Genomic DNA, 56748 nt, shown 5'->3' with positions numbered 1-56748 from the left:
GCGGCTTCTCCTTTTCCCGACCCACAAACAAGAGCATTGTAATGCAATATGAAAATAGACGATCGGCGGGCATCCAGTCATCGCCGAGCATGGCTGTTTCGATGGCCGCCAAAAAGCTGCGTGCCGAGGGGCGAGACATTATCGATCTGTCGCTGGGCGAGCCGGATTTTGAACCGCCGCGCCATGTTCTCGATGCTGCCTGCACAGCGGTCAATGCCGGCGGTATTCGTTACGGAGCAGCAGCCGGAACCGAAGCGCTTCGCGCCGCGATTATCGCCAAGTTCAAGCGTGACAATCATCTTGATTTTTCACCACAAGAGCTGACCGTCGCCAATGGCGCAAAACAGATCTTGTTCGATGCGTTCCTCGCCACACTCGAACCGGGTGACGAAGTGATCATCCCCACACCTTGCTGGGTTTCTTATGGCGATATCGTTTCCTTGCATGGCGGCACGCCGGTCTATGTTGAATGCGGGCAGCAAGATGATTTCAAACTGACGGTCCAACATCTTGAGAAATCCATCACCCCACGCACGCGCTGGCTGATGCTGAACTCACCATCCAATCCCACCGGCGCGATCTACAGCGCTGCGGAATATCAGGCGCTCGCGACAGCGCTGGAAAAACACCCCGGTATTCTCATCCTTTCCGATGAGATTTACGAGCACATCTTGCTAAGCGACCATCCCTTCGTTTCCTTCGGCAGCATCTGCCCGCAATTGCGGGAACGAACTCTCATCGTCAACGGTGTCTCGAAAGCCTACGCGATGACGGGCTGGCGAGTTGGCTATGCAGCAGGTCCAAAGGCGCTCATTGCAGCGATCAACAAGATGCAGTCGCAAAGCGTCACGTCTGTTTGTAGCATTGCACAGGCGGCCGCAAAAGCCGCACTCGATGGCGACCAGAGTTTCTTGCAGGAAGCAGCCCAGACTTTTCGTCGTCGCGCCGAGCTTGTCACAACCCAGCTGTCGGAAATACCCAATATTGACTTCCACCAGCCGGACGGCGCATTTTATGCGTTCATCGGTGTCAGCAGACTGATTGGCAAAACGACCCCCGCAGGCGCGACGTTAGAAAGCGACACTGATGTTGCGGGATATCTGCTCAATGATTTTGGCGTATCCAGCGTGCCTGGTATCGCTTTTGGCGCGCCCGGCTTCATCCGCGTGTCCATTGCCGCTTCTGAAGCAGAACTGACCAAGGCCTGTGAACGCCTGAAAGAAATGGCCGCGTCACTGTAAACGCGGCCTTTATTGCGTCTTATAAAGGAACCGCGGGTGATGGACCCGCGGTTTTTCCTCTTGATCGCTCAAGCCGCCTGTTTGCGGCTATATTTACCGATGAGCGCTTCGAGAAGGCCTTCTTCCTCTCTGGTCAGATCGCAAAGCGGAGACCGAACCTTCCCGGCTTTGAAGCCCTGAAGACGCACGCCTGCCTTGATGGCAGCCACGGCATAACCCTTCTGCCGGTTGCGGATTGCCATGAACGGATAGAAGAACTCGTTGAGAATACGCTCGCATGTGGCGCGTTCACCCGCCCTCAGGGCACGATAGAATTCCACCGCCAGACCAGGAACGAAGTTGAAAACGGCTGAAGAATAGGTCGTGAACCCGGCGCCCAGATAGGCTTCGGCGAAGAGTTCCGCCGTCGGCATCCCGCCCAGATAGGTCAGGCGATCGCCCATCTTGGCCGTAATCTGGCGAACGAGCCCTATATCACCCACACCATCCTTGAAACCGACAAGATTGGGGCACTCATCACACAGGCGAGCCAGCGTGTCGGCCTGAAGAACAGCATTATCACGATTATAGACCATGACGCCGATGCCAATCGACTGGCAGATACGCTTGACATGTTCGTAGAGACCCTGCTGGGGCGCATCGATCAGATAATGTGGCAGAAGCAATATGCCGTCCGCTCCAGCCTTTTCAGCCGACTTGGCAATTTCAATCGCCATTTCCGTCCCATAGCCGCAGCCCGAAACAATCGCTGTGCCACTGTTGCCAACGGCCTCCTTTGCCACCGACACGATGGTCGGAATTTCACTCGGTCGCAGAGAAAAGAACTCGCCGGTGCCGCCGGCGGCGAACAACACCGGTGCATCGAAGCCCGAAAGCCATTCTACATGGGCTTTATAGCTTTCCGGCGCAAACTGCCCCTCGGCATCGAAATGCGTTACCGGGAAGGAGAGCAAGCCTGCTCCAAGCTTTTCCTTGATCTGCTGCGGTTCCATATGTTGACCCCTTTTTTTGATGTCTGCATATGACCTAGCGCAGTCAGATATTATGTGTCAAAAACTTATATTATAAGTTAGAGCGAACTTGTTTGAGAATGCTACGGTATCGCATCTGACTTCCCTTCAAATGCCGCCGCATTGCCGAACGCGCAGCCTCTTCATCTCCATTGGAAATGGCCTCGATGATCTGGGAATGTTCATCATGGATACGCGCGATGTACTCGGCAGAATTTGTATCTGACTGGGACTGTAAAGCCGCACGCGGAATGACGCCACTGCCGATCATCGTCAGGAACTCGCGAAAGCGAGGATTGTTGGCCGCATCAGCAATCGCCAGATGCAATGCGAAATCCGCCTCCGCTGTCGGAAGCCCTGCCTCCAGGCAAGCCAGCACTTGCTGATGACAATCGATTATCGCCTCTTCCTGCTGGGGAGAACGGCGCAGCGCTGCAAGTCCTGCAGCCTCTACTTCTACGCCTGTGCGCAGCTCGAGCAACTCGATGACCGATGAAACCCGGGCATAATCTAGGTTGTGAAATGGCAGAGTTTCCGCTGATTGCGCCTCAAGCACAAAAACCCCGGCTCCCTGCCGGGCCTCGACGAGCCCGTCGGCTCGCAGGGCAGCCACCGCCTCGCGAATAACCGTGCGGCTGACCCCATAGGCTTCAGTCAGCTTCGCTTCGCTGGGCAGTTTCATTCCCGGTTTGAACTCACCGGACTGGATCAGTTTTTTCAGCTCGCCACTGACTTTGACAACAAGATTGCCCGCAGGACGGGCGGAAATTTCATTGCTTCTTGTTGCCATCATCGCGGTCCTGCACATTGTTTTCCGTACTCCTGTGGTAGCAGGCCCGTGGAGTGCTCACAAGTCAGGTGATACGACTTATCAGTGTTATCGTCTATTTCGTCGAAACTTGTATGATGAATTTGGGGCGCCTCATGAAAACGCCGATCTGCGTGAAACAGACCGGCGTTTTGGTTTCAAAAGGCAGCGTTGGCTCAAGGCCAAGCTGCACCCGATCATTTCTTGGATTTGAATTCCTTTTGATAAACTTCGTCAGCCATCGTCCGCAATGCGCGCCCGATGGCTGCATATTCATACTCGTTGAGATTGGCGAGCGATGCGCGGCCAGCCGGTTGCTGCGTACCAAAGCCTGTGCCCGGCAAGAGAACGATACCGGTTTCGTCGGCAATCCGGAACAAGAGCTCAGTCGGCGATATGTTCTTCTTGACCCATGCAGCAAACTCGTCGCCATAGAGTCGGCCCGCGATGTCTTCCAGATCGAGAAGTGTGTAATAATCCACTTCATTGACGTCGCTCTGCGGTTCCAGTCCAAGCTCGCGATACAATGCAGCCTCGCGATTGCGGATCAGTTTCTTCAACTCTGCCTTATAGGCATCCTTTTCATCCATCAGACCGAATAGGGAAAACAGAACCATCTGGACCTGCTGCGGTGTGGAAAGACCCGCAGTGTGGTTGAGGGCGACTGTGCGGCTATCGGCGACAAGACGGTCGATGAATTTCAGTTTTGAAACATTGGGCACCAGCGATGAATAGCGCTGATCCAGTTCCTTCCTGGCCGATCCCGACAAATCCTTCAGCTTTGCGTCCAGCACGTTGTCCTTCTGCATCGCGATTGCGCCGAGGCGCCAGCCCGTTGCGCCGAAATATTTCGAGAACGAGTAAACCAGCATGGTGTTGTATGGGCATATTGCGAAGATCGATTTGAAATCATCGGCAAATGTGCCGTACACATCGTCGGTCAGGATAATGAGATCAGGACGCTTTTCCTTGACGATCTTGGCGATCTGCTCCAGCCCGCGCTGATCCACTTTAACCGAAGGTGGATTGCTGGGGTTAATCAGGAAGAAGACCTTGACCGATTTGTCGAGCAGCTTGTTCAGCTCGGCTTCGGGATATTGCCAACCCTGTTTCGGGTCCGCGTTGATGTGCACTTCTTTCAGCCGATAATTGTTGAGTTCTGGAATTTCGATATAAGGCGTGAAGGCGGGCATACCGATTGCAACCGTGTCGCCTTCGGCAACAATTTTGTTCTGCTTCAATGTGTCGAAAATGTAGGTCATGGCGGCCGTTCCGCCCTCGACCGCAAACAGATCGAGTTTATCGGAGCTCATATAGCCGCCGATCATTTCGCGGACGAGATAATGTTTCACTATCTCTTCGCTGATTTTCAGCATACGCGGCGGTACCGGATAGTTACAGCCGAGAATGCCTTCCACCATTTCATGAAGATATTCTGATGGAGAAAGGCCCAGCTGGTCACGGACGTAGGAAAGCGACCGTCCCAGAAACTGGACGCCCGGCTGATCGCTATGGTCGGAAATAAAGCGCTGAAACCGCCCTTCGATACCCTCAATCTTGGGAAGTCCGCCGACGCCCGTCGAGAGATAGGAATAAGATAGCTCGGCTTCTGCGACAGCGAACAGGCCCAGACGCAGGAAAGCCCGGCGCGGCAAGGTGGCCAGAAAATTCGGATTGCCGCGACCTGCATTCAGCATGGCATGGTTTGCTTTGCTGGATGCAAGTTCGATCAGCGCGTCCTTTAGCTCAAACGGGCTCAGCTTCGCATATTTGCTATATTCATTCTTCGCCATGATCTATTCCTCAGGAAAACGCGACTACCAGTGGCCCGAGCAAGGTCAGGAACACGTTGGCAAGTGCATAGGTGATTGCGAATGGAGTGGTTGGTATCGAGTTGCCGGCCTTATCCAGAATTTCGCCAAAGGCAGGATTTGCGCTGCGCGAACCAGACAGCGCACCGGCGAAAACGGCTACGTTGTCATATTTGAGAACATAGCGCCCAAATAGCATGGTGATGATGAGCGGGAGAATGGTCACCACCACACCAATCAGGAAGATCGACAGACCGCTGCTGACGATCGTTTGAACCGCCTGTAACCCCGACTGGAGACCGACAACGGCGACGAAACCGGCAAGGCCGAGATCGCGCAGAAGGGTCGAAGCCGCCGTTGGCATATTGCCGATTGCCATATTGCGGCTGCGATACCAGCCAAACAACAGGCCCGACAACAGTGCGCCGCCGCCACTTCCCAGTGTCAGCGGGATCGACCCAAACCGAATGACGGCAAGGCCAATCAAAAGGCCAACAGCAATTCCAAGGCCGTGGAAGACAAAATCCGTCTTGTCGCTGACGACGATAACCGGCCCGATTGAGCTTGAAACACGCTGCAAGTCCTGGTCCGTTCCGTAAAGAGAAACGACATCGCCAGCCGCGATAACGGTATCGGGCTTGAGCGGCAGTGGTTTATCGGCCCGCTTGACACCAATCACATAAATACCGTGACGGAGGTCGGCACTTATATGTTGTTTGATATCGGCAACCGACTTTCCGACGAATTCGGGCGCGGTGATGGTCACATCGCGAATAGCGACGATGACATCCATACCATCGGATGATTGTAGTTCGGAACCAAGCTCATTGCCCAATGCGACAACGCCGGTGCGGCGTCCGACAATCAATATGATATCATTGGTTTCGAGCTTGAGATCCGGTGCAACACCGATGATCTTGTTTGCGCGTTTGACGCGCTCAATCGTGATGGAATTGTCTATAGAGGTTTTGGCCTCGATTTCCGCGACGGTTTTTCCGGCAGCTTTGTCTACCTGATAGATACGCCCGACAAGGTCTGGCGCAGCTTCCTGCTCATTGGGGCCGAGCAGCCGAATACCGGCAAGAAGTTCCGCTTCCGCCTTGATGGCATCGTCGCGAATGCTACGTCCCATGAATTTCGGCAGCAGATTGACGCAAACCAGGATTGCACCGAACGAGCCGAAAATATAGGTGACTGCGTAGCCAACGGCGACATTGGCCTGTAATCGCTGAACTTCATCGGCGGCCAGACCCAATTTCGATATCGCCGAACTGGCGGTGCCAATGATGGCTGACTGTGTCAGGCCCCCTGCGGCAATGCCGGCTGCGAGGCCTTTGTCGAGGCCGAACATACGCGCCAGGACAACCACCGTCACCAATCCGCTGATGGCCAGCACCGCGGCCATCGCAATTTCTCGAAGAGATTGACGCCCAAGCGACCGGAAGAATTGCGGACCGCTTTCGAAACCGACGGCGTAAATGAAAAGGGCGAAGAGCACTGCCTTCACCCCATTGTCGATATGGACACCGACTTGACTGATCACGACCGCTACGAGCAGCGACCCAGCGACGCCACCCAGCTGAAACTTCCCAAAATGTATTTTTCCCAGCGCGTAACCGCCAGCCAGAGATAGAAATAGTGCTATCTCCGGTGCCTGCTCAAAAACGGACTGAAGCCACTGCATACTGCCCTCCAAGCCACAATCGGACAGAGAGGGAGGGTAGGGCGCAGTTGCGTTAAGGCAAGAAAAATTGCCAAGAAAAGTTAGGGTTTTATAAAATAAGTATTCGCTATCCTGCGGCCCGATACTTTTGTGAGGATACAAAGCCGAGTCCTTCGCAAGCTAAATATCAGAATAAAGCACTCGGCTGATGAAAAGTAGCGTTTGATGTGAACGAACGGCCCTCACCGGCATTCCATCAGCAACGCATACTCATATAGCGCTATTCATTAATCTCAGGCTGGACCAGCTTTGCGAGTTTATGAAGAGAATCCTGCCAGCCAAGATAACAGGCTTCTGTAGGAATAATGTCTGGCACCCCCTCCTGTGTGATGCTGATTTCGGTTCCAACAGACACGGCTTTCAGCGCGACCGTAACCTTCATCTCGCCCGGGAGGTTCGGATCGTCGAATTTGTCCGTGTAGACAAGGCGCTCGCCGGGAACCACTTCAAGATATGTGCCGCCAAACGAATGGCCGTGGCCCGTCGTGAAATTGCGGAATGACATTTTATGGCTGCCGCCAGCTTTTGCATCCAGTTCATGGACTGTGCACAGATATCCATAAGGCGGCAACCAGCTCGCTATGGCATCCGGCTCAACAAAGGCTCGGAAAACTTTTTCCGGCTTGGCTGCAATGACGCGATGCAGGCGAATTGTATTCGGCATGATTTCCTCCCGTTGCTTGCTTACTGCCGTTCGCGGATGACGATATTCCCGTTTTCATCATCGGCTACGGGAACCGCATCAAGTCCATCAAGCCCGGCAGACAGGCATTCTCCGCTCTCAACGTCGAACGTCGCATCGTGCGCTGTGCAGAGGAGACGCGCACCATCGGTTGAGAGTATTGCATCTGATCGGTAGTTTAATGGCAGATATTGATGCGGACAAGCATTGACAAATCCACGCACGATTCCGTCCCGCCTGATGAGAAGAAGCGGAAATTCCTTCCCATCAGCGCGCAGAACCAGACATTTTGTGCAACCATCGGAAATGTCCGACGATGCGCAAATGACGGTGCCATTCTCTGGTGCTCCGGCATAGGAACGCCAGGCGTCGCTCATGCATTACGCTCCGCCACACGCTTATCTTCATGCGGCTTCTGCACATTGCCGAGCACACCGCGCTGGATCTGGTCTTCCTCGATGGATTCGAACAGGGCCTTGAAATTGCCTTCGCCAAAGCCGTCGTCGCCCTTGCGTTGAATGAATTCGAAAAAGATCGGCCCGATGACGGTTTTTGAGAAAATCTGCAGCAGTATGCGCGTCTCGCCACCGCCCAGAACGCCTTCGCCATCGATGAGAATGCCGCGCCGTTTCAGCTTGTCGAGCGGCTCTTTGTGGTCTTTGACGCGCGCCTTGGACTTTTCGTAATATATGTCCGGAGGACCGGGCATGAATTCCAGCCCCTGCGCTGCAATCGCATCCGTACTGCTATAAATATCGTTGCTGGCGATTGCTATATGCTGGATGCCCTCGCCCTTATATTCGCGAAGATACTCCTCGATCTGGCTGTGATCATCCGCACTTTCATTGATTGGAATACGGATTTTCCCGTCGGGCGATGTCAATGCACGGCTGGTCAGCCCCGTCATTTTTCCGGCGATGTCGAAATAGCGTATCTCCCGGAAATTGAAGGTGTCGTGGTAGAATTTGTACCACGTATTCATATTCCCGCGCACCACATTATGCGTGAGATGATCGAGGTAATAGAAGCCGAAACCTTCCGGTTTCGGATCGACCTCTCCGAGCCATTCGAACTCCGCCGAATAGCATGAACCGTCTTCGCCATAGGTTTCCACGAAGTAGAGCAGTGAGCCGCCAATACCGATAACGGCCGGAACATCCAGCGACTTGCCGTCGCCACGGTATTCTTCCGCGCCAAGTTCTACTGCGCGGCGCAGCGCGTGGCCCGCGTCTACCACGCGCCACGCCATTGCAGGCGCGCAAGGGCCATGGTCTGTAACGAAGGATGCAGCGTGGCTGTTGGGCTCACGGTTCAGAAGATAGTTGATGTCGCCCTGACGATAGAGAACGATATCCTTCTTGCGATGCCTGGCAACAGGACGAAAGCCCATCTGGCGGAACAATATATCGAGCTTTTCTGGTTCGGGATGCGCGAATTCCACGAATTCAAAACCGTCCGTCCCCGCGGGATTTGCTTCGTTGATTTCGGCTTTGGGTGCGTCGTGCGGATATGGGCCCATTTTTAATCCTCCTGATGATTGAGAAGATTCTATGAGCTGACCCGCGCGAAGTGCTTGCAATATGTGGCAATCTTAGCGAAGATTTGCACGAATTGTGAGCTGGAGGGATGTTCCATGCACGAAATTACGCTCGATTCCTTTGATCGTGCAATCTTGCAAACATTGCAGCGCGATGCGTCCTTGACCAATGCGGAGCTTTCCGAACTGGTCAATCTGTCGCAATCCCAATGCTCGCGTCGCCGCACGCGACTGGAGCAAGAAGGCATCATTCAGGGCTATTCAGCGAGGCTTGATGCGGCACGGCTGGGCTACGGATTACGCGCCATCACACGCGTCAATCTATCGACCCATAACGAACGCACCGACGAATCCTTCGTCAGCTTTCTGACCCGACATGAGGAGGTGCGTGAAGCCTATTCGGTTTCCGGCGATGCGGATTATGTGCTGATTATTGTCGCCAGGGACCTTTCCGCCTTTGCCGACTTCATCCACCTCGTGCTACTGCCCCATCCGCAGGTCGCCCGTGTGCAATCCGAAATCGCGTTGCGCACGATGAAATCCAAGACCGGCCTGCCCATCGGCTAGGCAAATCAGAGTTGCCAGTCCATTGGATGTGGTGGCCGGCACTTGGAGCCGTCGCGGTCGGCATTGGAGGGCTGATCGATCCGCATGTTCTCGGTGCAGGCTATGCCAGCATCCAACAATTGCTGGACGGTTCCATGACCATGAAGGCAATCGCATTGCTGTTGGTGGTCAAGGCGGCAGTTTGGCTGATTGCGCTCGGCTCCGGCACGTCAGGCGGCGTCCTCGCCCCGCTTCTTCTGCTTGGCGGTGCACTGGGTGGACTGATTGGGCAGTTCCTGCCCGGCGGTGCGGGCTTCTGGGTCATGATCGGCATGGCAGGGATTTTGAGCGGCGCAATGCGCGCGCGACTGACGAGCACCATCTTCGCGGTCGAACTGACCGGTCATTTCGTCGCCCTGCCCGAGACCATTGCCGCGTCAGTGTCAGCCTATGCCGTCAGCGTCCTCATTCTCAACCGCTCCATTCTGACAGAGAAAATTGCGCGCCGCGGACGCCATATCTTGCAGTAATATTCGGGAGACCCGTTTGCATTTCTACAGGCTGCGCACGTCATGACGCCTGCGCCGGAATGTCTGTCGGGAAAACAGTCGATTGACGAGACGATTGCATTTTTTACGAAAGACGCACACCACAGAGCGTATCCTGTTCTGAGCGATGACGGGCGCTTGCTCGGTCTTGTTTCCAGATCGGAAGTTCTGCAATGGCAGGTGTCAGGCGCTCCGGTGGCCGCATCGCTCGCCGAAACCCTCTCCGACGCCTCGCAACCCACAGCCTTTACCTCGACGCCGCTTGGCGAGGTCGCCGATCTGATGGTTATGAGCGGCATTCCGCGCAATCCCATTCTCGACCCGCAGTCACACAAAGTCGTCGGTCTGGTCTCGCGGCAGGATCTGCTCAAAGCACGCATTCAGCATAGCAATATCGAGATGGTTCGAACGCGCTGAGTAACGATAGCCCGGTGGACTATCTGTAAATTTCTGGCTTGTAGCGACTGCCCAAGCGATAGCGATCACCCGCATAGATCAGCTTGTTGACGGTCGCGACCGTCTCTCTGGTCCATGTGCGACGGTCGAGGTGGAGGCAGGCCGCGTTGACCTCGATTTGCAACAGGTCAGCAATCTGCGCATTTGCAGTCACCGCTGAGATCACCTGTTCGACTTCCGTCATCGGCGTGCTTTTCTGCAGATAATCATAGGTCGTCATGGTGCAGAAATCCTGCAGTTCATAATCCTGCACCAGTTGCGTGTTGACGAAGCGTTCTTCCAGTTGCACGGGCACATCGTTTTCGAAATGTACGATGATTGAATGCGCGACAGCTATCGGGCTTTGCAGTTCAAACGCATTCAGCAGCGCCGCATCCGGCTGCACAATATCGAGCGCCACCACCTGCGCGCGATGCGTCGCGCCCCGCGCCGCAATCTCGTTGGCAATGTTCACCACTTCGATCAACGTCGTTTCGGGCTTTGGCGGTGAAACGAATGTACCAACACCTTGAATACGCTTCAAAATGCCTTGATCGGTCAGCTCGCGCAGCGCCCTGTTGACGGTCATGCGGGAGATGCCAAGCGCCTCTACAAGCTCATGCTCGGATGGCAGGCGAAAATTGCCAGGCCAGCGTCCTGACCGAATATTTTCGAGAACCTGGGCCTTCACCTTCTCGTAAAGGGGCCCTGCCGTTTCGGGCAATTCCATCGCCGAACGATGATCCGCATCCGATTTACCGGCAGAGCTCATGACGCGACTATGCTCCTATCCGTATGATCGTTTTCAGTCCTTCGGCCTGGCCCGCCAGCAAGCGGTCATAAGCCTCCGGCACTTCATCAAGTGAAATCTCGCGGTCGATCAGTTTCACCAACGATGCCTCCAGTTCTGGCAGCAAAGCCGCTATTTCCTGAAGTTCGTCCTGATAGGCATGACAACCGATCAGACTGATTTCCCGCTCAACCAGTATATTTGGATCAAGCTCGATCTTGCCGTGCGAAATCCCGACGAGCGCCAGAGAACCACCACCGGACAGGACATCGATGATCGCGTTCAAAACGGCGATATTGCCCGTCGCATCAATGGCATAACGCAAGGTTTTACCTGAAAGCGCACGCTCCAGAGCAGGCTTGTCGAGTTCCACCTTGATTGCGCCGGTTACTCTCGAAACCAGTTCAACGCGCTGTTCATTACGATCACAGACCAACACCGGCCCGTCGTGCAAACGGGAAAGCAATAAAGCCACAAGCCCGCCAATCGGTCCACACCCCACAACCAGAACTGCCTCGCCGGACGGCACACGCTGCTTGCGAATGGCATGCAACGCAACCGAAAGCGGCTCGCCCATCGCGGCGACAACCGGGTTGATGTCGGGAGCATAATGGACAAGGAGCCGCGCAGGTAGCGCCGTCTCCTCAGCGAAGCCACCATCGCAGACTTCACCGATAAAACCGAGAGTGGAACAGACATTGTGTCGACCGCTCGCACAAGCCGGGCATTCGCCGCACCAATATCTGGAATCGGCAATGACCATATCGCCCGGCTTGAACCCGCTCACACCTGTTCCAGTCTCGGTCACGACGCCAGCAAATTCATGCCCCGCAACCGAAGGCGAACGGCTGATCCACTGGCCGGTGGAGAAATTGTGCAGGTCAGAACCACAAATTCCCGCAGCGGAAACCTTCAGCCGGACCCAGCCCGGCTCAAGCACCGTTGGCGGGTCGATATTTTCGACCCGCAGATCCTTGGACGCATAAAGCCGGACCGCTTTCATTGCGCGCACTTTCTTAAAGATAGTCTTTGCGGATTTCCGAAACGGCATTTTCGTGAGACGAGAAGCCTTCATAACGGGCGAGCGTGCGGGCGTGCTTGGCGAATTCCGGATAAGCGGAAGCCGTCACATAGCCGATGGAACAACGCTTGACGAAATCGGTCACAGAAAGCGGGCCATAGGTGCGCGCCCAGCGGCTGGTTGGCAGCACGGCATTGGGTCCGAGGCCGAAATTACCGATAACCACCGGCGTATGCGGCCCCATAAGGATTTCCGCAGCCTCGGTAATGTGGCCAAGATGCGCAAACGGGTCGGTCGAAAGAAGCTCCAGATGTTCGGGCGCGTAATCATTGATGAAGCGATAGCTTTCCTCGACCGATGAGGTCAGGACGATACCACCATATTTGCCGGTCAGAACGGTCTTGGAAAAACCAACCCGCTGCTCCGTCATGCGTGCCCAATGATCCGGCAGAGCGGCTAGCGCTTCTTCCACCACACGACGGCTATGCGTAACAAGCCATGCAGATGAATCCGGACCGTGCTCGGCTTCGATCAAAAGGTCGAGCGCGGCCAGACCGCCCTTGACGGTATCGTCGGCGAAAATCACTGCTTCGGAAGGACCTGCGGGGAGACCCGGATCGATGACACCACCAAGGAGGCGCTTCGCGGCGACAACCCATGGACTACCCGGACCAACGATTTTAAGCGCAGGTTTCACGGTCTCCGTTCCATAAGCAACCGCTGCAACGGCCTGCGCGCCGCCAACCTTATAGACGGTTTCGACACCGGCCAGACGTGCAGCGACGAGCGTGGCGGCATCGACCGAGCCATCCGGCGTCGGCGGGGTAACGATCGCCAGTTCCGGCACACCGGCAACCACAGCAGGCACTGCGGTCATCATGGTGACAGACGGAAATGCGCCCTTCCCGCGCGGGATGTAGAGCGCTACCGAACGGATGGGCGTAAAGCGGTCGCCAGCATAGGCGCCGGGACGCATTTCCTTCAGCCACATCGCTTCCGGCTTCTGCTCTTCATGGAAGTGACGGATATTGTCGATGCCGAATTGAATGGCTTCGATCACATCTTTTTCGACCTTGTCGAAAGCAGCGTCAAATTCCGCCTCGGTTGCCTTGATGTTGGCAGGATCGACTTCGGCCTTGTCCAGATCACGTGCAAACCGCACCAATGCGGCGTCGCCATCCGTGCGAACGGCTTCTATGATCGGTTTCACTTTCTCGATAAAGCCTGAGAGATCGGTTTCCGAACGCTTCAAAAGCTCCGCGCGCTTGGCGTCGTCCAGCTTTGCCAGTTCGTGAAAGGTTACATCGGACATAGTCGGCTCCTTGCTCGCTGCGGTGGGGACGCAGCTGATCATTTCGATTTCAGGAAAATGTCGAGCCCGACCAGACGGTCGAGCAGGAAGATAGCAAACGCGGCGCAGGCGATGAAAACCACGGAAATCGCTGCGAGGTCAGGCGTGATGATGGATCGGATCGAATTGTAGATTTGCACCGGCAGGGTGACGATCCGGGCGTCAACCAGAAGCAGGCTCACCAGAAATTCGTTGAGCGCCAGAATGAACATCAGCAGCGATCCGCTGATTACACCCGGCACCACGACCGGGAGCGTCACAAAGAAAAATGTCGATATCGGCCCTGCCCCGCAATTTGCGGCGGCCAGTTCAAGGTCAGCATCGAGATTGGCCGCACTTGCCGTCACAGCCCAGATCATGAAAGGCAGATTGATGACGCAGGCTGCAATCCCGACTGGCCAAAGTTGACCCAGAATACCGGCATGCCCGAAGACCAGCATCAGGCCGATACCAGAACCGATCAGCGGGATCGTGAAGGGCAACAGCAGATAAATCTGGATCGTCTTTTCAAAGCGCACCGCATATTTGGCCAGCGCGATACCGGCCAGCGTTCCGACAGGAATAGCGACGATTGTGCAAATGAAGGATACATAGAGGGAACGCAGGAATGCATCCCACAAATCGCTTGTCCCGACGATCTTCTGATACCATTTCAAGGAAAACCCTTCGGGCGGGAAGGTGATCATATTGCCCGACGTGAAGGACGCTCCAAGAACCACGATTGTTGGTGCAGAGAGAAGCACCAGCACCGCAATTACAAAGGTCCAGATAACGACAGACTTGGACAATGGAGCGGTCATTTGCGCGCCCTCCCCATGGCGAGCGTTCCCGCACCGAACAGGGTAAAGACGATCCCGACAAGAATGGAACCGACACCGACCAGCAGCAGCGCCAAAGTCGCGCCCAGCCCCTGATCGGATGTGCGGAAGAACTGGTCATAAATGGCGTTGGCGATAAAGTCCTGAGAGCCGCCACCAAGGATTGCCGGAATGGCAAAATCGGTCAGCGAAAGCGTCATCACCACCAGCCCCGCGCCAATCAGGCCGGGACGCGCCATGGGCAGCACAACATGCGCAAATGTCCGCATCCAGTTCGCACCAAGCGAACTTGCCGCCGCTTCCATTTCTTCTGGTATGGCCGTCAGCGCCGGCGCCAGCATCAGGACCGCGAATGGCAGCATATATTGCACAAGTCCGAACAGAACTGCCGGATAGTTATAAAGCAGGCGCAAGGGTGCGATGCCGACGAGACCGAGCGCCTCATTCACCATGCCCTGATTGCCCAGAATGATGAGCCAGCCATAAGCCCGCACCACCTGCCCGATGAAGAATGGCAGAAAAAGCGCGATCAGCAGGAATTTACGCAAGGCTGCCGAAGGCGTTCTGACCATCAGATAGGCATAGGGAAACGCCAGAATGAGCGTGAAAAGCGTAACGACGAGAGATCCGAAAAGGCTGCGCCAGGCAACTGTCGCAAAGAGGGATTCCGTCAGTGCGCGCTTGTAGTTGGCAAGCGTGTAATAGTCCGACATCAGGAATGTCGACGTGTCGAGTGTACGCAGGCTGGTGTCTGCTATCTGGATCAGGCCGAGCACCAGCAAGCCCACCAACACGATGGCCGGAAACAGCATCAGATAGGGCACAGCACGGTTAAACCGCGCGGGCCATAGAAAGGCTGCGATTGCTTCCAGCGCATCCATGATACGCCAAACCACCGGATAGGCAGAGCGTGCCGCTCGCATGTTTCAATTCCTGAATATTTGCCTTGAGATATCGGGCATAGGGATCGCCCTCATCGGGCGATCCTTGTTGTCTATCGAGCTGGATCAGCCCTGCATGATCGCTTTGAACTTGGAGAACCACTCGCTCTCGTTCTCAACCTGTACCTTGGCCGAGATGCGGATGAGATGCTTGAAATCCTCGTCCTTGGTCGGATAAGCCGGATCGTTCACCAGATCGGCGGGCGGCGTCAGACCCGGCACCACACCCGGCAGGCCGAGGCCGTCGAGCCAGACCTGCTGCGCATCCTTGGTCAGAGCGAAGTTGATATATTCCTTGGCCCAGTAGAGCTCGTTTTCCGGCAGACCCTTTGGAATCCACAAACCATCGGTGTCGAACTTCGCGCCTTCTTCAGGCACGGTCCAGTCGATCTTGACACCGTTTTTCTGGGCTTCGCGCGCATTGGTCGAAATGGTGCAGGCGAGATCGATTTCACCCTTCTGGAACCAGGTGGTGAAATCCGGGTCTTCACCGAGCAGCGGCTGCTGCTGCTTCACCTTGGCGATGAAATCCCAGGCTGCCTGCATATTGCCCGGAATGTCTTCCAGCTTGCCGCCCCCGGCAACCTGTGCCGGGAAGTGGAAACCAATGCCGTCATTGTAAAGCGCGATGCGTCCCTTGAACTTCGGATCAAGCAGAGCATGCCACGACTTCGGCGGGCCATCCGGGAATGCTTCCGGGCGATAAGCCAGCACATAGACATAGCCATAGGTATTGACGATCGGATAACCGTCGAGGCCGACCGGCTTGGCAAGATCGGTAGTGTTTTTCAGATTGGACAGGTCCGACAGATCTTCCGTCACGCCACGCAATGCCGATTTGGTTGCATTGGTCGTCGTATCCCAGTTGACATGGATCGGCGGAATACGCTTCTGCGCTACCGCTGCCCAAAGCTTCGGCTGAATTTCATTGTCTTCCGTCAGATCGTGGCGGATTGAAATGCCGGTCTTCGCCGTAAATGGATCGGAAACGCCCGCCTTCAGCGCATCAACCCAGCTGCCACCCCAGGCGCGCACGATGAGTTCTTTCGGCTTTGCAGGCTCTTCCGCGAAAGCGCGGGAAAGGCCAAGCGAGGTGGTTCCGGCAGCAGCGGCCATCGCGCCTGCGCTTTGCAGAAAGCGGCGGCGGTCGAGTATCAAAAAGGGCTTCTTCACAGCGCTCATTATGTTCTCTCCTCTAGGGTTTTGTCTGTAATCTGGTGTTCATTTTATGCTGCAAAAACGATGAGATCGCGTGCATTCCAGCCGAGCGTGACGGTCGCGCCTTCTTCAAACTGGCTGTGTCCGACCGGATCGTGATCGAACACGCGCATCAAGGCATCGCCCAGCGCCGGTACGCGCACTTCATACACAATGCGCTCACCTTCAAAGATTGCGTCGGTGACAACACCTTCAAGCGTGGTATCCAGCCCGGCAGCACCTTCAGCATTTGAACCGATACGGATTTGTTCGGCGCGAATGGCACCAGAAACACCATCGCCTGCGGCGACTGGCTTTTGACCGTCACCCAACATACCAACAAGCTTCGGCCCCGCATCCACCTGCACGATACTGCCGTCCACGGACGCAGCTTTCCCGGTGATGAAATTGGTAACCCCGATGAAATTCGCGACAAAAGCGTTGGACGGGTTGCGATAGGTTTCCGACGGCCTTGCCATCTGTTGTATTTCACCGCCATCCATAACGATGATTTCATCCGACACGACCAGTGCTTCACGCTGGTCATGGGTGACGTTAATCGTGGTGACACCCAGTTCGCGCTGGATGCGGCGAAATTCAAGCTGCATTTCTTCACGAAGCTTGCGGTCAAGCGCGGCCAGCGGTTCATCAAGCAGCAGAAGATCAGGCTCGAACACCAAGGCTCTGGCAATGGCGACGCGCTGTTGCTGGCCGCCGGAGAGCTCATGAACGCGTCTGTTGCCGAGCCCGCCCAAACGAACCAGATCGAGATAGCGCTCGACCCTTTCCGGGATAGTCCGGGCATCGAAACGGCGCATCTTGAGCGGAAAAGCCACATTTTCCGCTGCTGTCATGTGCGGAAACAAGGCAAGCTTCTGGAACACCATGCCGATCGAACGCTTATGCGACGGAACCGCACTGACAGCCTGGCCATTGATGAAAATTTCGCCGACACTTGGGCGTTGAAAACCAGCGATCAGCCGAAGCAGGGTTGTTTTGCCCGAACCGGATGGCCCGAGAATGGTCAGGAAACGTCCCTGATCGAGATCGAATGAAGCCGACCGAACGGCATGGAAGCCGTTATAGATCATGCTGACATTCTTGGCCGAGACGGCAGCCGGTCCGATCTTGGCATTGGGGCCAGTTCCGTTTCCGGTGGATTTCATTGATGTTTCCCGTTTCATTCAGAAGCGTTTGAAAACGCCGGTCGTAAGTGTCTCACGTCAGTTTCGGGGAGCCGAAACGCTAGATCGATGCCAGATAGCCGCCGTCGATGGGGATAACCTGACCCGTTATATAAGCGGATGCGGTGCTCGCCAGAAACACCACCGCGCCTGCAACATCATCCATGCGACCGAACCGCCCCTGGGGGATTTTATCCAGCATGGACTTTTGCCATTCTTCATTTTCATAGAAAACGTCCGTCATCGACGTGCGGAAATAGCCGGGCGCGATACCATTGACGCGAATGCCGTGCGGCGCCCATTCCGTTGCAAGCGCGTGCGTCATCCCCATGAGGCCAGACTTCGACGAGCCATAAGGTGCCGCTGTCGGTACGCCAACATAGGAGGTGAGCGAACAAAGATTGATGATTGCGCCGCCGCTTTTGGTATCAGTCATGTGACGCGCCGCCGCCTGAGCGCAAAAGAATGCGCCCTTCAGATTGGTCGAGACAATGCGGTCCCACAGCGCTTCATCGACATCGAGCGAAGGTCGTATTTCTTCATAACCGGCATTGTTAACGAGAATATCAAGACCGCCCAGTTTTGCAGCAGCTTCTGCAGTCACGTCTGCGCAGGCCTCAACATCCCGCACATCAAGGGAAAGCGGCACGCAGGCGCGCCCAAGAGCGGCGATGAGAGAGGCCGTTTCGGTCAGATCGTCGGACTTGCGCGCTGTTATGGCGACGTCGGCCCCTGCCGATGCCAGAGCCTCGGCAATAGCCTGTCCCAGTCCCCGGCTCGCGCCAGTGACCAGCGCCTTACGCCCGCTAAGGTCGAAAAGCGATAAAACCTGCATCATGTTCCCCTATGGACCCTGCCTGAACAAAACATCGCCAGAACTTCTAACCATTCTGCGGGTAATGTTTAGCAATTTTTTATGGTCTCCCCGACATAAAGGCATCTTTTTCGGAACTTGTCTATACATATATATACAAAATAGGAGTTTAGTCTTAGAACGTTCTTTAGCAAGGCGCGCCGCATCCAAGAGCGCGCCATGAGAGGAGAACGAGAAATGACCGATGATCAAACAGCGCTCAACAGTCTGATTCGTCCAGAGATACGCGCCCTTAGCCCTTATAATGCCGGGCTGACCATTGCCGAAGTCGAACATCGCTATCATCCGGCACAAATCGCAAAGCTCGGTTCGAACGAGAACCCTTTGGGTCCTTCCCCGAAAATAGAAGAACTCTTCGTCTCCGTGCACGACCTGCTGAGGCTTTATCCTGACCCGTCCGGTCGCGCTCTGGCGCTCGAAATAGCGCAGGAATTTCAGTTGCCGGAGGATCGGGTTATCTTGGGCAACGGATCGGAAGACCTGATCGGGGTCATCTGCCGATCTGTGCTTCGCCCCGGTGATCGCGTCGTCACGCTTTACCCATCCTTCCCTTTGCATGAAGACTATTCGACGCTCATGGGAGCTGTGGTCGAGCGGGTCGAGGTAAAACAATCACTGGACGTCGATGTCGATGCTCTGGTGGCCGCCGTTGCAAAAGGCCCGCGGCTTGTCATGTTTGCAAATCCGCTCAACCCGGTCGGAAGCTGGCTCGATCCGGAAGCGCTACAGCGGGTTATAAATGCGACATCTCCAAACACTTTGCTTGTGCTCGACGAAGCCTATGCCGAATATGCGGCGGGGGATGATTATCCATCAGCCATAGACCTGTTACGCGGCACCGACCTTAACTGGATCGTGCTTCGAACATTCTCCAAAGCCTATGGGCTGGCAGGCGCACGTCTTGGCTTCGGCCTCACAAGCGACAGCACCTTGCGCGGTTATCTTGACCGCGCCCGCACGCCCTTCAACGCCAATGCGATTGCACAGGCGACTGGATTGATCGCCCGGCGTGACAGCGAACATCTTGCGGCAGGTGTAGCTCTTGCTTTGCGTGAGCGGGCCCGTGTGGCTGATTTCCTCGGTACGCGGCAAATCCGGTTCGCTCCGTCAAAAGGCAATTTCCTGTTCATAGACGTCAAGACGGATTCCGTTGCTTTCGCCGAGAAGCTTTTACGCGACGGCGTCATCGTCAAACCATGGAAACAACAGGGATACACGAATTTTATTCGCGTCAGCATCGGCAGCCCGGAAGAGAACGACCACTTCATGCGTTCGATTGCGCAAATATTCGATGGACAATGAACCGATATTTCTACTGAAAGCAAAACAGGCGACCTGATTACGGTCGCCTGTTTTTTAAGTGTTATGCCTTGCCGAGACGCCTGCGCAATTCCGCATTTTCCGCTCGAAGTTTTGCTGCCAATTCCTTGCGCAGCTTGAGGTTTTCCGCTTCCAGCGCCACAAGCGCTTTCAAATCGTCACCCGCAGAAGGTGTGATAGCCGCTTGGGCTGCGGACTTACCAGCAACGTTCTTCCAGTTGTAATAGGTTTGCTCGCTGACGCCTTCATGCTGCAATACAGCTTTCAGCGTAGCTTTGCCGTTCTCGGTGGCCTTCGCAACTGCTGCAAGAATGGCAGCCCGTTCCGCTGGTGTGTATCTCTTACGAACAGCCGGAGCGGTAACAGCAGCCTCCTTTGCAACTGGTTTCACGACAGCTGCTTTTGGTTCAGCCTTCTTGCGCGGCGCACGGGTGGTCGGCTTGGCGCGCGCCGGTTTTGCTTTCTTCACGAAATATGGTTCGAGATTGGCGCGAACGCGGTCCAGCACCGTCTCGCCTGTCAGATCGGGCACAAAAGTCTTGCCGGTGATCTGTTCGTAGGCCTGAATATAGACCTTCGAGGTCTGCTCGATGAGTTCAAGCGGAATTTCCGGGATCGGGTCGTTATAGGGATCACAACGCTCGGTGACCCAGGCGCGCACGAAATCCTTATCGAAGCTCGCCGGGCGGGTTCCCGCAGCGAAACTCTCTTCATAGCTGTCAGCAATCCAATACCGGCTTGAATCCGGCGTATGAATTTCATCCGCGAGAATGATGCGGCCGCTTGCGTCTGTTCCAAACTCGTATTTGGTGTCGACAAGGATCAATCCATGTTCCGCCGCGCGCGCCTGTCCACGCTCGAAAAGCGCCAGCGCATAACGGGACACGGTTTCCCATTGTTCTGCGGTCAGCAAACCTTGTTCAAGGATTTCCTCACCGGAAAGGGGCTCATCATGTCCGCCGTCGAAAGCCTTGCTTGTCGGCGTGATGATCGGATGCGGCAGCTTTTCATTGTCCTTCAGACCATCGGGCAGTGTGACGCCATACATCTGGCGCTCGCCTTTGCGGTACTTCGTCAGGATCGACGTGCTGGTCGTACCCGCCAGATAGCCGCGCACAACGACCTCAACCGGCAGAATGTCCAACCGTCTGCCAATGACGACATTCGGGTCTGGATAAGCCAGAACGTGGTTCGGGCAAATATCCGCCGTTTCCTCGAACCAATAGGACGCGGTCTGCGTCAAAACCTGACCTTTGAAAGGGATCGATGTCAGGATGACGTCGAAGGCGCTCAGCCGGTCGGTAGAGATGATGATACGGCTGCCGTCCGGCAGATCGTAATTCTCACGAACCTTGCCGTTGTAGCGGTTCGGCAGTTCAGGGATATCGGCGCTGGGGAGAATGCGCAAAGTGCTCATTGGCAGAGGCTTCCGCTGTTGGTTCCGTCTGCCCTTTCGCTTAAACGTGCAGGTGGTTGCCCGTCAAGGATGAAGTCACCCCTATATATCCAACTCAGCACTTTGCGCTTGGATGCGCTTGATCGCCCTGAATGCGCTCGCCCCAGTCCCGCATGCTGATCAAGATGGGCGCAAGAGAATGACCAAGGCCCGTCAGCTCATATTCCACCTTCGGCGGCACTTCCGGAAAGACAGTGCGGTTTATGATCCCGTCAGCCTCCAACTCCCGGAGCTGCAAAGTCAACATCCTTGGTGTCGCTGCTGGAACGAGCCTGCAAAGTGCGTTGAAGCGCAGCTTTCCTTTCAGCAAATGAAAAAGGATTACCGGTTTCCAAACACCCCCGATGACCGAAAGCGTTGCTTCCACCGCGCAGCCTGTTTTGCTGACATTTCGACGCTTGCCGCGCGTCCTGACACTATCATCCATGATACTACATGCCAAATTTGTACGTACTTTTTCAAAGCTCAATATAGGCCTATTTGTTCAGGCATTAAAGGAGACAATGCCGTGCAAAGTTACATTCTGACCGGAAATGAAAATCCACGCCTGAAGCTGGTTGAGAAACAGGGCCGCAAGCCGGGGCGCGGAGAGATTGCAGTCGATTTGCGTGCTGCGTCACTGAACTATCGCGATCTTATCGTCGCGAAGCGTACCAAGGACAGCATTCCCTTGTCCGATGGAGCGGGCGTCGTGTCGGCCGTCGGAGAAGGCGTGACAGATTACGCCATCGGTGATCGTGTGGTCATCGGTTTTATGCCTGAATGGGTTGAAGGCCCCTTCTCCGAGGTGAAGAAGGCTGCAAGCCTTGGCGGCAATACCGTCGATGGTGTGTTGAGTGAGCGTATCGTCGTACCGGCAACCGGGGTCGTACGGATACCGGACCCCATGACATTTGAAGAAGCCTCAACGCTTCCCTGCGCAGGCGTTACGGCATGGTCCGCGCTTTTTGAAAGACGACCTTTAGAGCCAGGCGAAACCGTCCTGCTCCTCGGTACGGGCGGTGTGGCGATCTTCGCCTTGCAGCTTGCAAAAATGGCGGGCGCTCGGGTCATCATTACATCGAGTTCCGACGAAAAGCTGGAACGTGCCAGAAAGCTCGGTGCTGACCACGTCATCAACTATCAGGCACATCCCGATTGGGAAAATGAAGTCCTGCGGCTCACGGGGAATGTGGGCGTTGATCTGGCTGTCGATTCAGCAGGTCCGTCCACGCTGAACAAGACCCTCAAGGCAACACGCTTTGATGGACGCATATCGCTTATGGGCGTCTTGACCGGGTTTAACGGCTCCATCGAAACCGCTGCAATCCTTGAAAAGAGGATAACCTTGCAGGGCATTTATGTCGGCCCGGTTTCCACGCTTGCATCCCTTGTTCGTACTGGCATCAAACCGCAGATCGACAAGGTCTATCCCTTCGGCGAGGCCGAGAATGCTTATAACGCGCTTCAAAGCGCCGGACATTTCGGAAAACTGGTCGTCAAGATCGGACAGTAGTGCTGCAGCCATTTAAGCCGGAATGGTCAGAGGTAATATTCACCATCACCCCTATGCGCGATTTGCCGCATAGGGGTGATGACTATTATCGACTATTTCGCCGCCGCCTTAGCTCCAGCCAGCATATCCGAGAGATTGGCAACGATCCCCGCCGCCTCAATCTGCAGAACGTCCTTGGCGCTCTTGCGGGTTTTCTCAATGGCGATATCTGCGCTCAGGCTTCGCTCGTTGGACTGAAGACCATCATCCGGGCTATTGTTGAAGCCATCATCAGATTTTTTGCGAGCTTTCAGACGGTTTTCTTCCGCCGTCATTTCGTTGCGGCGTTCCGTTTCATTGAGAGAAAGCTCCGTCTTTTCGCGCTGTGCTTTCAACACCGCAATGTCATCCACAAACTGCTGGAACTCAGGATTATCCTTTACCCGGGCGTCGTGAAGGTTCTGCAACTGGGGCAAGAGTGACTTGATATCGCCGGAACGCTTGTATTTTGCCGGTTTGACTTCGCTCCAAGGCAAGGCATTGTCGAAGCTCGACTCGCCAACAGTCTTCAGATCGAAAAGTCCGGGTAGGCTGATATCTGGCGTCACGCCGCGGAGCTGCGTCGTGCCTCCGTTCACGCGGAAGAACTGGGCGATGGTCAGCTTAAGCTCACCGAATTTTGGCTCTGGATTGTGCGCCACCTCGTCAAGATTGACCACGGTCTGCACCGTGCCCTTGCCGAAACTCGGTTCTCCGATAATCACGCCCCGACCATAATCCTGTATCGCCGCCGCAAAAATCTCGGACGCCGACGCCGACCCACGATTGATCAGCACGCCGAGCGGCCCCTGCCAGGCAGGCGTCGACCGATCATCACTTTCCACCTTGACCTTGCCATTGGCATTACGCTGCTGGACGACCGGACCTTTTCCAACGAAAAGACCGGTCAGATCAATTGCTTCCGACAACGAGCCGCCGCCATTGTTACGGAGATCGAACAGGATGCCATCGACATTGTCCTGCTTCAGTTCGGTAATGAGCTTGGCGACATCGCGGCTGGCGCTGCGATAATCCTTGTCGCCTTTTCTGCGCGCTTCGATATCTTCGTAGAAGGCAGGCAAGGTGATAACGCCGATCTTGCGCGTGGCATTGCCATCCTTGACCTCAAGCACCGATTTCTGCGCAGCCTGTTTTTCCAGGCTGATCTTGTCGCGAACCAGACTGATGATCTGGTGCTTCGCGTCCGGTCCTGCATTGGCAGGCAGAATATCCAGGCGCACCACCGAGCCTTTGGCGCCACGGATCAGCTGTACAACTTCATCAAGACGCTGGCCAACCACTTCCTTCATCGGTCCGGTCTCGTCTTGACCGACACCCGTAATGCGATCACCGACTGCGATTTTACCCGACACCTGAGCCGGGCCACCGGCCACAAGCTCGCGGATCGTGATGTAGTCGTCCCGTTCCTGCAAAACCGCGCCGATACCGACGAGAGAAAGCTTCATCGATATATCGAACTCAGCAGAAGCACTGGCGCCGAAATAATCCGTATGGGGGTCAACCGAGGTTGTATAGGCGGCCATGAACATCTGGAAAACATCGTCGCTCTTGTATTTGTAAATACGTTCAAGCGAATTCTGATAGCGCTTTTCCAGCGTTTCGCGGATCGAGGCATCATCCTTGCCAGCCAGCTTCAGGCGCAGCCAGTCATTCTTGACGCGTTTTCGCCAAAGGTCCTTGCTTTCCTCATCCGTTGCAGGCCAAGGTGCCTTGTCCCGCATCAGCGGATAGCTTTCCTGCTCATTGAAATCGAACTTCGTGTTCAACAGGCTGCGCGCATAGGCCATGCGGTCGGTAATGCGCTTTTCATAAACATTGAAGATGGAAAACGGGATGCTCAGATTTTCCTGTTTGATCGCGTCGTCAATCTTGGTTTTGTCCGCCATAAACCCGTCAATGTCGGATTTAAGGAAGATCAGCCGGTCCGGGTCCAACGATTTGATAAACCGGTCCATAATTTTGACCGACAGAGCATCGTTGAGTGGTACTGGCTTATAATGAAAACGCGACAAAAATTCAGAGGTCAGGCGCGCGGCCTGAACCTGCTGCGGCAGCGGCTTGAGGTCCGGCGGTGTGCCAGCCTCGAAAGCAAGTGCAGGTGAAACGGTTGCCAGAAGGAGGCAAAGAGAAGCAAGTTTTAGGCGTTTCAAGTGTTGCCCCGTTGTTCAGCGCGAAATGTACGTATCGATCTATGTGGAGCAATTATGGTTTTTTGGCAACCGCGCTTCCCTCATTGGCGGGGTGTGGCCAAGGTCTTTCACGCCAATCAGTAACGAATGTTCATATTTCTGTGAGGCAAATCCGCGTCCGGCGACTATGCTTTCGCTACGCGCATTTGGGGAAGCCCCGGTAAAGCAGGTCAAATTGGGTTCAACACTTAATCTTGATACGGACGGCTCACCGTCCGACCGCCTGATCATCAACGGCGGCGTGGCATCTGGTTCCACTCGGTTGGAGGTGACGAATGCGGGCGGGCAAGGCGCCATCACCACTGGAAGTGGTATTCTTGTTGTCGATACAGCCAATGACGGAACAAAGGGAGACCGGCGCGATCCATCTCGCGGGTCCAGCCGTGGCTGGCCCTTACGAATACTCGCTTATCGCGGCAGTATTGACGCTTCCGGTCAAGAGAACTGGTATCTCCGATCCGAGCTTACGCCCGTACCCCCCACACCACCAACTCCTCCCCACCAACACCGCCTGTTTCACCCATCCAACCAATCCCGAACCCAACACCTGATTACGGACCAGAAGTGTTCCTTTATGCTCCAATACTTTCGATGGGAGCCATTTATGGCAGGCAGTTGATCGGCTCATTCCCTGAGCGTGTCGGCGAAGAAGAGTAACTCAAAGACCGCAAACCTGGTACAACATGACAACCAGCTCAAACCGGGCGACGGAATTTGGCTTCCCTGATCAAGATGTCAAAGGCTTCGGTATGGCAATGTCAGCTACAGCACGACCTTTGATGCCGACAATTATGCCTGGAATGGAAAGCTCGGCGTGCGCGTGAACTGGTAGGCGACAGTGTTGGCCATAGCTGAACCGGCTTAGCTGTGCAGCATTTCCGATGGAGCAGGCGCCCCAAGCTGGGCACCTTTCCATATTGCAGACGCACCGGGATCGGAGAACAGCAGGCGCAAATGCCCGATGAGCTGCCCGGCGCGCGGGTCCGCTACGCGATAGACGACCGCGCGCGCTTCGCGCCTCCCTTCGATAATACCAGCCTCGCGCAACTCCCCAAGCTGCTGTGACAGGGTCGGCTGGTGAACATCCAGCACGTCTTCCAGTTCGCTTACCGTGCGCTCGCCTTCCAGCAAGACGCACAGGATCGAAAGCCGCACGGGATTGGATATGGCTTTCAGAAAATCAGACGCTGCGCCGACCGCCCGACATTTCACCTTGGGCACATGGGCTTTTGGAGTGGCTTTCTCGTTCATGATCGTCGCGCCCTGCCAAACAATCTCAAAAATAGAGCAAACACGGAATGGTTTTCCAAGTTCCGCCGAAGGTTTAATCAAGCCTTCCTTCGGTGCCTGCCTGAATCCCATTATATAAATTTATATAACGAATTTGCAACCGGACCCCGTTTTCATGGCATTCAAGATCGGCTTTCATCCCAATAATCTGCATCTGACGCTCGCGTCTCGCTGGCCGGGGGCTTTCGCCGATTTCAAGCCGGAATTCGTGCCTTATCCGGAAGGCCGCGACACCGCCCAGCAGCTTATTGCCGGCAATATCGACATTGGTGGCACGGGGTCCACGCCGCCCATTCTTGCAGCGGAGGGCGGACTGCCGGTGACCTATGCCGCAGCATCTGCGCCACGGCCTGCAAATGGTGCGATACTGGTTGCGAAGGATACTGATATCCAGACCGTCGCCGACCTGAAAGGGCGCGATATTGCGCTCGTCGATGGCTCCTTTCACACTTATTTTCTGGCAAAAAGTCTGGAGCAGGTCGGGCTTCGTCTTGATGACGTGAAACGCCATGATCTTCTGGCGAGCCCTTCGCGTGAACTGCTCCGTGCCGGCAAAGTGGCGGCGTGGATTGCCATGGCGCCGCATCTCGAACAGGCGCTCGCCAGTGGCGAATTCCATGTCTTGCTGCATTGCGGCACCACAATTCCCAATCGCTCGGTGTTCTGGACGATCGGACAGCGCAATCTGCCGGACGATGTAATCGATGCGTTTGCGGTGGAACTCGCCCGGATCGGTCGTGAGATTATCGCGCATCCTGAACAGGCCGCAGCCCTTCTCGCCAAGGACGCCGACGACAATGAGCGGCGCGCCTGGACGCGGGTGATCCAGGAACGCAACTGGCACATCGTGCCCGCTGACGACACGCTTTTGCGAGAACAGCAGGCGGAGGCAGACATACTGCTTCGCCATGCTGCGATCAGCCGCAGACTGGAAATTATAGCAGAGCGTAACGAGGCAGAAACAGCATGAATGTCCTTTGGTACATGTGCGCGCCAGACGGCGCTTATCCCTGGAAACCCGAGGGCTCACGCGTCGTCGATTACGGCTACTACAAGCAGCTTGCACAGGCCTATGACCATCTGGGTTATACCGGCGCGCTTTTTGCCACCGGCGCTCATGATGTGTGGCCGCTGGCTGGAGCCCTTCTGCCCTATACGGAGCGCATGAAGTTTCTGCTGGCCTTCCATCCGGGTCTGGTAGCGCCAACGCTGCTTGCCAAGATGGCGGCGACATTTCAGGAGTTTTCCAATGGCAGGCTGATGCTGAATGTCGTTTCCGGCGATGCCAAGATGCTTGGCGCTTATGGCATGATGTTGCCGCATGACGAACGCTATCTGATGGCCGACGAGTATCTGACGCTGTGGCATCGTCTTATGGCAGGTGAAAGCGTCACCCATAACGGCAAATATTTCCAGACCGAAGGCGCAAAACTGGCCCTTCCTGCCGGTTCATCGATTGCCCCACCGCCACTATGGTTTGGCGGATCTTCGGACAGCGCAATCGAAGTCGCGGCAAAGCATGTCGATACCTATCTTTCGTGGGGAGAAACGCCCGAACAGATGGGCGATAAGGTCAGCCAAGTCAAAGCGCGCGCCGCAGCGCATGGGCGCGAACTGAAATACGGTATCCGTCTTTATGTAATCGTGCGCTCGACTGACGCAAAGGCGTGGGAAGCAGCAGCCGACCTTTACGACCAGATGGATGAAGCGGCCATGGCGGGCAACAAGCGCTTCGTTTCCAACACGGACTCTGTCGGCCAGCAGCGCATGACGGCAATGCATGGCGGCGTGAAACCCGACAATCTGCGCGACCTTGAAATCTCACCCAATCTCTGGGCGGGTATCGGTCTCGTCCGCCCCGGCCCCGGCACCGCAATCGTCGGCTCGCCCGACACGGTTATTCGCACACTTGAAGCTTATCAGGCCGTGGGCGTCGATACGTTTATCCTGTCGGGCATGCCGCTGCTGGAGGAAGCCTATCGTTTCGGCGAAATGGTATTGCCGCGCCTTCCTGTCGAGCGGCCCGTCGCTGAGCGCAAGCAGTTTACGTGGTCAACCCTGTTCGACCGGGATCTGACCGGAAAGGCCAGCAATGGCTGATACGAGCGCTCTGGAGAAAACGGCGACCGTCGGTTCTCCTTCGGTCGGCAATGCCAAAGCAAGTCCGCGCTTCCCGCAATGGATGCGTAGGCTTGTATCGCCCATCGCCATCCTGATCTTGTGGCAACTGGTGAGCATGACTGGGCTTTTATCGGCCCGCACGCTGGCGTCGCCTGTAGACATCGCGGCAACCGGCCTGCGGCTGCTGGCTTCGGGTGAACTTGCGACAGGTTTGGCCGTGTCGTTCCTCCGCGTCATTGCAGGCTTCTCCATCGCGCTTGTCGTAGGCGTCGCACTGGCACTTTTCGCCGGGCTTTCCAAGCTCGGTGAAACCATCATCGATCCGCCGGTACAGATGCTGAAGGCAATGCCTTTTCTGGGGCTTCTTCCGCTCTTCATCCTTTGGTACGGTATAGGTGAAGCACCAAAGATCGGCATGGTTGCCTTTGGCTCCGTCTTCCCGATCTATCTGACACTGCATGGCGGCATTCGCGGCGTTGATCGCAAGCTGATCGAAGCCGGACGCACCCTCAATCTCAGCACGCTCGAAATCATTCGGCATGTCGTGATCCCCGGCGCTCTGCCTTCGTTGCTCGTCGGCGTACGCTATGGATTGAGCATCGCATGGCTTAGCCTCGTGGTGGCAGAACAGATCAATGCCTCCAGTGGCATAGGTTATATCATCACTTATGCACGCGATTTCCTGCAAACCGACGTCATCGTGGTCTGCCTGCTGGTCTACGCGCTCATGGGGCTGCTCACTGACGGGCTGGTGCGCGCAATCGAGGCCTATGCCCTGCGCTGGCGCCCTGCGGTGATATCATGAGCGACATCGTAAAAATTCATGGCTTGTCGCGGTCCTTCGGCGGACCGGCAATTCTTGATGGTATCGATCTAAGCATCGCGCCGGGGGAATTCGTAGCCCTGCTTGGCAGAAGCGGCTCAGGAAAATCCACGCTTTTGCGCGTGCTTGCGGGGCTCGACGAAGCTCCCGCAAGCGTGCTGGAAATTCCCCAACGCCGTGCCGTCGTGTTTCAGGAGCCTCGGCTGATGCCGTGGAAAAGTGTGATCGACAATGTTGCGCTCGGTGTGCCGAACGCCTGCAACAGCGGCAAGGCCGCGCAAGCGCTGGCCGATGTCGGTCTGTCGCACAGGATCAATGCATGGCCTCTGACATTATCTGGTGGTGAAGCACAGCGGGCGGCCTTGGCGCGGGCGCTGGTGCGAGAACCGGAACTGCTTTTGCTAGACGAGCCATTTGCCGCACTCGATGCGCTAACGCGTCTTCGCATGCACGATCTGGTGTTCAACCTCTGGCGCAAGCACAAGCCAGCAACCTTGCTAGTGACGCATGATGTGTGGGAGGCTGTCGCTTTGGCCGACCGCATTCTCGTTCTGGATCAGGGGCGTTTCAGTCACGATCTGCGTGTCGATATCGATCACCCTCGACAGAGAACAGATAAACGCGCTGCCGCTATCGAAACCGAATTGCTGGAAGCGCTGGGCGTCCGGCATTTCGTCCTGCACCCTTAAAAGCGGAGATACTCAATGAAAAGACTTCAAATTCTGGCCGCCCTTACCGGTGCGGCAATGACACTTGCGAGCACAGCGGCGTTCGCCGCCGATCAGGTTGTGCGCATTGGCTGGCTTCGCGGCCCCAACGACATAACACTGGCCAAATCACGCGGCACACTGGAACAAGCCCTCGCGGAAAAAGGCATTAAGGTGGAATGGGCTGGCCCATTTCCGGCTGCGGCCCCAGCCTTTGAAGCACTGAACGCGGGCAGCATCGATATTACCGCTGGCAGTTCGATATCAGCCATTGCTGCGCTGGCGGCAAATATTCCGCTGACGATCTTTGGCTATCAGAAAATGTCGCCGGGATCGGAAGGAATTGTTGCCAAGAAAGATGCTGGCATCACGTCGATCAAGGATTTGGCAGGCAAGAAGGTTGCTGTCAACCGCGGCGGTACGGGCGAATATCTGCTGATGCAAGGGCTGGAGACAAACGGTATCGATCCGAAAAGCGTCGAGCGCGTCTATCTTAGCCCAAGCGACAGCGGCCCCAGCTTTGTGCAAGGCCATGTCGACGCCTGGGCGACATGGGATCCTTTCGTGGCAATCGCCGAAAAATCCTATGGCGGTCAGGTAATTGCGGATGGCGCTGCCATTGGTTCCGACAATGCGGTCGTTCTGATTTCAAGCCGAGAATTTGCCGAAAAGAAAGCCGACGAGCTTCAGGCGATTTTCGATGTTCTGAAGAAAGACAATGCCTGGGCCGTGGCGAACAAGGCGGACGCTGGCGCCATCTGGGCCAAAGAAATGAATATACCCGCTGAACTGGGGCAAGTGATCGGTGAGAACAATGCCGTTCCGACGACCGCCGTTACCGCAGCAGATGTCGAGCAGATTGGGAAAATTGCCTATTGGTATGCCAAGAGCGGTATCATTCCCCAAAAGCCCGATATCAAGGCAGCTGTTGTCGAGCTGAAATAATCAACACGATTCCGCCTGCATCGGTTTTTCAAAACGGATGCAGGCGATGCTTTGGTTTTGCCAAATGATGCGCTTGACGGTAGAAGCTCTTCAAAGCCAGCCGGAGCATCCCTTGAAAACCATCGCAGTTGATTTTGAAACGGCCAATGAACAGCGCGGAAGCGCCTGTTCAGTTGGATTGGCATGGATTGAAGATGGCCGCGTTGTGCGCGTTGAAGAGCGCCTTATCCGACCGAAGGATATGCGGTTTTCCTCATTCAATATCGCCATTCACGGCATTCGCCCCGAGCATGTCGAAGATGCCGGAGAGTTTCCCGAAGTCATGGATGAGTTCGCAGATGACTTCGCGGGCGCGACGATGATCGCCCACAATGCTGCTTTCGATTTCAGCGTCTGGCGCGCATGCCTCGACCAATATCGGCAAAGCTACCCGGAGTTTCAGTATCTGTGTTCGGTAAAAATGGCGCAGAAGGTCTGGCCGGACCTCGGCTCCCACAAATTAAATGTTCTGGCTTCGTATCTCGGTCTCACCTTCGCGCATCATAATGCGGCGGAAGACGCGGCCATCTGTGCTGAAGCTACAATCTCCATTGCACGCTCTCTCGGTGCACAAGCCTTGCACGAGGTTCCGGCCATGATCGGCATGAAGCCTGGTCGCTTGTTCGCCGGTGGCTACGAGCCATGCACCTGCCGAAAACGCTGAACTGGCGCGACGTTAACGGCTTTTGTTAAAGTCGCGCCCGAAGCATCACTGGATGAGGCGACCGCCGTCAATGACGAGATCGGCTCCATGGATCATGCGTGCATCGCTTGAGCCAAGAAACGCAATCGCCGCCGCTACGTCGCACGGTTCGACGATGCGGCCGGACGGATTCATTTTCGAGAAGGCTTCACGCGCCGCATCTTCCGTCCCGAACTGGCCCGCTGCCTTAGCGGCTACAAGCGGCGTCCAGACATAGCCCGGATGCACGACATTGATGCGCACATCATGACCATTGCGCGCAGCCGAAAGTGCTGCATGTTTCGTAAGCGAGCGAACCGCCCCTTTCGACACGCCGTAAGTGCCGTTATCGGCAGAGCCGGTATAGGCGGCCAGTGAACCGAGATTGACGATTGCCGCCCCTGCGCCCTGTTTCATTGCTTTCAAAGCGGCCTGTGTTCCGAGCAGAACGCCGTCCAGATTGACCTTCAGCACGCGATGAAACTCATCGAGCGGAATATCGGTGATGGGCTGTGGTACGGGCGTTATCACGCCTGCATTGTTGACCAGCAGGTGCAAAGCACCGCTTTCAGCGAGGATCGTATTGATCGCCTCGTCCCAGCTTTCCGCCGAACTGACGTCAAGCGTAAGTACCTTCGGAAGTGTCACACCCTGATAGGCTTCCGTAATCCGCCCCGCGTCATCGGCAGTCAGATCGGCCAGATAAACAATTGCGCCCTCTTCGGTCAGTCGCCGACCGATGGCCAATCCCATGGCGCCAAGTCCACCGGTTACCAAAGCCACCCTGCCATGGTAGCGCGCGAGTTCAGTCGTCTTTGACACTTGCTTCATCCTTGAGCATGAGAAATCTTTCACGGGGCGCGTGTTGTCCCCCATGTTCGCCCGCCATAACTGGCAAGTCGGTTAGGTTACGATGCGTGGCCCAGATAGATTTCCCGGATGACCGGACTGGAGGCTATTTCCTCGGCGCTGCCTGTATGCACCACGCGTCCGGTATCTATCACGCTTGCAGTATCGGCATGGCGCAGCGCCTTTTCCACCAACTGCTCCACCAGAATGATCGCTGCTCCCTCTTTGGCGAGCTGCGCGGCAACGTCGAGGATGCGATCCACTACGATAGGGGCAAGTCCGCCTGAAGGCTCATCAAGGACGAGCAGACGCGGCTCGGCAAGAATGCCCTGACCAACCGCCAGAATCTGCTGCTGACCACCAGAAAGTGAAGACGCAGGATCGTTCTTCTTGGACGCCAGTTCAGGAAAAAAATGGTAGATGCGCTCGTAATCTGGCTTTTTACCACGTTTTTTGCCAGGATAAGCCGCGACCTCAAGATTGTCCTGCACTGTCAGTGAAGGAAAAATGCGGTGGCCTTCCAACACCTGAATCAGTCCAAGCTCGACGATCTTTTCGGGGCTGGCACTGGTAATATCCTCGCCGCCAAAACGGACCCGACCGCTGCGCTTGCCGATCAAACCGGAAACCGCGTGAAGCATGGTACTTTTTCCGGCACCATTGCGACCGAGAATGGCGTGGAACTCACCGGCATGGACGTTGAGCGACGCGCCGATGACCACGGGCGCCTTGCCATAAGCCACGCTCAGATCTGTGATTTCGAGCAACGGCGTGCCGTTATGCATCATTGCCATGCTCTCAACTCCCCAAATAAACGCGGACGACTTCCGCATCGTTACGCACTTGATCAGGCGCGTCTTCCGCCAGAACCGCGCCAAGATTGAGCACGGTAACGTGATGGCTCAAACGGAAGACAAAATCCGTGTGATGTTCGACAAGGAGCACGCCAATGCCCGCCTCCGCCACCGACTGGATAATCTGTCCGAGATATTCGATCTCACGACCCGTCAGCCCCCCCGCGGGCTCGTCGAGAAGCAATAGTTTTGGTCTGATCATCAAAGCACGGATGATTTCAAGGAAACGCCGCTCGGCATGTTCAAGATGTTCGCAACGCCGCCCGGCGAGATGTCCGAGACCCGACGCATCAAGCAGCGCCTGCGCGCGCTCGCGCATTTTGCGCTCTTCGCGCCTTGAGCGCGGCAAATGCAGCGCGGTTTCAACGAAACCGGCCTGAACTGCGCCCCATCCACCGAGCATGACATTGTCGAGCACGCTTAAAGAGGGCAACAGCCGCGGTTTTTGAAAGGTTCGCGCGATACCGGCGAGTGCGCGGGCGCGCACGTCAAGACGGCTGATATCCTTGCCGCCAAGCACCACCCCCCCCTCATCGATCATGTAATAACCGCTGATGAGGTTGAGCATCGTGGTCTTGCCGGAACCATTTGGACCGATCAACCCGTGAATCTGGCCAGCCTGAATGGAAAGCGACACAGCGTTGACGGCTTTCAGCCCACCGAAGCTTTTGGAAACATTGCGCGCTTGCAGCATGTCCGGGCCTAGAACGCCGGTGCTCTTTCTTACTGCAGGATCTATCATGTTCATATCAGGCTTTCTCCTGCAAAAGGGCCGTCAATGCGGGCATGTTGGGCTCTTGCGCGCCGCGCTGATCATCTGATGCGCTCTTTCCGACGATGTTGCCAAGATGGTCTTTGGCCCAGACACCGAGTCCTTGCGGTATTGCGAGAACCACCGCGAGCAAAATGCCGCCATAGAAGAACGCCGTATAGCGCTGCATTGAAGCGAATACATCGGGGATCACGGCAAGCAGCAGCGTGCCGACCATTGGACCGATGATCGATCCGCGTCCGCCGATAATGATCGCCGTGAAGAACATCAACGAGACGTCGAAATTGAAGGCTTCCGGCGTGATGTGGCTTTGAGCGCGTGCGAAAAGTCCGCCTGCAACGCCCGCACAAAAGCCCGAGAAGAGGAAAACGGTGAGCTTTGTGCGGAAAATTGACACTGCAACGCTCTGCGCCGCCACTTCGCTGTCGCGGATGGAAATCATCGCACGGCCCCACATGCTGCGAGCCAAGTTCCAGGTCATAGCCGTCACGATGGTTGCTATGCTAAGTGCAAGCCAGTATTCGCCGATTGTGCGCTTGAATGGCGCTGGGAAAGCCGGAACCGCTAGGCCAACCGTGCCGCCGGTAAGACCCGAGAAACCGAGCGCCAGTTCCACCATGATGAGCGCAAAGGCAATCGTTGCGAGCGCAAAATAAAAACCCGGGAGCCGCAGCGATGGCAGGCACAAAAGGCCTGCGGCAAGCGCGGTCACGCCACCGGAAGCAATCAGCGCCGCATAGGGGTGAAGCCCCAGCTTGCCAGCGAGAATCGCGAATGCATAGCCACCGATCGACAGAAGACCGACATGGCCGATGGACATCAGGCCGACATAACCGACAAGCAGGTTCAGTCCGGCAACGATGATCCAGTAGATCAGAACCATTTCTCCGATGCGGAGCAGATAGCGATCATTGGTGAGAAAGGGGAAGGCAACGGCGAGGCCGATGCCGATGAGGGCGAAGAGAAGGCCCTGATGTGATTTTACGTTCATACCTGGCGTACCCGCTTCTTGCCGAACAATCCCGAGGGGATAAAGGTCAGGAGGATGACGAGCGTCCCGACTGCGATGGTTTGCTGGAATTCCGAGCCGAATACATAAGCGACACAGGTGGTGACTACGCCGAAGATGATGCCGCCCGCCAGCGCGCCGATGTTGGAACCGATCCCGCCAATCGCAAGCGCGATGAAGCCATTGAGCGTCAGCGTCAGCCCAAGCGCAAAATAGGCGTAGGTGAGCTGTCCCGTCATGAAACCCGCCAGAGCGCCGAGCGCACCAGCAATGGCATAGGAAAGCGAGCGCATGCGGATTGCGGAAATGCCACGCGCACTGACCGCAAAAGTATCGTCTGCAAGCGCCACGAAGATTTTGCCGATTGCCGTCTTGCGGTAGAACAACGCAAGCCCGCCCGCCATGAGAAATGCCGTCACAATCGGAAGCCAGTATTTCTGGTCCAAAATGCCAGCATAGTCTTGCGGAATGAGCCGAGGGAACGGTCTCGGCTCTGTTCCCCACCAAAGCGCCATGCCTTGCTGGACAATCGTTGCAACGGCAAGCGTGGACAGAATCCAGAGGTGGTCATCTCCACCATTCATGGTGCGGCGAATGGCGACAAGTTCCGTCAGCCAGCCAAAGATCAGACCAACGACGATAACGAGCGGCAGCGAGGCCCAGATCGGCCAGCCAAGATCGCCGAGCGTCCATGCGCCGACAATGCCGCCGACCATGGCGAACTGTCCGGCGCCCATGCTGAGCACCTTGGAGGTCGAGTACATCACGTTGTAACTTAGGGCCACCGTGGCGTAGAGGCACCCCAGGGCTAGCCCCGAGATCAGAACGAGAAACATGGTTTAGTCCTCTTGGTGACGGGCTCCACGCACCGCGCGAGAGTCCGCCGACAATCGATCAGGCCAGCGTGAAGCCGCCGTTTTGGAACGACGAAATCGTGAAGAGCGCGTATTCGTCCATCGACAGCCCTTCCCGGCTGCTCGGACTGAAACCGACCTTGCCGAACAGTGTTTCCGTCGTTCCCATGGTTTCGAGAGCTGCGATTACAGCATCGGTCTCAACGCTACCGGCTTTCTCTACGGCAGCAGCCCAAAGCTTGGTCGACGCATAGCCAAGAAGTATCCAGGTTATGCCGTTCTTGAGCTGTGGCCCGACAATCGAAGCCTGCTTGGTCAGCAGAGCTTCAATGCCAGCGGCAAACTTGCCATTGCCATCCACTGCAAGATGACGGAAGCCCACTCCGACCGCGCCGTCGAGATATTCTTTCTTCACGAGATCCGTGATCTGGGCGTTCAGCGCAATCGGTGCGCAGATGGCAGGAATATCCCACTTCTGCTCACCACGCGCCGTCAACACGCGCGCCATGAAGGAAGATGCAGCCGACCAGACCAGAAGCACATCCGCGCCGCTATTGCGCGCCTTGATGATATCGTCGCCCAGATCCACCTTGTTGGCGTCCAGCGTGCCGACATAGACCGGCTCGATGTTGCGCGCCTTCATCTTTTCAAGCGCAAGATCGCGGCAGAGAACGCCATAAGACAGATTATCTACGAAGAGCGCGATCTTCTGCTTCTTATAGTGATCGAGAGCGAAGGTGATACCGGCTTCAATTTGCTGCCCCGCCGACCCGCCAACGCGGAAAATCGTCGGATAGGCTTCCGGGTCGATCACGTGATCGATCAGGGCCGTCGGCATATTGATCGTGTTGGCTTCGGCGATGAAGTCGCGGATCGGCATCGCTTCCCCGGAGGTGTTGGGCCCGAAGAGCACATTTACCTTTTCCGAGAACAGAAGTTCCTGCACGAAATTCACAGCCTTGCCGGGATCGGCAACCGTATCGCGAGCGACCAACTCCAGCGGGCGGCCAAGCACACCGCCCTTGGCATTCAGTTCTGCGATGGCCGCCTTGTGGCCTGCATCCTGCGCCAATGCGCCCGTGGAATAGGGGCCGGAAAGCGCGGCAAACCAGCCGATTTTTACCGGATCGCCCGAAGCCGCGCGAACAGCAGACTGGAAACCAGGCAAAAGTCCAGCGGCCATGAACCCCGCGCTGGACAGCAGCAGGTTGCGTCGATTGATCTGCATTATTATCTCCCATATAAACTCTCGGCGGGTTTCGGATATTGAACCTTCAACTTCAACCCATTTTCGATTAGAGTTCACCTGTCGAACGCAATTTGCCGCGCCGTCGAGCACTAGTGCCTATGGAACCAACCAACAAAAGAAACTTTGCCCCTGTTCGCGCTCTTGAGCGCGGTCTGGCCCTGCTACAAGACCTTTCTCTCTATAAGGGCGCGCATCCGCAGCAGATTGCGCGACGGCTGGAATTGCCGCGTCCAACTGTGGTTAGACTTCTCGAAACGCTCGAAGGGCTGGGTTTTGTCGAGCGCAGTCCCTCCGATGGCAGCTGGTATCCGACGCTCTACGTCCGGTCGCTTTCTGACGGCTATAATGACGAAGCATGGGTGCGCGAATGCGCGGCGCCGGAAATCGAGCGGCTTGGCAAGCAAATTCTATGGCCCGTCGATCTGCACACATTGCAAAACGACATGATGCTGGTGCGGGAATCGACGCACCGCACCAGCCCCTTTTCCATTCAACACGGGCTTGTCGGCACGCGATTGCCCATTCTGCATACCTCTTCTGGACGAGCCTATCTTGCCTTTTGCCCGGATGAAGAACGGGAAGCCATTTTGGACCGGCTTGCGCAAAACCCCGCCAATCAGGCGGCGCTTGCGGGCGACCGCCGCCATATCACGCAGCAGATTGCCGCCACCCGTCAGCAAGGATACGGGTTGCGCAGCGGTGAACTGATCCGCGCGACCAACAGCCTCTCCGTGCCCGTTCACGCCAAAGGCCGAGTGCAGGCGGTAGTCACGGTGGTGTGGTTCGTGTCGGCGCTTCCGGTCGCGGAAGGTGTTCGGCGTTTTCTCGAACCGGCACGGGAATGTGCGGCGCGGATTGCTCAAAAATGCGAAGCTTTTCCCGACATGACCATGCGTTATCGACGCGAAAACTCCAACTCCACAGACTAAGTCGTTCTTCCGGGGGCACCGTTCATCTGGTGAACGCAACTCCAATTCGATCTGGCCTTGGACCGCTCGTCACAGCATAAGGCCCACGAATGCGCGACCCCGATCGGGCCGCGCCCGACGGATCGAAGGGAGTTACAACGGTGCGACTGGTTTCATTTACGACAGCGGATCAAGGGGCGGGTTATGGGTTCATTACCGATGCGGGGCTGCACAAGTCTTCTGCCGCTTTCAAGGCTCGCTACCCTGATCTGCGGGCTGTTTTGAATGCCGACGCCGTGGCCGAACTGTCTGCACATACGGAAGCGCCAGTTACGGTATCGGAAGTTACTCTGGTTTCGCCAATTCCAAACCCGGACAAGATTCTCTGCATCGGCCTGAATTATGCCGCGCATATCAAGGAAACCGGTCGCGAAAAGCCAAAATATCCTTCGATCTTCACGCGCTATTCGTCGTCTGTTCTTGGGCATGAAAATCCGCTGTTGCGACCAGCCGTTTCCAAGGAATTCGACTATGAGGGCGAACTCGCTGTCATCATCGGCAAAGCGGGTCGCAATATCCGCGCCGAAGAAGCCGCAGATTACATCGCAGGCTATTCCTGCTTCAACGACGGCTCTATCCGCGACTTCCAGCGCCATACGACCCAGTTTTGGCCGGGCAAGAGCTTCGACGATACCGGCTCAATGGGACCATGGATGGTCACGAAGGACGAACTGCCAAATCCCGAAGAACAGCATCTACGTACCCGCGTGAACGGTCAGGAAGTGCAGACGACGCCGATTTCGGATCTGGCTTTCTCCATTGGCGAAATCATCGCCTATGTTTCGACGGTGACAAAACTGCTTCCCGGCGACGTCATTGCCACCGGAACACCCGGCGGCGTCGGCAAGTTCCGCGAGCCTCAACTCTATATGTTCGCTGGCGACCGTGTTGAAGTCGAAATCACCGGTATTGGCACGTTGTCGAACCCAATCGCTGACGCAGCCTGATTTCCGCAGGCCCCGCCAAAAGCGGGGCCAATCCAAGTTTACGCGAGGGAAAAGGCCATGGCCATCAATGCTCTGGGATATATCGGCGTGCGCTCCGACAAGCTTGATGATTGGGCCGACTTTGCCTCCAGCTTGCTTGGTATGCAGAAAATTGACCTTGCCGCCGGTCAACTAGCTTTCCGTATGGATGACCGCATGCAGCGGCTGATCGTGCTTGACGAGCCGGGTGAAACGCTGTCCTGCATGGGCTGGGAAGTCGAGTTTCAACACGACCTCGATCAATATGCATCGCGTCTGGAAGCGGTCGGCACCCGGGTTCATCGGGCCAATGTCGCCCTTTGCGATCAGCGCTTTTGTGCGGACATGGTCTGGTTCGACGATCCGATGGGCAATCGCATCGAGCTGATCTGGCAGCCGATGATTGCCACCGATCCTTTTGTCCCGGGTCGCCCCATATCAGGGTTCAACACCGGCCCGCTTGGCATGGGACATGCCGTGCTGCATGTGAAGAATATCGAAATCATGATGCCCTTCTATCGGGACAATCTGGATTTCCATGTGACTGATTATGGACTGAAGCCCTATGGGCTCTACTTCTTCCATGTCAATGACCGCCACCATAGTTTTGCAATGGTTGGGTCCGGTCAACAGGGGTTCCATCATTTCATGGTTGAGTTCAAGAACCTTGACGATGTTGGACAGGGATATGATCTCGCGGGACTAGAAGATGGTCGGCTGGCCTATACGCTTGGACGCCACACCAATGATTACATGACATCGTTTTATGCAAACACACCTTCGGGTTTCTTTGTAGAAAACGGCTGGGGCGGAAGACAGATCGACCCCGCAAATTGGGAACCGCATGAAACCACGGACGGACCTTCCTTCTGGGGGCATGAACGTCTCTACCTGACGGAAGAAGAAGGCCGGAAGCGCCTGCGCGACATGCGGCTCGACGCCGCCGCACGAGGCATTCGGGCACCGGCGGTGGCCGAATGCCCCTGGCTCTACGAGGCCATCAAGAACGAGCGTTCATAACCCGTCGCACTATCAATTGAGTCTCTGTTCGGTCTCCGCATCAAAGAGATGGACATTCGCAGGATCGAGCATGACTTCGAACTCTTCGCCTGGCTGAACTTTATGACTTGGGGGCAAAGCGGCAACGAGCCTTTGTGGGCCAACGGTTCCCGTTACAATCAGTTCGGGACCCGTGAGTTCGGCGATGTCGCATTTCATGCGCAGAACGACACTTTGATCTTTCCGCTCCCGCCCTATTGCTTCTGAACGAACCCCAAGCAAAATACGTCTGCCAGCCGCAATATTCGGTAGGTTGCCAATTGGAATGCTGGTGTCCGTACCGTCAATCGTCAGACGATCTCCGCTGAATGTGGCTTCCAGCATGTTCATTGGCGGCGCGCCGACGAATGTCGCCACATAAAGCGTCGCGGGCCGGTTATAGACATTTTCAGGCGTGTCCAGTTGTTCAATGCGCCCATTGCGCATGACCGCAATCCGCGTCGCCAATGTCATCGCCTCGATCTGATCGTGCGTAACGTAAACCATCGTGGTTTTCATCAACTGATGCAGTCGTTTCAACTCGGCACGCATTTCCATGCGCAGTTTTGCATCCAGATTGGACAATGGTTCATCGAAAAGGAACAGTTTGGGGTGACGCACCAATGCGCGACCGATTGCGACACGCTGACGCTGGCCACCGGAGAGCTGCGCGGGCTTTCGATCCAGCAGATTTTCAATCTGCAAAAGGCGCGCTGCTTCCAGCACGGCTTTATCCCGCTCCGCAGCTGGTACTTTGCGCATCTCAAGACCGAAGCCGATATTGCGCTTCACATTCAGATTTGGATAGAGCGCGTAGGACTGAAACACCATCGCCGTATCCCTGTCCTTGGGGTGTACGCCGACGATAGACCGCTCATCAATGCGAATGTCGCCGCTTGTCGGTTCGGCCAAACCCGCGATCATGTTGAGCAATGTCGACTTGCCGGAACCGGAGGCACCAAGCAGCACTAAGAACTCGCCGCTGGCCAGAGACAGATCGATACCTTTGAGGATTTCTGTCGACCCGTAGCTCTTGCAAACCTTGCTTATGGTCAGGGTGCTCATGCAAGCGCTCCTTCAGCATCCGACATATAGGCCCGCGGGCTTGTGGAAATGGCCTTCGAGGCACTGCGTGTGGCGGCCTGCAAGCAGGCCTCAACCGAGCGGCCCTTGGCGAATGACGCAAGAAAAGCTGCGTTGAAAACATCGCCCGCGCCGATTGTATCGATAACCGTTACCTGAGGCGCATTGACTGATATAACGCTGCCATCATGTCCAACCGCGAAGGCGCCATTCGGGCCGCATTTAACGATAAAAAAGCCGCCATCCGGCATGGTCCGGCAGAGACTGCGCGCAGCCTCCACCGGGTCGGCGGAGTTTCCAAGATTGATCGTCTCAACCTCGTTGAACATGACAAACTTGCTGCGTTTCAGCCATGAAAGCGCACGGCTTCGATTCCGCTTCGTCCAGCCCTCGGCCGGCCAGCCGGTATCAAGCGCCACATCGATGTTGTGGCAGTCGGTCCAATCGAAAAACTGATCATACGCATCCGCCAGCCTGTCGGTCAGAAAACTACCGCAAAGAAGAGCCAGCCCGCCGGACAAGGCCTCACCATCAAGTGCCGATAGCGCATCTTCAATTGAAAAATGCGGCAGATGACCGAGTGTCGTGAAGAAAGTCCGTTCTCCATCCGGATGCGTCAGGCCGACGGACAGAGTGGTTTTTCCAGCAAACACCGACCATTGTCTGGCATGATCACCGAAATTCTCAGCGAGCCAGCGACCAAACTGATCGGCGCCTGTATTCGCGGCCATTTGAAATGGAACATCCAAAGCCATCAGTGTCAAAGCCGAGTTTCCCGCCGAACCGCCGACGCGCAATTCGTCATGGCTGACGATGTTCTCGGTGCCCGGTTGTGGCCAAGCCGAAGTCGGTCCCAGGATCATATCAACATTGACGTTGCCGATAATTGCAATTGGCCTCACTCATTCGCTCCGGGTGATTTTGGAAGAACGGACCGGCGTACCGGCATTCTCGACACGTTGGTCGGCAAAGGCCATCATGAGCCGTTGCGCTGTTGGCAGGATCGTGAAAACGGCGCCAAGTCCGCTTGCTGCGGGAAACGAAATCGTTACAGCACCCGGAACAGGCACCTCACCGGAGGCGTCAAACACTACCAGTTTGGCTCCCGTTTCAGCAACAGACTGTCCCATCGCCGTCACCAGCGGTGCGGTCGCATCGTTGCCCTTGAAGAGGATAACTGCAACCTTTGGTGAGAGCATTTCCATCGGCCCGTGACGCAGTTGGCCACCCTCCAGCGAATAGCTCGGCACGCGCGAAAGCTCGGTAAACCCAAGAGCAATGGCTTCTGCTACCCCCTGCAGACAGCGCCCCGAGGTTACAATCGTGTTGACATCAGCGATGCAATCAAGCGCTGCATCAATCGCCACAGTTTGGGGGGAATTCAACACGTTGAGTGCGGCTCGCGGATCGTCACCGAGTGCCGCCAATATGGCCAGATGCAGAGCGAAACTAATCGTCAGGCTACGGGTTGCTGCAAATGCAAGCTCCCCGCCGCCATGCCCCACCAGGCAGTCGACTTTGCTGGCGAGAAACGACCCAGCATCAAGCGTCAAACCGAATATATCGGCCTGCCCCTTTTTCTCGGCGAACCACCGTACAACTTCCGCACTTTCACCAGACTGAGATGTGACCAGAACCGTTTTGCCTTCAATGGGTAAGGAAGCGCCAAGCTGCTCTGAAATCGGTATGGCAACTGCATCGATATTATGGGCGCGATAAAGCGGTTCCACCGCACGACCGACCGCATGTGACCCGCCCATCCCCAGCAGGAGCAGCTTGCCGGTTTTACGTAAACTCCCGGCGATCTTCTCTGCCAGTTCGCGATTATTCTCGAAGGAAATCAGAGCATCGCTAAACTGGCGTGCCATCTCTTTATCGATTGCGACAAGTCCTTCAGGACGCTGCTTTTGCGTGTTCATCATCATCCTTTCACGCCGCCGCTGGTGAGGCCGGTGATAAGTGCGCGTTGCATCAAAAGCCCAACAATAACTGGTGGAAGTGCTGCCAAAACACCCGCAGTCGCGATCAAGCCGTAATCGGAAACGCGCCCGCCAGCCAGATCGGCAATAGCAACTGTCAGCGTCCGCGCTCTCTGATCCGATGTGAACAACAGCGCATAGAAAAATTCGTCCCATCCCAGCAGAAATGCGAACAGCGCCGATGTCGCAACAATCGGCAATGCAAGCGGCAGCGTGATGATACACAATGTCTGGAACAGGCTTGCACCGTCAATCATCGCGGCCTGCTCAATCTCCTGCGGGATACCATCGAAGCCAGACTTCATCAGCCATGTGGTGAATGGTGCCAGAATGGTGAGGTAGACAAGCGCAAGACCGAATACCGAATTCAACAGCCCTAGTTTTGCAAGGAGCATGTAAAGCGGCACGGCCAAAGCCACCGGAGGCAGCATGTATGTGCCAATGACCAAAGTGAGCGACCAACCGATGCGCGAGGTCCGCGATACCGCCCAACCGGCAGGGATCGCAACAAGGATCGCCACTAATGTGGCCATGCCCGCCACTCTCAGACTGTTATACATCGATGCCACAAAGGCAGCGCCAGCGCTATTGGGGACCGTGGACAGCAGAGTCTGATAGCGAGAAAAATCCGCTGTGGTCGGCCACCATTTCAATGGGCGAACAGACAGGTCGGCCATCGGCGATATGCTCATCACAAACAGCCAGAACAAGGGCGCGAGGATAATGACTGCCAGCGACAGCGCAGCGAGATAAACGAAGAAAGTTGCGATGGGGCTTCGACGTTCCATTATGTTGCCGCTCCAGCCGTTTTGCGCACCAGAAAACCATAGCCCAACGCCAACACCGTAACGATCAGGGTCACAATGAGCGCCAGCGATGCACCAGATCCCGCGCGCTGGAAGGAAAATGCTTCCTGATAAACCAGGATAGAAAGCGTACGTGTGGAATTGGCGGGGCCACCGCGGGTCATGATCCAGATAATGTCAAAGACCTTGAATGCCTCAATGGTGCGGAGCACAAGGGCCACCATCAATGGTCCTGCAAGATAGGGCAGAATAACAAACCGGAACCGGTTGAATGGACCCGCGCCATCGACGAGCGATGCAGCCGTTATGTCTCTTGGGACGGCTTGAAGGGCCGCCAACGCGATGAGTGCGACAAGCGGGAAGTTCTTCCAGCAATCAGCAACAATCAGTGCCGTCATTGCTGCTGACGGTTCGCCGAGCCATGATCGATAGCCTGAAATGATGCCAAGCTGGGTCAACAGCGAATTGAGCGCACCATATTCGGGATTGTAGATGAGACGCCATAGTGTTGCGTTGACCACCGTTGGCAACGCCCATGGCAGAATAAGCAAGGCTCGCAGAACAGTGCGGCCATAAAACTGCTGGTTCAGCAACAGTGCCGCCAAAACGCCAAGGAACATTTCGGCTGAAACCGAGATGAGAGAAAACCAGGTTGTGGTCCAGAAGGCACGCTGGAAATTCGAGCTGGACAGCATCTTGATGTAGTTGGCAAAGCCAACAAAATCGCCGCCAGTGCCGACAAGCTTTGCATCGGTGAACGAAAGCCGCACCGTTTCAAACATTGGCCAGCCGATCACGCAAACCATGACGGCGAGTAACGGAAGCATCAGCAACCACGCTCGCATAGTCATCCAGTTGCCGGACATTGTTTGCACCTCAGTCTAAATGGAAGAAGGGAGTGGATGCAGATGCAACCACTCCCATCAGGGTCTTAGAGTCCGCTGTTTTCAGCTGCGGATTTGAGGGCGTCTTCCGGCGAAGACTGTCCAAGCAAAGCTTCCTGAATGGACTGCTGCAAGGCCGTGGACATTTCCTGATATTTCGGTGTCGTCGGGCGCGGATACATCGCAGCCAGGCCGAGCTTCGCTGCCGCAATCAACTCTTCCTGTCCCTTCGATACAGCCGGATCGTCATAGGACGACGCCCAGATCGGCAGAGACAGTTTTGCATAATCGTTCTGGACCTTTTGCGAGGTCATAAAGACGATATATTTCCATGCATCATCAGGATGTTTGCTGGTGGTGGTGATGCCAAGCCCCATGGAACCATTGACAGCCGAAACCTCGCTCTTGCCTTCGACGCCCGGTGCGGGCACCACACCTACCTTGCCAACCACTTTGCTTTCGGCAGGGTCATTGACCTTGCTATACATATAGGTCCAGTTCAGCGCGAAAGCGGCGTCACCATTCTGGAAGACCTTGCGTACGTCCTCCTCCAGAAACTCTTTCGAGTTCGGATTGCTGAGGCCGGACTTATAGCTGTCCACCATATATTTGAGGGCATCCAGTCCGCCATCGTTGTCGAAGGCGGGCTTTCCGTCTTTCAGGAAATCGCCGCCATAAGCACTCACCAGCGTGGTGTAGTCGCAAATCGCGGCCTCCGCCTGAGCCCAGCTCCACGCAATCGGCGATGCAAGCAAGCCCTTGTCCTTGATGATCTTTGCCTGATCGTTGAGTTCCGCCCAGGTCTTGGGCGGGTTCTTTATGCCCGCTTTCTCAAGGATTTCCTTGTTGTAGAACAGGTACTTGGTATCCAGAATCCACGGCATGCCGTAATATTTGTCCTGATACTGAACCGTCGTCCAGGCGCCCGTCAGAACGCCCTTCTTCATCTCGTCCGTAATGCGCGACGAGACATCGACAAGCACATTGTTGCTTGCATATTCGGCTGGCCAGATCACGTCGAACAGCACAACGTCATAGCCCTGCCCCGAACCCTGAGCCAGAACCGTCTTGTCATGCAACCCTTCATAGGGCACGAATTCCAGATTGACCTTCACATCCGGATTGGCTGTCTGAAAAGCCTCCGTCATCGCGCGTACATCCGCTTCGCTATAAGCGGCCTGCGCCATGAACAGGGCATTCAGGGTTGTTTCAGCAAAAGCGTGCGGAACCGAGAAAGCGGATACGGCCAGCGTACCCAGTAAGACGGTGCGAATAGATTTAAGCATTGTTACCTCCCGTTAACCTGCTCCGGCTTGTGCCTAGTGCCGTGCACATTGCCTTATCGCCGTGAGATCAGAGCTGTTGTTCCACCATTATTAAATGTTCATGTTCTTTATTAAGTCAAATCCATTGACTTAAACGTGTTATAAATATCTACTGGTGTCAAGAGGGATTGAGGATGCCAAGAAAGAGCGACATTCGGGCCACAAGTGGCACCAATCATGAGGGTACAAGCGCCCATAATCGCAGGGTGATTATCGACGCCCTGCGCCAGAACAGATCGCTCTCCCGCGCCGAACTCGCCCGTGCGACAAACCTCACCAAACAGACGATCTCCAACCTGATTGAAGGTCTGGAAAGCGACGGGTTGGTGAGTTCGGAAAATGCCGTCAGACGTGGTCGCGGACAACCGGCAACGCCCTACCGGCTGGTGCCCGAAGGCGCATTCGCTCTCGGCGTTCAGATCGACCGGCATCTGACCCGGATTGTCATCGTCAATCTGACCGGCGATGAAGTCGTGCGGCGGGAGGCCAGACTGCCAGCCGATAATCCGGAAGAAGGCTGCGCCATCATTCTGGAAGAAATTGCCAAAGCGCAAGCGACGCTCGCACGGGAATTCCCCGATGGACACTATCGAATGTCGGGGCTTGGTGTCGCCATGCCCGGACCTTTCGGCACAAGGGTTCCCGAACATGACCGATGGGTGATGAGTGCATGGCAATCTTTCCCGCTGATCGACAGGTTGACCCAAAGTACCGGCTTGACCGTAACATTGCAGAACGATGCTACAGCCTGTGCGCGGGCAGAAAAAATGGTTGGCCTCGCAGACGGCCTCGATAATGTCGTCTGTATCTATATGGGCTACGGTGTCGGCGCCGGGCTGATACTGAACGGAGAAATCTATACGGGCAGCAAGGGCAATGCCGGTGAAATCGGCACCATGCTAATGACCAATCGCGGCGCGCAAACGCCACTGGAACACCATGCTTCTCTCTGGTCGCTCTACAAACATTTGAAACTCGACGAAGCGCAGCCCGATCTTTCTGCGGAATTGGAAGCCCTGTTGGCGCAGAACGATCCGCAACTGGAAACATGGCTGGAGCGGGCGGCGATGGAACTGAGATCCGCCATCCATACGATAGAAGCGATCTTCGACCCGCAAACAGTTATTCTGTGTGGCGGCGCGCCGAAACTTCTGGCCAACCGGCTCGTGGACCGGATTGAACCGCTCATTTCCTCCAGCGTCGATTACCCGGTGCGGACATTGCCGCGTCTGCTGGTCGGGTTGACCGATATATGGGCCGTGGCGCGCGGGGCAGCCCTTGAGCAGATCAGCAGGCATTTCGACCCACGTTTCTCAGCACTGCTGAAGTCTGGCGTCATTGCCTGAAGCGCCCGGCGATAGCCAACACCGGCTCTTCTCATCATCCCTCAAGCCACGTCGGCAGGCCCCGCGCTACGTGGCCTGTCTTTGCGGCCTCTGCGCAGCTCGCAAGACTACCAAAACGCACCGCACGGCCAGACAGACCCGGCCCATAATGTGCGTATTTTCCGGAGTTGGTCATCAGCGCTTTGGCCGCGACCGGAAAAACCGGTTCGGAAATGGAACACCAACAGAGATCCGGGATCACCTGAACGCCCGCGGCTTCCAGCCTTTGCAATGTTCCATCTTCGCGCGCCGCAGCTATAACCTGACGCCCCGCGGTGATAATGGTGGTTCTGACCGCTTTGCCGCCTCGCAAAGCGTTTGCAAAGGCGCGGCATTCCTCAAGCGAAGCGTGCGGGCTGCCGATGGCTACCAGATCCACCGCATCTGGACCATCGTTCAGTGACTTCCATCCATCCGCCATGTCGTGACTTGTGATGGAGGCGGTATCAGCTGAGGGCGAAACAAAATGCGCTTCCGGTGTAACGCCTTCGACATGCAGCATGGGTGCAGCGGAAGTCGTACCGAAGGCCGCACACATGGCTTTTAAATTTTCCGGTGTCGGCTGGGCGTCCTTGAACCCTTTCAGGAGTGGAATCCGATCCGGCGAAACCTTGCCCGCGAGATAACCAATCAAGGGCCAGAAAGCGTCGTCGAACCCTTCGGGTATATCCACGTGGATGATACGCTGCGCAAATCGATGTTGATCAAGATAAACGCCCGACAGTGGTGCGCGTCCCGTCATGGCAATGCAGAGATCAAGAAAATCGGGGAGCTTCGCCGTGCGGGCCCCAAGCACAGTGTTCGCATAGATGACCGCATTGCTTTCGGCCCATGCGATCATTTCCCCCTTTTCCGGCGCGGTGTCCAAAAGATAGGGCGAGCAGGTAAATGTGTTCTGACACCCCATCCGCACATAGGCATCGGCAAGCCGTGCGGCGGGCCACCCAAAGGATGCAGGCACACCTTGCGCCTGCCAATGTTCGCGATCAACGGAAATGGCATTCATTGTCGTCGGTACGCGGACCCTCGCACCCATATCCGCCATCTTCTCGGCGAAGATCAAATTGGCCGAGCTTGCATAGATGCAGCCGTCGATATGCGCCTGCGCAACATCGATCAAGCGTTTTGCACCTTGGTTTTCTGCCATCGCGCAGATAATTTCCATGGCGAGTTTGGTGGCATCCCCATCTGCGCCCGTCATCATGGCTTGATCGGCTGCGGAAAGTTCGAGCCTCGTTTCCTTTGACCCCACGAGCGGCAGGGTAAAGCCGGGCGCGGTTAACTTGGTCGGCGTGATCTTGACCTCCGGCTCTTTTCGTAAGCGCTCCCAGTCCTCCGGTGGCAGGCGCAAGACGGGTAGAGGATGGTCGAACATCTTGTCGGCGATTAGTGCCCCCAGAGTTACCACATCCTCAGTCTGGGAGAAAATCAGCGCAGCCGGTGCCATGCCATTCAATGCCAGATCAAGCAGCACGCCCGAGCCCGTACAGGAACCACGCGTTGATGGCATCATCAGCGCAGCGCCTCTGATACTCTGCCCTTGGAGGGGATGGTGCACATCGATGATTTTACCCGAAGCAGGATCAATCCCACCCCAAAAGCTGAGCGGTTCGGTTGTCGCCAGGATTGGCCCTTCGGCGGTTCCGGGCAGAATGCTACGGGCTGTTGCGGTCATGTTCACCTGTCGGTTGCCTCGTTTGATTTCTGAATGATCTCCGCCAATATGGCGACCGCGATTTCGGCAGGTGTCGCGGCTTTGATATCCAGCCCTATGGGCGATGAGATCCTCGCCAGATCAGTGGTATCGTGCCCGAGTTTCTTCAGGTTTTCCATGCGTTGGGCATGGGTTCGACGACTGCCCAATGCCCCAATGTAAAAGCAATCCGCCTGCATTGCCAGTGATAGAGCCAGTTCGTCAATTTTGGGATCATGCGTAAGCGTGGCAACCGCAGTATACCGGTCCAGCGGGCTGTCGCGAAACGCCTCCTCCGGCCAGGCTGCCTTAAGAGCAGCCTCCTGAAACCGCAACGGCGTTGCAAACGCTGTCCGCGGGTCGATGACCTCCACATCGAGACCCGTCATGATGGCCATCTGCGCAAGATGCTGGGCGATGTGGACTGCCCCCACCAGTTTCAACCGCAATGCCGGTCGATATATATTGATGAAATACCGTCGATTGTCGGCCACAAAAAAGAGCGGCTTACCGGTTTGAAACGCTTGTCGAACGTGCGGTTGAAACGCACTAGAAACATCCTCAGCATCCCGCACAAGCTCAGTGCGTCCATTGTCCAGATCGGTCAATGTCGCTGCGAGCAAACGTCTGGCGCGTATGTCATTCAGTTCCGCAAGAAGAGAGCTTTGCATCAATCGAGCCTCTCCACATAGACGCTGATCTTGCCTCCACAAGACAGCCCCACGCGCCATGCTGTTTCATCGGCAACACCGAACTCCAGCAGCTTTGACTTGCCGGATGCAATCGTTTCCAGAGCCTCTTCAATGACTGCACCTTCGACACAGCCACCGGAAATCGAGCCTTCAAAATGACCCATCTCGTCGATGATCAGATGACTGCCTGTGGGACGTGGCGCTGATCCCCACGTTTCAATGACGGTGGCGATCGCAACCCCTTTGCCATTCTGGCGCCAATGGAGCGCGACAGCCAACGGGTCCTTGGCAAGACCAAAACTATGTTCAGACAATTCGTCCACCGGCATTCACGACAGCCTCTCTCGTATCCACGTCAATTCTGGCAGCAGAGCCAATGGGTACATCAACGATAGGGAGTTCGCTCGCCTCAATGATATGCCTTGCACCCACATCGCCCGACAGGACGGAAATGGCTTCATAAAGCTGCCGCGGTACAATCACGGGATTGCCGCGCTCACCCTCGTCGGTAACGGCGCGAACGACAGCGTTTCCGTCGTGCTGGCGGAAAAGATCAATCATCATGCGAATGTGCTGCGCGCTGACCGCAGGCATGTCTCCCAGATGGATCATCAGCCCGTCGCAGTCCGCCGGTGCTGCGACCAGGGCAGCTTTGATCGAACTTGCAAGCCCAAGGGCATAAGCCGGATTGTGCACGATAGAGACGTCAAGCCCTCGAAGCGAAGCCGCAATTTCGTCTGCCATATGACCAGTGACGGCAATCACCCGGCCACGATCAGCTTCTACCGCATTTTCAACCGACCGGCGCACCAGCGGCGTGCCATCAAAAATGGCGAGAAGCTTGTTCGCCCCGCCCATACGTGAGGATTGCCCGGCGGCAAGCACAGCAATCATGACCGCAATATCGCGCTTTCTCTTCGCTCTACCATCGCGCGGCGCAATGCGCGCAGGACTATCGAGCAAAAGACCGCCGACGCCCATCGCTGCAATGTCCTTTGGCGTGACGCTCATCCCCGCCATCAAGCGGTCCAGAACCCAATCGAACCCATTCTCCTTGACGCTCCGGGCGCAGCCGGGAGCGCCGATCACCGGCTTACCGTCGATCTCGCCAAGGACCAGCAGATTGCCGGGATCCACGGGCATACCTACATAAGTAATCGTCCCACCAGCCTTGCGAATGGAACTGGGAAGAACATCGTTCTTGTCCGCAACCGCCGATGCGCCGAACACAACGACAATGTCGGAAACCGCAGCTGCATTTTGTATGGCGCACGCCATCGGCTCCGCCGCATGCGAGACCCGAAGTTCTGTCGCCACGGCTCCAAGATTCATCGTCAAACGCGCTTCAAGCGCTTGACGGGTTTTATCGAGAACACTTGTTTTCAAAGCCGGGCACGTTCCCTGAACAAGCCCGACAGTGCGTCCGCTGAAGGGTTCAACGCCGAGCATATTCTTGTCGCGACATAGCGCAAGCACTGCTGCGACGGAACTCTCCGGGACGGCATAGGGAATGATCTTAATTGTCGCTACAACCTGCCCGGCACGAACGCGGTCAAATTCGCGCAAGGTCGCCAGTGTTATCGACGGGTCGATAAAATTCACCGCGTCTACACGCTTCCGGTTGACGGTGAAGACACCGGCTTCTCTTGCAAGAAAATTCACCCGCCCGGTCGTGGCCGCAGAACAAATAATGCCCTTTGCCGATATTGCAGATGTGATCCGGGTGGCAGCGTCGTTCTCCGTAACATCGCCTGCTTCCAGTTGGGCCGACACCACGCTGTCATGTCCCTCCTTTCGAAGAAATTCGATATCATGCGCGTCGAGAACATGGCCTTTGGGGAAACGCCTCCCACCCACAACCAGCCGATGTGCGAGAATAGCGTTCAATGCCTCGTCGAGCGGTGTTGCCCCGAAAACCATGCGCTATCCTTCCCCCAAAGCCACGCCGGATCGCCGAAGCTCTTTCTGTGATCTGGTCGCCATTTGGCTCCGCGAGAGCCCCCGCTCCCTTATATGCCGGAGCTTCATCATTTGTCACGATGCGCTCTGAGCGTTTATGCGGTTTCAGATATGTCTATTCATCGTCGGGCAATCCTTGCTGGAGTTCGGCAAATTTGGCAGCCATTGTCGGATTACCGCGGGTAAGCCGCTTGACCGTCAGGTCCTCAGCCTTATCGTTTGCCAGTCTTAGATTGTTGGCCGACTTGTGAAGCGCTTCTTTTGTTTTCTCGAGATCCTTGATCGCTTCATCTATGCGTTTGACTGCCTCCTCAAAACCGTCAGAAGCCAAACGCCAATTGCGCCCGAATGCAGCTTTGAAGTCGTCGAGCTGGCTTTCGAAATTTGTGATGTCGACATTTTGTGCCTTCACCAATGCCAGTTCGGACTTGTATCTGAGCGAGTTCATCGCTGCATTGCGCAGCAACGTGATGATTGGAATGAAGAACTGCGGCCGGACGACGTACATTTTCGGATAACGATGGGACACATCGATGATCCCCGTGTTGTAGAGTTCGCTTTCAGGCTCAAGCAACGAGACCAGAACCGCATATTCGCAACCTTTCGCACACCGGTCCTTGTCGAGCTCTTTGAGAAAATCTTCGTTCTTTTTCTTGGTCGCGGTCTCGTCGTTCTCATTCTTCATCTCAAACATGATCGAAACGATTTCAGTGCCCGTATCGTCCATATCGCGGAAGATAAAGTCGCCCTTGCTACCGCTGCTCGCGTCATTATCCTTCTCAAAATATGCGCGTGGGAAAGCAGTCGCACGAATACGGTCGAACTCGGTTGCACAGTGCTGTTCCAGCGTCTCGCCGATCATTTTTGTCGATAGTTTCGCTTTCATATCCCGCAGGCGCTCGATTGCCTCGTCGCGATCCTTGAGCTGCGTTTCGTATTTGTCTTTGAGCGCTGTCTCGGCAAGTTGCTTTTCAAGTGCCACCCGGGCAAGCCCGTTCTTCAGTTCATCGCGCTCTTTCTCAATCGCGCTGACAGCTTCGGTGACGGCAAGTTTTTGAGAAATCTCGCCGGCATCGAGTCTGGCCTTCAAGCCCTGAATCTCTTCATTCTTGGTGGAAGCCGCTTTCTGCAGTTCAGAAAGAAGCTTTGCCTCGGCCAGTTTAGACGTGGCTTCGTTGTCACGCCTGACGCTTTCAAGCTCGTGCAAAAGAGCATCACGTTCTTTCTCAATGGCAGCCAAAGCCTCGGCTACGGCAAGCTTCTTCGCGACTTCCCCGGATTCAAGCCTTGTCTTCAGTTCCTGGATTTCAGAATCCTTGGCTGCGGCGGCTTTCTGCAGTTCATTGGCAACCTTGGCCTGTGCAAGCTCGACAGCATTCCGCTTGTCCTGCTCTGCTAACTCCAGACGCTCGTGCAATTGCTTCTCGAAATCACTGTCTCGAACCTGCTTTAGAATATCTGCATATCCAGCTTCATCGATTTTGAATGCCTTGTTGCAATGCGGGCAGATGATTTCGTGCATGATAATTTCCGTTAGCCTTGGCCAGAAGTTCCTGCTGAAACTCCAGCTGCCATTGATCCGCGTCTTGTGAACGATCGCTGCACTTTTAGCAAATCTGCAATCAATTCAATCAATTCTGATTAAAAAATAACCAAATATAAAATTGATTAATAAATAGACCGAAAGCTATTGCCAATGTAACGGCGCTACGGCATCAATGCAGCATGAAGCAGCCGGACCTGACCATTCTCATTATCGATGAGAACGCCATTCGCTCCTCGATCATTGAGGAAGGATTGCGCGAGGCAGGCCACGGCAAAGTCGTGGTGATCAACAAGATGCACGGCATAGCGCGTATGATTGAAACGCTAAATCCCGATGTGATTGTGATCGACATAGAAAACCCCAATCGCGACATGATGGAGCATCTGTTTCAGCTGACCCGCACCGTAAGCCGCCCGATCGCCATGTTTGTCGACCGCTCTGACACAGCCTCTATCGAGGCTGCAGTGGAGGCAGGCGTTTCCGCCTATATTGTGGACGGACTGAAGAAAGAACGCGTGAAGCCCATTCTCGATATGGCCGTCAGCCGGTTCAACGCATTCAGCCGTCTGCAACGCGAACTTGCGGATGCAAAGTCGGCACTGGAGGAGCGCAAGGTGGTGGAGCGCGCCAAAGGCATTCTCATGAAAATGCGCGGCCTGTCCGAAGAAGACGCTTTTGCCCTGCTGCGACAGACTGCGATGAATGAAAAGGAGAAAATGTCCGACATTGCGCAAAGTATCGTGACCGCAGCCGGACTGCTGATGAAATAGCTTTAGATTTCAGAACCGGGGCAAATATTCCGGGAGTATGCAAGTGAACATGCCGACCAGATTGACCAAGACCGGAAGTGGGCTTGCCGCGCCAGCAGGCATAGCAGGCAAGGAAATCAGGACGCTGCGCGCCGGGTTTATTCCTCTGGTGGACGCTTCCGTGCTGATTGCAGCGGCAGAGTTTGGTTTTGCTCGAGCGGAAGGCTTGAACCTTGATCTCGTCAAGGATGTCTCATGGGCGAATGTCCGTGACAGGCTCGCTTTCCGGCAATTCGACATTGCACACATGCTTTCACCCATGCCCGTGGCATCCATGCTGGGGCTTGGCTCCAATCCATCGCCGACGATAACTCCGTTCTCGCTGGGGCGCGGTGGCAACGCCATCACCCTTTCAGTGCGCCTTTATGAACGGATGCGCACAATCGCCGATCTACCGGAAGCCGCTGATGCGCTGGAAAATGCGCAGGCGCTCGCATCCGTCGTGCACTACATGAAATCACGCGGCGAACCACTCCTGACGCTGGCAATGACCTATCCTTTCTCGTCGCATAATTACGAGTTTCGCTACTGGCTGGCGGCAGGCGGCATTGATCCTGACCGCGATGTAAAATTGGTCGTCGTGCCGCCGCCATTGACCTCGGACGCTCTGGCGTCAGGTGCTATCGACGGTTTCTGCGTTGGAGCGCCATGGAACATGGTGGCCTCAGAACGGGGCGCCGGGCGCATTGTCGCTGCCAAACAGGATATCTGGCCAAGCGCGCCCGAAAAAGTCATCGGCATGCGCCCCGAATGGGCTGAGACCCACCCCGAAACCGTTGCCCGTTTGATCGTCGCCCTCGATAAGGCCGCACGCTGGTGCGACAGCATCGAAAACCATGATGCGTTAGCCGAGACTCTGGCAGACGAGCGTTATCTCGGCGTGCCGCAGCATATCATTCGCAACGTACTTGCCGGGACGTTCAATCTTGATGCGCGCGGGAACCAGCGTGTCATCAAACATTATTTCGACTTCCATGCCGGTCTTGCCAATTGCCCCCGCCCCAACGATGCGATGTGGATTTATAGCCAGATGGTGCGCTGGGGACAGGTAGCGGCATCGCGGACGGCACAGCAAAAAGTGGCCCAGTCCTACCGGCCAGATCTTTACTGTGCGGCTCTCGGGATCGCCCTTTCACCCTTCATACCGGGCACGGTAGAGGGGACACATGCGGATGATCGTTTCATGGACGGCAGGGTTTTCGATCCGGCTGATATCGATACCTATGTGCGCGGTTTCGATGTGCGTCGCGAGACATTCGCCGATCCGCACGCAGCAGGAGATTAACCCGCGATGCCCAAATTGATTGCACGCCGGGCCGCATATCTTGTCATGATCGCCTAAATTACAGTCAGATCTATATTGATGCCTAGCCACGGCTGTCTATTTTCTCACCCCTTTAAACTTCGTATTTTCAACTACTTGCAAATATTTTAAATGTCTGGCACGTTCCTTGCTTGTTAGATTTATGCACCGGTCAACGGCGACCGGAGCAACAAGCGAGCCACATACCGCTCCTGTCACGACACCGACGTCGCAAGGAATTGCACCACGAACGCAAGGTTCGAGGATGCGATCTCCAGGCGGCGTTTTTTTGTGCCCAGATTTGAGACGGCGGAACGAACAGTCACCAAGGCCAGCATAGGGGAAGCCAGCTGATGACAATGCATGAGAAGGCAGAAACCACGACCGGGATATCCCGGCGCAACATTTTGAAAGTCAGCGCCACAGCGGCACTCTTCACCGCCATCCGTTCGGCCTTGCCCGGCGGCGCTTTCGCGGCTGCCAGCGGGCCGGAAGTCAGCGGCGCGAAGCTTGGTTTCATCGCGCTGACCGATGCAGCCCCGCTGATTGTGGCCAAGGAAAAAGGTCTGTTCGACAAGCACGGCCTGCCGGACGTCGAGGTTGCCAAGCAGGCGTCATGGGGCGCCACGCGTGACAATCTTGTGCTGGGCGGAGCATCGAACGGCATTGATGGCGCGCACATTCTCTCCCCGCTCCCCTATCTGATCCATGCAGGTAAGGTGACGCAAAACAACCAGCCGGTGCCGATGGCCCTTCTGGCGCGGCTGAACTACGACAGTCAGGCCATTTCGGTTGCGAAGGAATATGCCGGCACTGGTGTTCAGCTCGATTCATCGAAGCTGAAGGCCGCCTTCGAAAAGAAGAAAGCCGAGGGCAAGGAGGTGAAGGCCGCAATGACTTTCCCCGGCGGCACGCATGATCTGTGGATTCGCTATTGGCTCGCCGCTGGCGGTATCGATCCCGACAAGGACGTTTCCACCTCGCCCCCTCAAGAAGCTGTTCTTTCCACTGCTTGATCTGATTGGCATGCACGTCGAACTGCTGGGATAATTCCACCAGCGTCTGCTCGCCTCTGATCGCGGCAAGCGCCACCTTGGCCTTGA

Annotated in this window: 55 protein-coding genes and 3 pseudogenes; 20 read left to right on the top strand and 38 right to left on the bottom strand. The window is 55.9% G+C overall.

Going from position 1 to position 56748, the window contains the following annotated elements:
* Positions 1 to 41: 41 nt before the first annotated feature.
* Positions 42 to 1241 carry a pyridoxal phosphate-dependent aminotransferase gene (locus FIC94_RS13730; protein ID WP_140025245.1) on the top strand — a complete coding sequence of 400 codons (1200 nt, stop codon included), beginning with the start codon at positions 42 to 44 and terminating at the stop codon, positions 1239 to 1241.
* A gap of 68 nt (positions 1242 to 1309) precedes the next feature.
* Here FIC94_RS13730 and kdgD read toward each other — a convergent pair whose 3' ends face one another.
* From kdgD to hppD, 7 genes are all read right to left on the bottom strand, one after another.
* Positions 1310 to 2233, bottom strand: coding sequence for a 5-dehydro-4-deoxyglucarate dehydratase (gene kdgD, locus FIC94_RS13725; RefSeq protein ID WP_140025244.1), 924 nt, complete (start codon positions 2231 to 2233; stop codon positions 1310 to 1312).
* A 70-nt stretch (positions 2234 to 2303) separates the two neighbouring features.
* The gene (locus FIC94_RS13720; protein ID WP_371830917.1) at positions 2304 to 3044 is read right to left on the bottom strand and encodes a FadR/GntR family transcriptional regulator; all 741 of its coding nucleotides are present in this window, start codon (positions 3042 to 3044) and stop codon (positions 2304 to 2306) included.
* A gap of 212 nt (positions 3045 to 3256) precedes the next feature.
* Positions 3257 to 4852, bottom strand: coding sequence for a bifunctional aspartate transaminase/aspartate 4-decarboxylase (locus FIC94_RS13715; RefSeq protein ID WP_121537809.1), 1596 nt, complete (start codon positions 4850 to 4852; stop codon positions 3257 to 3259).
* A 10-nt stretch (positions 4853 to 4862) separates the two neighbouring features.
* Complete coding sequence (gene aspT, locus FIC94_RS13710; protein WP_140025243.1) at positions 4863 to 6554, bottom strand: aspartate-alanine antiporter; 1692 nt, start codon at positions 6552 to 6554, stop codon at positions 4863 to 4865.
* A gap of 259 nt (positions 6555 to 6813) precedes the next feature.
* Complete coding sequence (locus FIC94_RS13705; protein WP_121537805.1) at positions 6814 to 7257, bottom strand: SRPBCC family protein; 444 nt, start codon at positions 7255 to 7257, stop codon at positions 6814 to 6816.
* 20 nt (positions 7258 to 7277) lie between these two features.
* Entirely contained in the window at positions 7278 to 7652 is a 375-nt protein-coding gene (locus FIC94_RS13700) for a Rieske (2Fe-2S) protein (RefSeq protein WP_140025242.1), read from the bottom strand.
* Positions 7649 to 8794 carry a 4-hydroxyphenylpyruvate dioxygenase gene (gene hppD / locus FIC94_RS13695; RefSeq protein ID WP_140025241.1) on the bottom strand — a complete coding sequence of 382 codons (1146 nt, stop codon included), beginning with the start codon at positions 8792 to 8794 and terminating at the stop codon, positions 7649 to 7651. The genes FIC94_RS13700 and hppD overlap by 4 nt, the downstream gene beginning before the upstream one ends.
* 114 nt (positions 8795 to 8908) lie before the next feature.
* Between hppD and FIC94_RS13690 the strand changes: the two genes are divergently transcribed.
* The 3 genes from FIC94_RS13690 to FIC94_RS22560 are packed head-to-tail and all read left to right on the top strand — an operon-like array spanning position 8909 to position 10323.
* Entirely contained in the window at positions 8909 to 9379 is a 471-nt protein-coding gene (locus FIC94_RS13690) for an Lrp/AsnC family transcriptional regulator (protein WP_140025240.1), read from the top strand.
* 11 nt (positions 9380 to 9390) lie between these two features.
* A complete protein-coding gene (locus FIC94_RS22565) occupies positions 9391 to 9888 on the top strand; it encodes a chloride channel protein (protein WP_210237294.1) in 498 nt (165 codons plus the stop codon).
* A gap of 42 nt (positions 9889 to 9930) precedes the next feature.
* On the top strand, positions 9931 to 10323 hold the full coding sequence (locus FIC94_RS22560; protein ID WP_210237293.1) for a CBS domain-containing protein: 393 nt from the start codon (positions 9931 to 9933) through the stop codon (positions 10321 to 10323).
* Between the two features lie 19 nt (positions 10324 to 10342).
* On the opposite strand, the gene hutC is transcribed toward FIC94_RS22560, so the two are convergent.
* The 8 genes from hutC to FIC94_RS13645 all read right to left on the bottom strand — a co-directional run bounded on the left by hutC (position 10343) and on the right by FIC94_RS13645 (position 18478).
* Positions 10343 to 11113, bottom strand: a complete 771-nt coding sequence (gene hutC / locus FIC94_RS13680) for a histidine utilization transcriptional repressor HutC (RefSeq protein ID WP_140025239.1) — start codon at positions 11111 to 11113, stop codon at positions 10343 to 10345.
* A 7-nt stretch (positions 11114 to 11120) separates the two neighbouring features.
* Entirely contained in the window at positions 11121 to 12134 is a 1014-nt protein-coding gene (locus FIC94_RS13675) for a zinc-dependent alcohol dehydrogenase (RefSeq protein ID WP_140025238.1), read from the bottom strand.
* Positions 12135 to 12147: 13 nt separating this feature from the next.
* Positions 12148 to 13464 (bottom strand): histidinol dehydrogenase, encoded by a 1317-nt coding sequence (hisD, locus tag FIC94_RS13670; RefSeq protein WP_140025237.1) that lies wholly within the window; start codon positions 13462 to 13464, stop codon positions 12148 to 12150.
* A 38-nt stretch (positions 13465 to 13502) separates the two neighbouring features.
* Complete coding sequence (locus FIC94_RS13665; protein ID WP_109366057.1) at positions 13503 to 14303, bottom strand: ABC transporter permease; 801 nt, start codon at positions 14301 to 14303, stop codon at positions 13503 to 13505.
* Positions 14300 to 15244, bottom strand: coding sequence for an ABC transporter permease (locus tag FIC94_RS13660; protein WP_140025236.1), 945 nt, complete (start codon positions 15242 to 15244; stop codon positions 14300 to 14302). Before FIC94_RS13660 ends, FIC94_RS13665 begins: the two co-directional genes overlap by 4 nt.
* An 84-nt stretch (positions 15245 to 15328) precedes the next feature.
* On the bottom strand, positions 15329 to 16444 hold the full coding sequence (locus tag FIC94_RS13655) for an ABC transporter substrate-binding protein (protein WP_109366059.1): 1116 nt from the start codon (positions 16442 to 16444) through the stop codon (positions 15329 to 15331).
* A 44-nt stretch (positions 16445 to 16488) separates the two neighbouring features.
* On the bottom strand, positions 16489 to 17625 hold the full coding sequence (locus FIC94_RS13650) for an ABC transporter ATP-binding protein (RefSeq protein ID WP_140025235.1): 1137 nt from the start codon (positions 17623 to 17625) through the stop codon (positions 16489 to 16491).
* A 79-nt stretch (positions 17626 to 17704) separates the two neighbouring features.
* Positions 17705 to 18478: an SDR family NAD(P)-dependent oxidoreductase gene (locus tag FIC94_RS13645; protein ID WP_140025355.1), complete on the bottom strand. Its 774-nt coding sequence runs from the start codon at positions 18476 to 18478 to the stop codon at positions 17705 to 17707.
* 216 nt (positions 18479 to 18694) lie between these two features.
* Here FIC94_RS13645 and FIC94_RS13640 point away from each other — a divergent pair, with 216 nt between their 5' ends.
* Positions 18695 to 19819 (top strand): histidinol-phosphate transaminase, encoded by a 1125-nt coding sequence (locus tag FIC94_RS13640; protein WP_140025234.1) that lies wholly within the window; start codon positions 18695 to 18697, stop codon positions 19817 to 19819.
* 61 nt (positions 19820 to 19880) lie between these two features.
* Here FIC94_RS13640 and FIC94_RS22640 read toward each other — a convergent pair whose 3' ends face one another.
* From FIC94_RS22640 to FIC94_RS13630, 3 genes and pseudogenes are all read right to left on the bottom strand, one after another.
* Positions 19881 to 20228, bottom strand: coding sequence for a transposase (locus tag FIC94_RS22640; protein ID WP_235892015.1), 348 nt, complete (start codon positions 20226 to 20228; stop codon positions 19881 to 19883).
* A gap of 78 nt (positions 20229 to 20306) precedes the next feature.
* A pseudogene (locus tag FIC94_RS13635) lies at positions 20307 to 21245 on the bottom strand (phosphoribosylaminoimidazolesuccinocarboxamide synthase); the annotation flags it as partial.
* Positions 21246 to 21348: 103 nt separating this feature from the next.
* Positions 21349 to 21762, bottom strand: coding sequence for a winged helix-turn-helix transcriptional regulator (locus tag FIC94_RS13630; protein WP_371830916.1), 414 nt, complete (start codon positions 21760 to 21762; stop codon positions 21349 to 21351).
* A gap of 39 nt (positions 21763 to 21801) precedes the next feature.
* Here FIC94_RS13630 and FIC94_RS13625 point away from each other — a divergent pair, with 39 nt between their 5' ends.
* Positions 21802 to 22788: a zinc-dependent alcohol dehydrogenase family protein gene (locus FIC94_RS13625; protein ID WP_235892011.1), complete on the top strand. Its 987-nt coding sequence runs from the start codon at positions 21802 to 21804 to the stop codon at positions 22786 to 22788.
* A gap of 92 nt (positions 22789 to 22880) precedes the next feature.
* On the opposite strand, the gene FIC94_RS13620 is transcribed toward FIC94_RS13625, so the two are convergent.
* Complete coding sequence (locus FIC94_RS13620) at positions 22881 to 24977, bottom strand: carboxy terminal-processing peptidase (protein ID WP_140025232.1); 2097 nt, start codon at positions 24975 to 24977, stop codon at positions 22881 to 22883.
* A 25-nt stretch (positions 24978 to 25002) separates the two neighbouring features.
* Here FIC94_RS13620 and FIC94_RS22880 point away from each other — a divergent pair, with 25 nt between their 5' ends.
* Entirely contained in the window at positions 25003 to 25635 is a 633-nt protein-coding gene (locus FIC94_RS22880) for an autotransporter outer membrane beta-barrel domain-containing protein (protein WP_140025231.1), read from the top strand.
* Positions 25636 to 25877: 242 nt separating this feature from the next.
* Here FIC94_RS22880 and FIC94_RS13610 read toward each other — a convergent pair whose 3' ends face one another.
* Complete coding sequence (locus FIC94_RS13610; RefSeq protein ID WP_140025230.1) at positions 25878 to 26267, bottom strand: ArsR/SmtB family transcription factor; 390 nt, start codon at positions 26265 to 26267, stop codon at positions 25878 to 25880.
* A 154-nt stretch (positions 26268 to 26421) separates the two neighbouring features.
* On the opposite strand from FIC94_RS13610, the gene FIC94_RS13605 reads away from it, so the two are divergent.
* The 6 genes from FIC94_RS13605 to FIC94_RS13580 all read left to right on the top strand — a co-directional run bounded on the left by FIC94_RS13605 (position 26422) and on the right by FIC94_RS13580 (position 31605).
* Positions 26422 to 27276: an ABC transporter substrate-binding protein gene (locus FIC94_RS13605; protein ID WP_140025229.1), complete on the top strand. Its 855-nt coding sequence runs from the start codon at positions 26422 to 26424 to the stop codon at positions 27274 to 27276.
* Positions 27273 to 28406, top strand: a complete 1134-nt coding sequence (locus FIC94_RS13600; RefSeq protein WP_140025228.1) for an LLM class flavin-dependent oxidoreductase — start codon at positions 27273 to 27275, stop codon at positions 28404 to 28406. Before FIC94_RS13605 ends, FIC94_RS13600 begins: the two co-directional genes overlap by 4 nt.
* On the top strand, positions 28399 to 29232 hold the full coding sequence (locus FIC94_RS13595; RefSeq protein ID WP_140025227.1) for an ABC transporter permease: 834 nt from the start codon (positions 28399 to 28401) through the stop codon (positions 29230 to 29232). Before FIC94_RS13600 ends, FIC94_RS13595 begins: the two co-directional genes overlap by 8 nt.
* Positions 29229 to 29939 carry an ABC transporter ATP-binding protein gene (locus FIC94_RS13590; RefSeq protein WP_140025226.1) on the top strand — a complete coding sequence of 237 codons (711 nt, stop codon included), beginning with the start codon at positions 29229 to 29231 and terminating at the stop codon, positions 29937 to 29939. The genes FIC94_RS13595 and FIC94_RS13590 overlap by 4 nt, the downstream gene beginning before the upstream one ends.
* 15 nt (positions 29940 to 29954) lie before the next feature.
* Complete coding sequence (locus FIC94_RS13585; protein ID WP_140025225.1) at positions 29955 to 30902, top strand: aliphatic sulfonate ABC transporter substrate-binding protein; 948 nt, start codon at positions 29955 to 29957, stop codon at positions 30900 to 30902.
* A 112-nt stretch (positions 30903 to 31014) separates the two neighbouring features.
* Positions 31015 to 31605: a 3'-5' exonuclease gene (locus FIC94_RS13580; protein ID WP_121537976.1), complete on the top strand. Its 591-nt coding sequence runs from the start codon at positions 31015 to 31017 to the stop codon at positions 31603 to 31605.
* Between the two features lie 45 nt (positions 31606 to 31650).
* On the opposite strand, the gene FIC94_RS13575 is transcribed toward FIC94_RS13580, so the two are convergent.
* The 6 genes from FIC94_RS13575 to FIC94_RS13550 all read right to left on the bottom strand — a co-directional run bounded on the left by FIC94_RS13575 (position 31651) and on the right by FIC94_RS13550 (position 37189).
* Complete coding sequence (locus FIC94_RS13575; protein WP_210237292.1) at positions 31651 to 32445, bottom strand: SDR family NAD(P)-dependent oxidoreductase; 795 nt, start codon at positions 32443 to 32445, stop codon at positions 31651 to 31653.
* Positions 32446 to 32531: 86 nt separating this feature from the next.
* Complete coding sequence (locus tag FIC94_RS13570) at positions 32532 to 33260, bottom strand: ABC transporter ATP-binding protein (RefSeq protein ID WP_235892010.1); 729 nt, start codon at positions 33258 to 33260, stop codon at positions 32532 to 32534.
* 10 nt (positions 33261 to 33270) lie between these two features.
* Complete coding sequence (locus tag FIC94_RS13565) at positions 33271 to 34074, bottom strand: ABC transporter ATP-binding protein (RefSeq protein WP_140025224.1); 804 nt, start codon at positions 34072 to 34074, stop codon at positions 33271 to 33273.
* Position 34075: 1 nt separating this feature from the next.
* Positions 34076 to 35089 (bottom strand): branched-chain amino acid ABC transporter permease, encoded by a 1014-nt coding sequence (locus FIC94_RS13560; RefSeq protein WP_109366077.1) that lies wholly within the window; start codon positions 35087 to 35089, stop codon positions 34076 to 34078.
* Positions 35086 to 35943 (bottom strand): branched-chain amino acid ABC transporter permease, encoded by an 858-nt coding sequence (locus tag FIC94_RS13555; protein ID WP_140025223.1) that lies wholly within the window; start codon positions 35941 to 35943, stop codon positions 35086 to 35088. Before FIC94_RS13555 ends, FIC94_RS13560 begins: the two co-directional genes overlap by 4 nt.
* 58 nt (positions 35944 to 36001) lie before the next feature.
* On the bottom strand, positions 36002 to 37189 hold the full coding sequence (locus FIC94_RS13550; protein WP_140025222.1) for an ABC transporter substrate-binding protein: 1188 nt from the start codon (positions 37187 to 37189) through the stop codon (positions 36002 to 36004).
* Between the two features lie 119 nt (positions 37190 to 37308).
* Between FIC94_RS13550 and FIC94_RS13545 the strand changes: the two genes are divergently transcribed.
* From FIC94_RS13545 to FIC94_RS13535, 3 genes are all read left to right on the top strand, one after another.
* The gene (locus FIC94_RS13545) at positions 37309 to 38139 is read left to right on the top strand and encodes an IclR family transcriptional regulator domain-containing protein (RefSeq protein ID WP_140025221.1); all 831 of its coding nucleotides are present in this window, start codon (positions 37309 to 37311) and stop codon (positions 38137 to 38139) included.
* Positions 38140 to 38279: 140 nt separating this feature from the next.
* The gene (locus tag FIC94_RS13540; RefSeq protein ID WP_124915515.1) at positions 38280 to 39125 is read left to right on the top strand and encodes a fumarylacetoacetate hydrolase family protein; all 846 of its coding nucleotides are present in this window, start codon (positions 38280 to 38282) and stop codon (positions 39123 to 39125) included.
* 57 nt (positions 39126 to 39182) lie between these two features.
* On the top strand, positions 39183 to 40163 hold the full coding sequence (locus FIC94_RS13535) for a VOC family protein (protein WP_140025220.1): 981 nt from the start codon (positions 39183 to 39185) through the stop codon (positions 40161 to 40163).
* Positions 40164 to 40175: 12 nt separating this feature from the next.
* Here FIC94_RS13535 and FIC94_RS13530 read toward each other — a convergent pair whose 3' ends face one another.
* The 6 genes from FIC94_RS13530 to FIC94_RS13505 form a co-directional block, all read right to left on the bottom strand.
* Entirely contained in the window at positions 40176 to 41246 is a 1071-nt protein-coding gene (locus FIC94_RS13530) for an ABC transporter ATP-binding protein (RefSeq protein WP_140025219.1), read from the bottom strand.
* On the bottom strand, positions 41243 to 42166 hold the full coding sequence (locus FIC94_RS13525; protein WP_140025218.1) for a carbohydrate kinase family protein: 924 nt from the start codon (positions 42164 to 42166) through the stop codon (positions 41243 to 41245). Before FIC94_RS13525 ends, FIC94_RS13530 begins: the two co-directional genes overlap by 4 nt.
* Positions 42167 to 43183 (bottom strand): SIS domain-containing protein, encoded by a 1017-nt coding sequence (locus FIC94_RS13520; RefSeq protein ID WP_140025354.1) that lies wholly within the window; start codon positions 43181 to 43183, stop codon positions 42167 to 42169. It lies immediately after the preceding gene.
* 2 nt (positions 43184 to 43185) lie between these two features.
* Positions 43186 to 44031 (bottom strand): carbohydrate ABC transporter permease, encoded by an 846-nt coding sequence (locus FIC94_RS13515; protein ID WP_140025217.1) that lies wholly within the window; start codon positions 44029 to 44031, stop codon positions 43186 to 43188.
* Positions 44031 to 44915 carry a carbohydrate ABC transporter permease gene (locus FIC94_RS13510; RefSeq protein ID WP_140025216.1) on the bottom strand — a complete coding sequence of 295 codons (885 nt, stop codon included), beginning with the start codon at positions 44913 to 44915 and terminating at the stop codon, positions 44031 to 44033. Before FIC94_RS13510 ends, FIC94_RS13515 begins: the two co-directional genes overlap by 1 nt.
* 65 nt (positions 44916 to 44980) lie before the next feature.
* A complete protein-coding gene (locus FIC94_RS13505) occupies positions 44981 to 46219 on the bottom strand; it encodes an extracellular solute-binding protein (protein ID WP_140025215.1) in 1239 nt (412 codons plus the stop codon).
* Positions 46220 to 46392: 173 nt separating this feature from the next.
* Between FIC94_RS13505 and FIC94_RS13500 the strand changes: the two genes are divergently transcribed.
* A complete protein-coding gene (locus tag FIC94_RS13500; protein ID WP_140025214.1) occupies positions 46393 to 47604 on the top strand; it encodes an ROK family transcriptional regulator in 1212 nt (403 codons plus the stop codon).
* Positions 47605 to 47638: 34 nt separating this feature from the next.
* Here the strand turns inward: FIC94_RS13500 and lhpI are convergent, their stop codons facing one another.
* The 5 genes from lhpI to FIC94_RS13475 all read right to left on the bottom strand — a co-directional run bounded on the left by lhpI (position 47639) and on the right by FIC94_RS13475 (position 53509).
* Positions 47639 to 49318 (bottom strand): cis-3-hydroxy-L-proline dehydratase, encoded by a 1680-nt coding sequence (lhpI, locus tag FIC94_RS13495; RefSeq protein WP_140025213.1) that lies wholly within the window; start codon positions 49316 to 49318, stop codon positions 47639 to 47641.
* 2 nt (positions 49319 to 49320) lie between these two features.
* Entirely contained in the window at positions 49321 to 50007 is a 687-nt protein-coding gene (locus tag FIC94_RS13490; protein WP_140025212.1) for an XdhC family protein, read from the bottom strand.
* Positions 50007 to 50357, bottom strand: coding sequence for an XdhC family protein (locus FIC94_RS13485; protein ID WP_180917988.1), 351 nt, complete (start codon positions 50355 to 50357; stop codon positions 50007 to 50009). Before FIC94_RS13485 ends, FIC94_RS13490 begins: the two co-directional genes overlap by 1 nt.
* Positions 50335 to 51948 (bottom strand): NTP transferase domain-containing protein, encoded by a 1614-nt coding sequence (locus FIC94_RS13480; protein ID WP_140025211.1) that lies wholly within the window; start codon positions 51946 to 51948, stop codon positions 50335 to 50337. The genes FIC94_RS13485 and FIC94_RS13480 overlap by 23 nt, the downstream gene beginning before the upstream one ends.
* A 154-nt stretch (positions 51949 to 52102) precedes the next feature.
* Positions 52103 to 53509: a DUF2130 domain-containing protein gene (locus FIC94_RS13475; RefSeq protein ID WP_140025210.1), complete on the bottom strand. Its 1407-nt coding sequence runs from the start codon at positions 53507 to 53509 to the stop codon at positions 52103 to 52105.
* A gap of 203 nt (positions 53510 to 53712) precedes the next feature.
* Here FIC94_RS13475 and FIC94_RS13470 point away from each other — a divergent pair, with 203 nt between their 5' ends.
* From FIC94_RS13470 to FIC94_RS13460, 3 genes and pseudogenes are all read left to right on the top strand, one after another.
* The gene (locus FIC94_RS13470) at positions 53713 to 54303 is read left to right on the top strand and encodes an ANTAR domain-containing response regulator (protein WP_140025209.1); all 591 of its coding nucleotides are present in this window, start codon (positions 53713 to 53715) and stop codon (positions 54301 to 54303) included.
* Between the two features lie 49 nt (positions 54304 to 54352).
* Positions 54353 to 55627, top strand: a complete 1275-nt coding sequence (locus FIC94_RS13465; protein WP_140025208.1) for a CmpA/NrtA family ABC transporter substrate-binding protein — start codon at positions 54353 to 54355, stop codon at positions 55625 to 55627.
* 221 nt (positions 55628 to 55848) lie between these two features.
* A pseudogene (locus FIC94_RS13460) lies at positions 55849 to 56637 on the top strand (CmpA/NrtA family ABC transporter substrate-binding protein); the annotation flags it as partial.
* Here FIC94_RS13460 and FIC94_RS13455 read toward each other — a convergent pair.
* Positions 56627 to 56748 (bottom strand): annotated as a pseudogene (locus FIC94_RS13455) (IS3 family transposase); the annotation flags it as partial. The pseudogenes FIC94_RS13460 and FIC94_RS13455 sit on opposite strands and share 11 nt — an antisense overlap.

The sequence above is a fragment of the Ochrobactrum teleogrylli genome (assembly GCF_006376685.1).
GTDB classification, from domain to species: domain Bacteria; phylum Pseudomonadota; class Alphaproteobacteria; order Rhizobiales; family Rhizobiaceae; genus Brucella; species Brucella teleogrylli.
This window is presented reverse-complemented; position numbering and strand designations above follow the sequence as displayed.

Excerpts from the sequence above, each read along its gene's own strand:
- FIC94_RS13490 (WP_140025212.1), bottom strand. The coding sequence starts at position 50,007 with ATGCAAAGCTCTCTTCTTGCGGAACTGAATGACATACGCGCCAGACGT.
- FIC94_RS13610 (WP_140025230.1), bottom strand. The coding sequence starts at position 26,267 with ATGAACGAGAAAGCCACTCCAAAAGCCCATGTGCCCAAGGTGAAATGT.
- FIC94_RS13600 (WP_140025228.1), top strand. The coding sequence starts at position 27,273 with ATGAATGTCCTTTGGTACATGTGCGCGCCAGACGGCGCTTATCCCTGG.
- aspT (WP_140025243.1), bottom strand. The coding sequence starts at position 6,554 with ATGCAGTGGCTTCAGTCCGTTTTTGAGCAGGCACCGGAGATAGCACTA.
- FIC94_RS13660 (WP_140025236.1), bottom strand. The coding sequence starts at position 15,244 with ATGCGAGCGGCACGCTCTGCCTATCCGGTGGTTTGGCGTATCATGGAT.
- FIC94_RS13465 (WP_140025208.1), top strand. The coding sequence starts at position 54,353 with ATGCCGACCAGATTGACCAAGACCGGAAGTGGGCTTGCCGCGCCAGCA.
- lhpI (WP_140025213.1), bottom strand. The coding sequence starts at position 49,318 with ATGACCGCAACAGCCCGTAGCATTCTGCCCGGAACCGCCGAAGGGCCA.
- hutC (WP_140025239.1), bottom strand. The coding sequence starts at position 11,113 with ATGAGCTCTGCCGGTAAATCGGATGCGGATCATCGTTCGGCGATGGAA.
- FIC94_RS13595 (WP_140025227.1), top strand. The coding sequence starts at position 28,399 with ATGGCTGATACGAGCGCTCTGGAGAAAACGGCGACCGTCGGTTCTCCT.
- FIC94_RS13555 (WP_140025223.1), bottom strand. The coding sequence starts at position 35,943 with ATGTTTCTCGTTCTGATCTCGGGGCTAGCCCTGGGGTGCCTCTACGCC.
- FIC94_RS13535 (WP_140025220.1), top strand. The coding sequence starts at position 39,183 with ATGGCCATCAATGCTCTGGGATATATCGGCGTGCGCTCCGACAAGCTT.
- FIC94_RS13730 (WP_140025245.1), top strand. The coding sequence starts at position 42 with ATGCAATATGAAAATAGACGATCGGCGGGCATCCAGTCATCGCCGAGC.
- hisD (WP_140025237.1), bottom strand. The coding sequence starts at position 13,464 with ATGTCCGATGTAACCTTTCACGAACTGGCAAAGCTGGACGACGCCAAG.
- FIC94_RS13530 (WP_140025219.1), bottom strand. The coding sequence starts at position 41,246 with ATGAGCACCCTGACCATAAGCAAGGTTTGCAAGAGCTACGGGTCGACA.
- FIC94_RS13655 (WP_109366059.1), bottom strand. The coding sequence starts at position 16,444 with ATGAGCGCTGTGAAGAAGCCCTTTTTGATACTCGACCGCCGCCGCTTT.
- FIC94_RS13640 (WP_140025234.1), top strand. The coding sequence starts at position 18,695 with ATGACCGATGATCAAACAGCGCTCAACAGTCTGATTCGTCCAGAGATA.
- FIC94_RS13650 (WP_140025235.1), bottom strand. The coding sequence starts at position 17,625 with ATGAAATCCACCGGAAACGGAACTGGCCCCAATGCCAAGATCGGACCG.
- hppD (WP_140025241.1), bottom strand. The coding sequence starts at position 8,794 with ATGGGCCCATATCCGCACGACGCACCCAAAGCCGAAATCAACGAAGCA.
- FIC94_RS13510 (WP_140025216.1), bottom strand. The coding sequence starts at position 44,915 with ATGTCCGGCAACTGGATGACTATGCGAGCGTGGTTGCTGATGCTTCCG.
- FIC94_RS13645 (WP_140025355.1), bottom strand. The coding sequence starts at position 18,478 with ATGCAGGTTTTATCGCTTTTCGACCTTAGCGGGCGTAAGGCGCTGGTC.
- FIC94_RS22880 (WP_140025231.1), top strand. The coding sequence starts at position 25,003 with ATGTACGTATCGATCTATGTGGAGCAATTATGGTTTTTTGGCAACCGC.
- FIC94_RS22560 (WP_210237293.1), top strand. The coding sequence starts at position 9,931 with ATGACGCCTGCGCCGGAATGTCTGTCGGGAAAACAGTCGATTGACGAG.
- FIC94_RS13665 (WP_109366057.1), bottom strand. The coding sequence starts at position 14,303 with ATGACCGCTCCATTGTCCAAGTCTGTCGTTATCTGGACCTTTGTAATT.
- FIC94_RS13715 (WP_121537809.1), bottom strand. The coding sequence starts at position 4,852 with ATGGCGAAGAATGAATATAGCAAATATGCGAAGCTGAGCCCGTTTGAG.
- FIC94_RS13590 (WP_140025226.1), top strand. The coding sequence starts at position 29,229 with ATGAGCGACATCGTAAAAATTCATGGCTTGTCGCGGTCCTTCGGCGGA.
- FIC94_RS13720 (WP_371830917.1), bottom strand. The coding sequence starts at position 3,044 with ATGATGGCAACAAGAAGCAATGAAATTTCCGCCCGTCCTGCGGGCAAT.
- FIC94_RS13605 (WP_140025229.1), top strand. The coding sequence starts at position 26,422 with ATGGCATTCAAGATCGGCTTTCATCCCAATAATCTGCATCTGACGCTC.
- FIC94_RS13585 (WP_140025225.1), top strand. The coding sequence starts at position 29,955 with ATGAAAAGACTTCAAATTCTGGCCGCCCTTACCGGTGCGGCAATGACA.
- FIC94_RS13565 (WP_140025224.1), bottom strand. The coding sequence starts at position 34,074 with ATGAACATGATAGATCCTGCAGTAAGAAAGAGCACCGGCGTTCTAGGC.
- FIC94_RS13705 (WP_121537805.1), bottom strand. The coding sequence starts at position 7,257 with ATGCCGAATACAATTCGCCTGCATCGCGTCATTGCAGCCAAGCCGGAA.
- FIC94_RS13500 (WP_140025214.1), top strand. The coding sequence starts at position 46,393 with ATGCCAAGAAAGAGCGACATTCGGGCCACAAGTGGCACCAATCATGAG.
- kdgD (WP_140025244.1), bottom strand. The coding sequence starts at position 2,233 with ATGGAACCGCAGCAGATCAAGGAAAAGCTTGGAGCAGGCTTGCTCTCC.
- FIC94_RS13475 (WP_140025210.1), bottom strand. The coding sequence starts at position 53,509 with ATGCACGAAATCATCTGCCCGCATTGCAACAAGGCATTCAAAATCGAT.
- FIC94_RS13470 (WP_140025209.1), top strand. The coding sequence starts at position 53,713 with ATGAAGCAGCCGGACCTGACCATTCTCATTATCGATGAGAACGCCATT.
- FIC94_RS13675 (WP_140025238.1), bottom strand. The coding sequence starts at position 12,134 with ATGAAAGCGGTCCGGCTTTATGCGTCCAAGGATCTGCGGGTCGAAAAT.
- FIC94_RS13700 (WP_140025242.1), bottom strand. The coding sequence starts at position 7,652 with ATGAGCGACGCCTGGCGTTCCTATGCCGGAGCACCAGAGAATGGCACC.
- FIC94_RS13505 (WP_140025215.1), bottom strand. The coding sequence starts at position 46,219 with ATGCTTAAATCTATTCGCACCGTCTTACTGGGTACGCTGGCCGTATCC.
- FIC94_RS13570 (WP_235892010.1), bottom strand. The coding sequence starts at position 33,260 with ATGATGCATAACGGCACGCCGTTGCTCGAAATCACAGATCTGAGCGTG.
- FIC94_RS13520 (WP_140025354.1), bottom strand. The coding sequence starts at position 43,183 with ATGAACACGCAAAAGCAGCGTCCTGAAGGACTTGTCGCAATCGATAAA.
- FIC94_RS13550 (WP_140025222.1), bottom strand. The coding sequence starts at position 37,189 with ATGCAGATCAATCGACGCAACCTGCTGCTGTCCAGCGCGGGGTTCATG.
- FIC94_RS13545 (WP_140025221.1), top strand. The coding sequence starts at position 37,309 with ATGGAACCAACCAACAAAAGAAACTTTGCCCCTGTTCGCGCTCTTGAG.
- FIC94_RS13560 (WP_109366077.1), bottom strand. The coding sequence starts at position 35,089 with ATGAACGTAAAATCACATCAGGGCCTTCTCTTCGCCCTCATCGGCATC.
- FIC94_RS13485 (WP_180917988.1), bottom strand. The coding sequence starts at position 50,357 with ATGCCGGTGGACGAATTGTCTGAACATAGTTTTGGTCTTGCCAAGGAC.
- FIC94_RS13690 (WP_140025240.1), top strand. The coding sequence starts at position 8,909 with ATGCACGAAATTACGCTCGATTCCTTTGATCGTGCAATCTTGCAAACA.
- FIC94_RS13480 (WP_140025211.1), bottom strand. The coding sequence starts at position 51,948 with ATGGTTTTCGGGGCAACACCGCTCGACGAGGCATTGAACGCTATTCTC.
- FIC94_RS13515 (WP_140025217.1), bottom strand. The coding sequence starts at position 44,031 with ATGGAACGTCGAAGCCCCATCGCAACTTTCTTCGTTTATCTCGCTGCG.